We start from the raw sequence: 52436 nt of genomic DNA on the forward strand, positions 1-52436 counted from the left end.
ATTATAATATATAAATAACTATTATTTCAATGGTAGTTAAATAAAAAATATTCTTATCAATCAAAAATTCTTAAAAATAACTAGAGGTCGATAAAGTTTAAATACAAGATCTTTAACTTTTTAAAAATCCTAGTGAGAGATAAACCTAAATTAGAAGCATTTTCTAAAGTTTTAAAAGCAAAAACCAAAGCGGTAATTTTTGAGGAAAAGCCCTTAAAAATCAATTTTTCTGTTTGTCCTACGCAAAATTTTCTAGGCACCGATTTCATTGATTTTACTGGCTCGTTAAGAGGCAAGTTTATTCATGAATATTAAGTTCCATTCCAGTCTTTTTAATTCGTGTATTCATGCCAATTTTGTCGCTTTCAAAGTAACAGGTGTGTTTGCCCACTTAGTATTCTTGACAAAACCAAAGCCATTTTACTATTTCCAGATTAAAACATGATCAAGGATGATTAAGTTCAATGTGAATTAAACAATTAAAAGAGTTAAAAGAGATACTTGTGCAAAGCAAAATAGTTAGACTGGAATGTGCTGATAAAAAAGATCTAGTTCACTGCCATGCTGTGGATATTAGGTGAATAGAAATAGTAATTGTGAGTTTTATGGTGGTTGAAATGATTTTAAAAGGGCTAAACAAACTTGAAAATTTCTAGAAAATTAGAAAAACTCTTTTTAAGTATAAGTGTGCGTGAGCAAAGAGGTATGGACCTTGTTGGTCAATATTTAACAATTTAAAATTTGCCTTTAGAAATAGTTAAAGATCTCTAGAATTGCTTTCATCGATGCTGATTGTTAGCATCGATGATTTTAAAATTTAAATTCCTTCAATAACTAGTGGTGAAAGCCCGGCTTTTTTTAATTCTTCATTCTGTCTTTCTAGCAATTCTTTGCCGGCAAAAACGACTGTTGAGCCTTTATCCATTTGCGGAGCAATAATTCTTTGAACAGCTTCGATCACATTTTCTTTGGTCAAATTTAATAGTTTAGTACGGAATGCTTGGCGAATAGCTAATGTTTTACCTTCTCTTAACCAGCCATAGGTCAGTTCTGCTTGACTGCCTGGAGAAATTGGAGTATCCAAAGTTTGTATCATCTCAAATTTAGCTTCTTCTAAATCTACTTCATCAAACTCTCCTTTTAAAACAGCTTCCACAGCTTGTTCAAAAGCTTTGAGGGTCGTAAAAATGTTTGGATCTCGGTAGGAGTAAAAATAAAAATTTCCTGAAAGAGGATTACTAACAGCCCCACCTCCGTACGCTCCTCCTTGTTCCCGAATTTTTGTGTGAAGGGTTAAATTGTCAAATAAAAATGCCGCAATAGTGAGGGCGGGAGCATCTGGGTGGACGTAAGAGACGGTTGGAAATACTTGGCCAATAAATGCAACAGGAGAGGCAATGATTTTTCCTTGAGAGGGGACGTCTGATAAGGGAAAATGACTATGCCAAGGATGAAAGGGGCGTGTATCAATATCTTTTAATCCATAAAATCCATGACCTTTTAGTTCATCATAAAAGGTAGAATCACAACTTAACACCAAATGAGGGTTATCCAAACAAGTCACTTTTTCCTGGAGATCTTGAAGTTTAGCTAAAATATAAGGACCTTGTTTGTCAAAATCTTTAACGAGTTCTCGAATTTTTACATAATAATTGAGCCCATACAAATCATTGGCAACTTTAGAAGCGATGTTTAAACCACTCGCAGCTAAATTAATGGCATATTTTAAACCACTTTGATTTAAACGACTTTCCATCGCAGTGAAATGTTTGAAAAGAATTTCTTTTAATCTCTCTAAGCTATCGATTTTAGCTGATGCCATTGTTTCATGCATAAGTGCGAAAAGCTTAGAGGATTTTCGGTATAAAGCTTTTCCACGTAAATGAAATGTTGGGGAAAAACAAGCCTCATTTTCTGCTTGTAAATTTAGGCTAATTCCTGCTGCAATTCCTCCTGTATTTCCTTGGATATATTCCAAGTTTTCTGCGTAGCTTCTTTTTCCACAGCCAATTTGTGTTAAAACAACAGTTAGAAGACGCAAATAAGGAAGATCTTTTTCTGATAAGGTTGGTAAATCATAGACGAGGTCCGCATAGACGATATCATTTGTAAAGATAGCGTGATGAAAAACTGTTAGTGCCCCTATCTTTTCTTCTTTTAAAGAATAGTTCCTCGCCGCTAAGGGGATGTCTTGAATGCAAACCTTTGGTAAAACATCCAAGCTTTCTTCTTCTTGCATTTTTTGAAAAGAGGCAAGCAATTCAGCTTTATGAATTAACTCCTGAGTGAGTTTTTCCGATAGTGAGTTTTTAATTATTTTCAAATGTTTTTTTTCTTTTTCATTTTCTCTCATTTCTAATGTTTGGTCAGGTGTCATAACAATCTGAACGAAATGGGGATTATCAATTAAATGTTTCTGAATGAGCTTTGTAAAATAGAAAGAATCAGACAAAGTACGTTTGCGTACCTGATCAAAAAGAGAATGAATTCTTAATCCTTGTTCAGGATCAACGCCATGCTGTTTTAAAAGTCCAGAACGCATAAATAAAGACAAGCCAAAAGGGGCATGATCTCCAGTAATTTCGCTACGATAAAACTCAAGTTGATGAATGGCATTTTCAATCATCTGAATAGGGATCCCATTTTTAATGATTTCTTGCAACGTGTCTTTAATGAGTTTTTGAAGATCTTCTGCTTTATCTGCTTGACAGCCTTTAAGAATAATTCCCCAAGGAATTTCATTCACTTCTACATCAATAAACGAGTTGGCTTGCTTACACCATCCAGATTGCAACAAGACTTTTTTAAGGAGGGAGGCGTCATTATCCATTAAAATGAGTTCAAGGATATTTAAAGCAAGTGTTTCTTCTTGTTCCAAAATATGACAAGTCAGCCAAGCAAAGGCCAACATAGTTTTATTTGTCGTTTCTTCTTCAGAAGCAATGGGATAAGAAAGTTTCACAGATTTTGGTTGGAGAAATCGAGGTTGCAGGGGAATAGGAGGAAGAGGAGTAGCTCGTGTGGCTTGATTAAGTGTATGTTTGGCAATAAAATCTAAATGTTCTTCTAATGGCATATTTCCATAAAAAAAGAACAGGCAACGGCTTGGATGATAAAACTTTTGGTAAAATTCTTTGAGTTGTGCGTAGGTTAATTTAGTGATGGCCTCAGGATCCCCTCCAGAATTGACGCCATAAGTAATATCTGGAAAAAGGTTAGCATTAATTGCTTCAATTAATCTGGCACTTGAAGAAGAAAGAGCCCCTTTCATTTCATTAAAAACAATCCCTTTATGTTGTAAAGGAGATGAGGGATCATTAGGAATTGCAAATTCAAGCCGATGTCCTTCTTGCAAAAAGCTTAATTCATTTAAATGAGGATGAAAGACGGCATCTAAATACACTTCCAATAAGTTATAAAAATCTTTATGAACTTGAGAGGCGGCTGGGTAACAGGTAAAATCGGCCCCTGTTAAAGCGTTCATGAAGGTATTTAAACTTCTTCGATTCATGGCAAAAAAAGGATCTTTAACGGGAAATTTTTCGGATCCACATAAAACAGTATGTTCTAAGATGTGAGCAACTCCGCTTGAATCTTCCGGTAATGTTTTAAAGGATAAGCAAAATAAGTTTTCTGGATCTTCATTTTCAATATGCATAATCATCGCACCTGTGGGTTGGTGCACAAGCTCTCTAAGAAAACATTGAAGTTCTGGAATTTCTACAGCTTTAACTAGTTCAAATTGATGATAAATTTGACCTACAGCGTTAAGTCGAGAGCGTTTAGAGATCATGAATAAATAACCTTACAATTTTAAAAAAAAAGAATTCACTTATAAAAATTTTAGATAAGCATATTTTTGCTATCTGCTAAAAGTTCATTTTGTCTTATTTGTCAAAATAAGCGGTATGTAAACAAAATGAATGTTGGTTAACTTTATACTTATTTTTTAGAGAAGAATGAATTTTTTGTAAAATTCGTCAGACTTCTAGACTTTTCGATGGGGAAAAAGTTTAATAAATCTTACCATTTTTTTACTTTATTTCTCCCGCAAATTCAATCAATTAGCGTTGATAAATCGAAATTTGAGCTGAAATGGATTAAAGTCTTTCTGCTGCATCCTGAGTTTGAAAGTTAATCTTTCATAAAGAAAACTTTCAAACTCGAAGGATAATCCATTTAATCATTGCCACAGATGAAATGAATGATTTAAATAGGCGGAGTAGGTCCTTTACGACCAAGTAAGCTAAATAGAAGTGAAATTAAGAATAACACAATAAAAACGTAAAACAAGATTTGTGCGATACCAGTGGCTGTGGCTGCGATTCCACCAAAACCAAATATGGCTGCAATAATTGCAATAATTAAAAAGGTTATAGCCCACCTTAACATAAGACCTCCTTTAGTTAATTTATATTGAATAACTACTTTTGCTCAGGTTAATTAAATAGCATAAAAAGTCAAATAAAAATTATATTGTTGATTAAAGAATTCTTCAAGGTTTGGTTTAAAATAAGATTGTCAGGTATGTTATTTACAAATTCTCTCATTTAACTTTTGGAGTGATTAACCGATATGCATTCTCTTCAACGGAAGAAAATTTATTTTTTACCTAATGTCATTACCGCTTTTGGTCTTTCTTGTGGACTCTTTGTCATCTTTAAAATGAATATGACGGGGGTAGGAGAAGTGACCCCACAAATTTTAACCGCTGTGACAGCTATATTGCTTTTAGCTGCGTTTGCCGATTTGATGGATGGAGCAGTCGCTCGTGTTATCAAAGCGGAAAGTGATTTTGGGGTAGTATTTGATACATTGGCTGATGCCATTTCTTTTGGGGTGGCCCCTTCTGTAATTATTTTAAAAAGTCTTTCTGTTGATCCCAGTACAAAATTATCTTTTTTAGTTACCATGTCTGCAATTGTCTTTTCACTTTGTGGAGTTCTTCGTTTAGTTAGGTTTAATGTGGCAGCATTAGCTACAAAAAATAATGTTGAATTGGCTGTTGCGCATAAGAAGCATTTTACAGGACTTCCAATTCCTGCGGCAGCGGCAGCGGCAGTTTCTCTTAATTTTTTCTTGTTTAATCCCAGTTTTGAGTGGGTAAAACAATTTCCTACCCACAGCCAAACCTGGATTTTATCTGTGATGTTAATGCTATTAGGATATTGCATGGTAAGTCGCTGGAAATTCCCTAGTGTCAAAAGTTTAGAAATAAAAGTTTCTTCTTTTCGCCTTGTTTTTTTCACAGTACTTGCAGCTGTTTTGGTCTTCTATGGTATCCTTCATCATTTTGCCTTAGCATGTACGGTTCTTTCCTGGGGATATATTTTATTGGCTTTGACCTTAGCAATGTTTCGTGTTGTAGCAGGAAGACGGTCTAAAACTTTAGAGGAATTTGAGCCGGAACCCGAGGAATTGGATGAGGTTGAAGAGTGAATTGGGATTTTTTCCAGTTTATTTTTTCACAAAATAGTTTGTTTAGAATGTTATCAAAGACATTATTCGACAATAAATATTGCACAATCCTTGCAAATAATATTTGCATCAAATTTCAATTTAAATAGTTTTTTTGATCAATGAAAATTTAGAAATTTAATTAACAATAAAAACGTATGAGATTTGTTAATACCCCTTGTATAGCTAGGTGATCGTGACGGAGTGTTAAAGAGGAATGATTGATATGAATGCTTTCTAAACGAATGTATTGCCCTTCAGGATAATAACGTTTAACAACGGTGTCATGATGATTAATTGCGCCGATGATAATTTCTCCTGGCTGAACAGTAGACCTTGCTTCAACAACCAAAAGGTCTCCGTCTTGAATGAGCTCTTCTAACAGGCTATTACCCTGAACGCGTAAAATATAAGTATTATTTAAATGATGTACAAAAGTGGATGGAACAGCAATGGTTTGGGGTCGCATAAACATCTCAATGGGATAGCCAGCCATGATATTGCCAATAAGAGGGAGTAACACTTCAGCTGAAAAAGTTAGTGAAGCGGGAGGATGAGTAGGGATGAGAGAACGACTGCATTTTTTTTCGGCTGCTAGCACTCCTTTGCGTTGCAAAGATTGAATGTGTTTATGAACGGAAGCCGGGGAAGCAAGAGAAAAGTGTTTCATAATCTCTCTGTAACTTGGTGAATATTGATGAGTATCGATAAATTGTTGAATAAATTGCAAAATAGCTTGTTGTTTGGGTGTCAATCCTTTCATGGTGAATAGCTGCTTTTAAAGATCATTTGATAACACCCAATCGATGTCAACCACATAATTAATGCAGAAAAAATCACATCAGAAAAAAAGTGTCCTCCTTGTGCTAAGCGAGCATAACTGAGAGCACCTCCCAAGCTTATTGTTAAAAATAAACCAAGAATGTAAAGAAAATAGCTTCGATAATGCTTACCTAGCCATAAAAAACTAAAAAAATAAAATCCGACAGAGCAGTGTCCGCAAGGAAAGGATTTAGAAGGTTCAAATGAATGATTGAAGCGAGGCTTATAATAAGGCAAAAATGATTGAGCACCCCCGAATTCAATGATTTGTTTGGGTCGTGGTCTTCCCCAATGGTCTTTAAAAATGGCATGCACAAAAATTCCCGATCCGATTGCCAGTACAAGAATCAAATAAAGAAAAGCGGGCCGAAAGAATTTCAATCGAGGTAAGAAAATTGAGGCTACGCTTCCACAAATTGCTAATCCTACAACAATCCAAGCAGGAAAAATTGCATAATGATAAATCCAAAGAGTGGTAGGAGAAGAATCAAATTCACCTTGGTGATAAAAATATTGAGAGACCGCTAAATCGATTGGAGTAGACCAGAGAGTAAATAAAAGAACCGCTAAAAGAGGAAAGAAAATAGTCATGGTTTTCGAAAAGGAATTTGGCATGATGACAGCATTTAGGATTTTTTAAGACTTTGCTTCAATCTGGAGTTTATTGAATCGATAGTCGTTATTCCAATTTTTAAATGCTTTTATATATAGCGGATTCCATAAAAATTGACACATAAATTCATTTTTTGAGTTCCCTATTTAAGGGAATTCGAATGGCGAAGTCGGGTTTTTACTATATGCCAATTCAAGGATGTGTTATGGTAAAACTATGAAAAATAGTGTAGGTTTTAACAAAAATGCCTGATAGAAACAGTATTTTTGAGAATCAGCAAGAATTAAAGTTTTCTGGTGAGCAAGGTTTTTTTGATAAAAGCAAGATCATCCGTTATTTGATTATTTGCTTGTTTGCTTTTAGTTTGTTTTCATTTTTGCATTTCCGAGAAGTTCGAGTAGAAATGCTCGAACTTGGCAGTATTGCTCCTCGTTATATTGTCTCTCAAGTAAATTTCGATTTCCCTGATGAAGAAGCGACTATCATTTTGAAGCAAGACTCTATCAGAGATGTTGGAAAAATTTATCGACTTTCTCAAAATGATATTCGTCGAAAACGAATCGAATTTGAAAACTTTTTACTATATAACCAAGCTTGGCATAAGCACACAGAAAACGGGCAGTTTGATGAACTTTATCAAGCAACAGAGAAAATAGAGCAAGCTCTTGTTGAAATGCGTTTTACCGATGCGCGGACTTTGGACCGTATGAAATCTTTAGGAATTCCTACCAATCAATATCAGATATATACTCCAAATACTCTTATAGACCAAACTGTCCTTCCTGAATCTATTTGGGAAAAGATTCAAGCCAAAGATTTACCTCTCAGTCAGTATGAACCCCTCGTATCCGCTTTAACGATTGAATTTTTTAAACATAGTCATTGGCACATCGAAGAAGATATTCCAGCTCAAAGACAATTGAGAAAAAAAATTCAGAGTTTTGTTCCTGATAAATATACGCATGTGAATGCGGGAAATCGGATCATTGATCAAGGTGAAAAAGTCACATCCAGACATATTGCCATGCTTCAATCGATGAAAAGCGCGTTGGGAACTCGCCGTAACCTTTCTAATCCTTTTACAATGTTAGGCTCTTTGATTTTTACAGTCTTATTTATAGGAATTTTCCTATCTTATTTTCAAACGAATCAGCCTCGTATTTTAAAATCCAATCGAAAAATATTTCTGTTGGTGACGATTTTAGTTTTAACACTCATCTTATCAAAATTTACCGAGTTTTTTCTTTTAAATTCCAAAAACAACTTAATTGATACAATTCGTTACCCACTTTTTATTCCGTTGGCAGCGATCTTGATATGTAGTTTAATTAATCCAGCGGTTGCTGCATTTTCAGCAGGTTTTCTTTCTGTGGTGTCTTCAATTTCCTTGGCATTTGACTGGGAAGGGTTTCTTCTTTTAAATTTAACGGCCGGTTTAGTTGCTATTTTGAGTGTCCATTCACTTAGACGGAGAAAAGAAATTTTTGTTGTTTGTTTAAATGCTTGGATCTGTTGCGTAATTGCCATTTTAGCCTCGCATTTGTATAACAACAGCATTGGCCATTTTTCTATGGTAGCAGATATTCTGAGTGCTTGTTTCTTTATGCTCTTCACGGCTGTTTTAGGCGTGGGATTACTTCCTTTACTGGAATCTGGATTCAGGATTATGACCGATGTGACATTGATGGAATATATGAATCCCAATAATGATTTATTGAGAAGGTTGACAATCGAAGCTCCAGGAACCTATCAACATTCGGTTGTTGTGGGAAATTTAGCAGAGGCAGCGGCTCTTTCTATAGGGGCAAATGGGCTATTTTGCCGTGTGGCAACTCTCTATCATGACGTGGGTAAAATGGCGACTTCTCAATATTTTACAGAAAATCAATTTGGTGAAGTAAATATTCATCAACTTCTCACACCCCAAGAATCTGCTCAAGTCATTATGGCGCATGTTCCAGAAGGCGTTTCATTAGCAAGAGAAGCGGGACTTCCAGAGCCGATTATTGATATTATCAAAGAACACCATGGAACAACACTTGTTTATTATTTTTATCGCAAGCAAGTTGAAAAAATGGGTGGGGATAAGAATTTAGTGGATGAGAGAGAATTTCGTTATGCAGGCCCTACACCTAGAAGTAAAGAATCAGGGATTATTATGATTGCTGACTCTTTTGAAGCGGCTTCTCGTTCACTTGATAAAGTAAATGAAGACTCTTTGATGGGATTAGTTGATCGTTTAGTTCGAGAAAAAGTTGATGATGGACAATTTGATCAATGTTTATTGACATTTGAAGAACTCTATACAGTGAAAAAAGCTTTAGTGAAAACTTTATTAGCAGCAGGTCATTCACGCATTAAATACCCTGCGCCAGAAAAAAAACTTTTAGCGTGTCGAGAAGCGGGGGCTTGATGATGAAACAACGTTTGGTCCTTATTACGGGCGCAACAGCTGGAATTGGGCAAGCTCTTGTTCATCTAGCGGCTCAAAAAGAACTAAAATTACTCATTACGGGTAGAAATCAAGAAGAATTAAAAAAACTGACGGACACATTTGGTTCTTTGATTGTTCAAGCAGTGGCAGCCGACCTTTCTCAGGAAGAAGGTGTCAAAACAATCATTGACTTAATTCATAAGCATTGTCCCGATATTATTATTAATAATGCTGGTTTTGGTCTATATGGAGAAGCTCTTTCGTATTCTACTGTACAGCAAAAGCATATTGTTGATGTAAATGTCAATGCAGTTTTGCAACTTAGTTTGGAAGGAGCAAGAGCTTTAATTTCTCAGGTTAAGCAAGGCGTTATTTTAAATGTATCCTCGGCTATTTCTTTTCAGGTAGCGCCTAATATGGCTGTTTATGCCGCCACTAAGGCATTTATTAATCAGTTTTCACAAAGTTTAGATGAAGAATTAAAACCGCTTGGAATTCGCGTGTTGGTTGCGTGTCCAGGAATGGTTAAAACAGAATTTAGCCAAAATGCTGGAATGACGCGTACAAGAAAATTTACTGCGGTCATGTCTTCCAAATTTGTAGCTCGTGCAATTTGGAAACAAATTGAAAGCTTAACTCCTTTAACAATTATTGATTGGAAATACCGGTTATTAACCTGGCTTTCTTATTTGATTCCGAAAAAAATCGTCACTGCTATCATTAAAAACAACATTGCGGAACGTATTGCTCCGCGCAACGTCATTAGATTACCCTCATGCAAGAACAAATAGATGTAGAATTGCTTCCTCAAGAGCCCAATGGATTTATAACTTTTAATTTAGATCCATTAATTTTAAAAGCACTAGATAAAATGAATTTTAAAGAGCCTTCTCGAATTCAAACAGAGGCTATTCCACTGATCCAAAAAAAACAAGATCTTATCGCTCTTTCACAAACAGGTTCTGGAAAAACAGCCACTTGTGCTATTCCGATTTGTAATCGTGTAAATACGGAACTGACAGATATTCAAGCCCTGATCATTGTCCCAACAAGAGAATTAGCCTTGCAATATGCAACAGAAACACAAAAAATTGGGAAATATAAAGGAGTTAAAGCGTTCGCAATTTTTGGGGGAGAAGATTCAGCTTTACAGCAATCTAAACTTAAACATGGTGTACAAGTCTTAGTAGCCACTCCTGGACGTTTAATTGACTTTATTTATTCGCGACAAATTGATTTGTCTCATGTGGAAACCTTGATACTAGATGAAGCTGATGAAATGTTAAGCATGGGATTTTACGATGATCTTGTTTTTATTATTCAATGCTTAAACCACTCTCATCAAACATTATTGTTTTCAGCAACGATGCCAGCTGCGATTCAACGTTTAGCTAAGCATCACATGAAAGATCCTCAAGAGGTGAATTTAATTTTAGAACAAGCAAGCCCCCATCTATTAGAGCATTGCTTTGTTTATTGCTTGGCGCATCAAAGAGACCATGAGCTTATCAAACTCATTAAAGAGAATAATCCCACGCAAGCTATTATTTTCTGTCAGTCGCGGTTTCAAGTAGAAAAAGTGTGTCGTACTTTACAGTCTCATTTAGATGGAGTAGATTTTTTACATGCGGGATTAAATCAAGATATTCGCACTATTGTGACAAATAAGTTTCGGACAGGTAAGATTCGGCTGCTCGTTGCAACGGATATTGTTGCCAGAGGTTTGGATTTTTCTAAAGTGAGCCATGTTTTTATTTACCAACTTTCTCATGAATCTGATGTTTATGTGCATCGATCTGGAAGAACAGGGCGATATGGGAAAACTGGAGTAGTTATTTCTTTGGTGACTTCTAGGGAGCTACCATATTTAAATGCTATTCTAAAACAGATTAAACAGGAGCCTCGTTGGATCGGATGCCCACCACCTGAAAAACAGGAAGCTGCTAAACCTCGAAAAAGACGCCCTTATCCCAATAAAAAAAGTTCTAAGCCTCATTAAGGTTCGACATGGATATTTCAATTGGATCTAAAAAAATTGGACCTGAGCATCCCCCGTTTATTATCGCTGAATTATCCGGCAATCATAACGGTTCACTTGAACGGGCTTTAAAACTTGTTGAAGAAGCTGCGCGAGCTGGAGCTCATGCTGTCAAATTACAAACTTACACACCGGATACTATTACCTTAAATGTTCGGCGTCCTGAATTTTTAATCGAAGAAAAATCGAGTTTGTGGACTGGACGGTATCTCTATGATCTTTACCAAGAAGCTCATATGCCTTGGGAATGGCATCAACCTATTTTTGAAAAATGCAAAGTTTTAGGATTGGTTGCTTTTAGTACACCTTTTGATGAAAGTGCAATAGATTTTTTGGAAGCGTTAGATGTCCCTTGTTATAAAATTGCTTCTCCCGAAATCGTCGATTTACCTTTAATTCAAAAAGTTGCTTCACTTGGTAAACCTATGCTTTTATCAACAGGGGGTGCCAATTTAGAAGAAATCACTGAAGCTGTGAATGTAGCCAGACAAGCTGGTTGCCAAGATTTAATTTTACTCAAATGCACAGCTGCCTATCCTGCGAAATCAATAGATATGCATTTACGTACAATTTTTCACATGAGCGAAAATTTTCAAGTACTGGTAGGATTGTCAGATCATACTTTAGGAATAGGTGCTTCTATCGCAAGTTTAGCTTTTGGATGTTGCCTTATAGAAAAACATTTAACTCTTTCTCGAAAAGAAGGAGGAGTTGACAGTGTTTTTTCTTTGGAGCCGGAAGAGTTAAAACTCTTAGTTAACGAATCAAAAAATGCTTGGGAAGCGTTAGGTCAGATTCACTATGGGCCTCTTGCCGTCGAACAAACCACGCATTCTCATCGCCCTTCTCTCTATTTTGTGGAAGACCTTGAGCAAGGAGAAAAAATACAGCTGCACCACATTCGATCAGTTAGGCCCAATAAAGGGTTACCCCCAAAAGAAATTGATAAAATCATAGGATTGACTATTAATCAATCTATTGCAAAGGGAACACCTGTTACTTGGGATTTATTTAATATGGTTTAACTGGAAGAACTTAATATAATTATTACATATATTTTAAAAATTCAATAAAGTGACAATAAAAAAATTTACCATTGATTTTTTTAAAAGAATTTCGCTTTATTTAATTTCTAATAGATGTTTATTAACAATTTGAGAAGAAAAAAGATTAGCAATAGTTTAATCGATCGATGAATGAGGCATGCAAATTTTTTCTTCTCAAAAAGTTTTTTTTAAGACATGAGATGTGTTTTCATAAAATTCAATAATTGATCACATCTTGTTTTACTTTTTTCAAGTCCTTGTTCAATCGTTGTAAATTGTTTTTCTACAAGCCCACAATAAATTTTAACTTTAGGTTCAGTTCCTGAAGGACGAACCATCACTTTTGTGCCATCCTTGAGCCAGTATAAAAGAACGTCTGAAATGGGCAGAGTAATAGGATCTGTTTGATTTGTTTCTAAATAAATTTTGGTGGATAATAAATAATCTTCAATCACCATGACAGGGATACCGCAAATATTTTTCAGATGTGTAGAGCGAAGTTTTTGCATTCCCAAAGACATTTGCTCTTTTCCTTCTTTAGTTTCGCCAAAGTTAATTGAAAGTAATTTTTCTTGATAAATCCCATATTTGTGATAAAGGTCATGAAGTTTATCTAGCAAAGTTTTTCCTTCTAATTTAGCTTTTAAAGCTAATTCGGAGATAAGCGCGCTACAAATAATAGCATCTTTGTCGCGTGCGTGAGTCCCTAATAGATATCCGTATGACTCTTCTCCACCAAAAATAAATTGGTGTCCTCCTTTGAATAATTCCCATTCATGAATTTTTTCAGCAATATACTTAAAGCCTGTTAATACATTAAAGCAGGGTCTCTCATAGGCATCACAAATGGCTTGAAAAAGCTCTGTGGTTCCAATCGTTTTAATAAAAGCAGCTTTTTCAGGAAGTTTTTTTTGTTTAGCTAAAGCCTCACAGACGTGGTCGAGAAGAAGGGCGCAAGTTTGATTTCCATTTAATAAAACAGCTTCTCCTTTGTGAAGGACAGCAATTCCCATTCTGTCGGCATCTGGATCATTAGCGATTAAAAGATCACATTTTGATTGTAGCATTAATTCGATACCGAGTTTTAAGGCAGCTGGTTCTTCTGGATTGGGAAATCGAACAGTTGGGAAGGTACCATCGGGAATGACTTGAGGTTCAACAAAAACATAATTGGTAAATCCCCATTCCTTTAAGGCTAGGGGAGCCATCGTAATTCCCGTTCCGTGTAAACTAGTATAGGCAATTTTTAGTTGACTGCCTTGCTTTCGATTTATTTCAGGGTAATGCTGAAGAGGACGAATTGCCTTCAAATAGGCTTCATCAATTTCATTGTCAATTTCTTCGATTAATAAATCGTCAAGGGAATGACAAACTTTTACCTGATTGGGATCGACAATTTTTGAAGCTTCTGCAATGACTCCATCGTCATGAGGGGGCACTAACTGTCCTCCATCAGACCAATAAACTTTATAACCATTATATTCAGGAGGATTGTGAGAAGCTGTAATCATGACAGCTGCTATACATTTTTTATAACGGCAAGCAAAAGAAACAAGGGGGGTGGGGCGAATATCTTTAAACAGATAAACGTGAATTTTATTAGCTGCTAATACTTTGGCAGTCTCTTCAGCAAATTCTCTGGAGTGATGACGAGAGTCGTAACCAATAAATACCGCTCGTTTTTTTTGAGTTTCATTGGGTTGCTTATTGATGTAGTTGGCTAATCCCTGTGTAGCGGCTCGGACAGTGTAAAAGTTCATCCGATTAGTTCCAACTCCCATGATTCCTCTGAGCCCTCCCGTTCCAAAAGTCAGATTCGTAAAAAATGCATCAACAATATGTTTAGGGTCTTCTAAAAGGAGTTGCTTAATTTCTGCTTTTGTAGCTACATCATATTGACCTTCTAGCCATAGATTAACATTTTTCTGCGTGACTAAATCAAAAAGGGGTTTTTCAGCGAGTTCCATGGAATCATTCTCATTTTAAGTGTTTAAATCAATAAGGTAAGTTTAATTTCACCATAAAAGAGCTTGAGAATGCATGCAATAAAAAATTATTCATGGCTTAAATTTGTATTCGAGATGATTTTCTGAAAAAAAATGAGTTTACCGTCACGGATTAAAGTAATTATCAATCGGTTAGATAAGAAGGTGAATTTGTTTTGCTAAATCTAAAAAGACTCGATTGACATGGCCTGGATAAAAAGCAAGGGGACCGTCCTTTATCATTAATTTCTTGAATAGCGGAATTAAAGGAATAGTGGCTAAAAAAGGAGGGATTTGAAAAAAGGAACTTGTTAATTTTTCTGTTTTTATCTCACCAAAATAGGATAAATTTGGCTTGTTTCTGGAACTGTAAACTCGGCCATATTTTCGATGTTTTCCAACAACTGAATTTCTAATTGATCAAACGCATTAATAGCTTTGACTACAACTAAAATGGCTACATCTTAAGAGGTTGCTACAACAAAAGCGATCGTCATGGATAATACGTATGAAAGGGACAATAAGCAATTGCCTGTGCTGTGCCTGGAAGAAGATCAATTAATAAAAGATCTAAATTGCCCCCTAAAATTCTGAAAGCATTTTATTTTAAGGGAGAAGGAAGAAGAAAATTTCTCCAAATTACGCATCTGGGTTTCTTCAATCAGAGGAAAACAATTGAAATAATTTTGATTCCAAATTTTGTAAAGGGAATAAGCTTAGTCATGTGGTTGTTTTGCTTTTTTGAGGCAGGGGCTCAATTTTTGAGATTTAACATAATGGGAATCGAGGGAGCATAAATATCGGCACCTAATAAACTTATCTTTAGGGCTCAATTGGAAAAAGCGACAGTTAAGTTGACAGTGACTGTTGATTTATCCATTACCTCTTGACCAGATCCAATAGCTAAAACTTTATTTGTCATGGCTGGTTATTTTCACGCAGTTGTCTCTGTAATTGCTCACGAATTTTATCTACGGAGACAACAGGAGCTGTTTCCGAAATTCCTTCACACCATTTAGCAGCTTCTTTCCAATCTTTTTTTGTTTTCAGGTTTTGAGGCCACCAAGGGTAGGTACGACATTGGGTAGGACGGACGGAATAAATTTGACATTTTTTATCTTTTAGAAAAACACAATCATAAGTTTGTGGCCTCTCAAGCAGTGAAAAACGTCCATTAATAGAGCGTAAATAATGATCTGCAAATTCTTGAATGGATAAATGTAAATGAAAAGCGATTTGTTTGATTTCTTCTTCATTGACCCAAATATATCCAGGAGCGCCTGTACAGCATTGACCGCATCCAGTGCATTCAAACGATAATCCTTCTGCATACCACGGATTTTCTTCTTTAATGATTTTTAACATAGTTTAAAAGCCTTTCTTTTAATCATTTGTCGAATACCTGCAAAAAAAAATAAAATGAGAAAGATAATACAAACGATTCTAAAACAACAGCGGCTTCGATAAAGAGGGAGAATAATATGAGCAATCCTTATTCAATAAATTTAAGATAGTATAAGAAAAAATAACTATTGTCAACTTAGTTACGTTGTGATAAATTCCTCAAATGCTTAGTTTAACTAACTCATTTGAAGCATAACTTTTTTATAAGAGATCGATAAAATCGTTTTCAAAGGATTAACAGATTGTTATGTCCAAAAGAAGAAATTTTTTTATCCTTTCTCCAGCTAAAAAAATTATTTCAACCATTTCATTTCTTTTTGACACTGACGCCATCTACGTCTAACACACAAGCAAGTTAAAATTTGTTTGGCGTCGTTTTTCGCCTAATACCAAATCAATTGTATTCATTAATTCGGAGACAAATAATATGCAAAAACAAAGAGAGCACTGGAGTTCACATTTAGGATTTATTCTTGCGGCAGCGGGATCGGCAATTGGTCTCGGAACGTTATGGAAATTTCCTTATGTCACAGGTGAAAATGGTGGAGGGCTCTTTGTTTTTATTTATATTTTATGCACGTTTTTTATTGGAGTTCCAGTTTTTATTGCGGAATTGATTTTGGGCCGAAAAGCCCAACGTGGAGCTGTTGGCATTTTTGCAAGCTTAGCTAATAACTCTGCTGCTTGGAAAACTGTGGGTTGGTTAGGGGTTGCCTCCTCTTTTTTAATCATGTCTTTTTATAGTATTTTAGCTGGGTGGGGACTCAATTACATTTTCATGTCTCTCAGTCAATTTTACAAGGATCGGACAGCCCAAGAAATTTCAGGGGTTTTTGACATCCTTGCTTCTTCAGCTGATATCACTTTATTCTGGCATTTTCTCTTCACGGCATTGACAGCCGCCGTTGTTTATCGAGGCATTCGTCAAGGGATTGAGTATTGGAGTCGCTTTATGACGATTGGCTTATTAATTATTCTTTTAATTATGTGTGTGTATGCTTTCACCCTTCCAGGATTTCGAGAAGGAGTTAATTTTATTTTCTATCCAGATTTATCTCGTTTTAAACCCTCTGCTGCTATTGATGCTCTCGGGCTATCTTTTTTTACGCTTAGTTTAGGTCAAGGGATCATGTTGACTTACGGAAGCTATATGAGAAGAGGGGACAATATCCCTAAAACGGCAGTGATCATAGGTGTCATGATTGTATTAATTTCTTTATTGGCAGGCCTCATGATTTTCCCTATTATTTTTTCTTTTGGATTTGCACCCGAAGCTGGTCCTGGGCTTGTCTTCAAAACATTACCGGTTTTATTTGCTCAGTTGCCGGGAGCTCTTTTTATTTCTACCGCATTTTTCGTGTTATTTGTGTTTACGGCACTCACTTCCGCTGTCGCTTTAATCGAAGTTGTCACAGCAAATTTTACTGATTTACTCGGTTGGTCACGTCAAAAAGCTGTTTTAATTGTGTCGATTAGTTGTTTTATATTTGGTATTCCTAGCGCATTATCTAATACAAATACGTTATTTGCAAACTGGCCCGCCATTTATGGAAAAACTTTTTTTCAAACTATTGATGATTTGGTTACTCTTTGGTTTTTACCTATTGGAGGGTTATTAGTGTCTATTTTTACGGGTTGGGTTTTAGATAAAGAATTAGCGAAAGAAGAGTTTTCTTCTGGTACGACCATGCGTTGGTTATGGCACCCGTGGATTTTCTTTATTCGTTGGATTGCTCCCATTGCTATTGTATTTATCATTCTACAGCAGAGTGGTTTGATTGATATCGACACTTATTTCAGTCAGAGAAAAGTAATAAGCCATTTATAACCAGGATATTGAGAAAATATTTATAAATTCTAGTAATAGTTTTAAGTAAAAAAATAAAGAAAAATGTTAACCTAATACAGGCAGAGTTAAATGAGCAAGCAGTCTTTTAACTCTAAAATTATCGAAAATTTAAAAAGGGGATGATTATTTTTTAATAAAAAATCGTTGATAGTAGACAGATTATTATCTACTTTTGATCAAGCTTTTAGATTGAAAAACTGATTAGTTTTAGGAGGTATTTATTATGAAGGATATAGCACATCATCTTAGATATATTCAAAGGAAAATCATTCGAAATAATCGTCAAGAAGAATTAAAAGCAACTCGCTTAGGCCTCAAGCCATCTTTGACGTTAACTGAGAATGCAAAGAATTCCGCTAAAGAACAAATCAACTCTAAGACACAACCGTAAAAATTAACAAAAGCACATTTCTATCATTAGAAGTTAGTCTTGTTAGAACATTTTCTGTTCTAAGAATAAAGTCTTGGGAGTTTGCTAAAAAATGATTTTGCAAACTCCCAAAACTATACTTATTTGGTAGAGTTTTCTTCTTCTTCTTCATCCGCATCTGCGATCAATGCTTCAGAAAGAAGCACAATACCGGCAGTTGATGCTGCGTAGGTAAGCGTATTTTTAATGACTTTGGCAGGATCAATCACGCCAGCGGCAATTAAGTCTTCGACTTTTTCAGTTAAAGCATTAAATCCGAAATTGGCAGGAGAATTGAGGACTTCATTTAAGACGACACTTCCATCAAAACCGGTATTTTGCACAATTTGTTTAATAGGTGTTTCGCAAGCTTGCAAAACAATTTTAGCTCCTATCGCTTCATCGCCTTCTAGTTTTAGTTGGCCCAATGTTTTACTTGCGTTTAGTAAAGCAACTCCTCCACCCGGGACAATTCCTTCTTCTAAAGCAGCCTTTGTTGAATTTAAGCTATCATCAAACATTTGTTTTTTCTGCTTCATTTCAGTCTCTGTTGCCGCACCTACTCGAATAACAGCAACGCCACCACTCAATTTAGCTCGTCGCTCTTCTAGTTTTTCTTTATCATAAGAACTTTGTGCCAAGTTAATTTCGGCATCAATTTGTTTAATTCTTGCAGCGATGTCTTCTTGAGCTCCTGTTCCACCAACAATCGTTGTTGATTCTTTTGTGACAGTGACTTTTTCTGCTGATCCTAAAGCTGTTGCTGGAATTTCTTTTAAAGAAATGCCAACTTCTTCAGAAATAACCGTAGCGGCTGTTAACGTTGCAATATCTTGAAGCATTGCTTTACGACGATCGCCAAACCCTGGAGCTTTAACAGCAGCTACTTTTAGAGTACCACGAAGTTTATTGACGACTAGTGTTGACAATGCATCTCCGTCAATATCTTCGGCAATGATTAAAAGTTCGCGCCCTGATGCAGCCGTAGCTTGAAGAACAGGAAGTAATTCATGAATACTAGAAATTTTTTTATCAACGAGGAGGATTTGAGCCTGATCCATTTCAACAATCATTTTTTCGAGGTTCGTGCAAAAGTAAGGACTGACATAACCACGATCAAATTTCATCCCTTTGACAACTTCTATACTTGTTTCGGTACCCTTTCCTTCTTCGATTGTAATAGCGCCGGAATTACTCACTTTTTCCATCGCTTCTGCAATTAACTCGCCAATTTCTTGATTACCGGAAGCGGAAACAACAGCAACGTTTCTTGTTTCTTGTTTTGTTTTAACTGGAATAGCTGCCTTTTCAATCGCTTTTACAACAACTTCAACAGCTTTATCCATCCCTCTTTTAATTCCGATTGGACTTGCTCCAGAAGAAATATTTTTTATACCGGCCTCTACTAAAGATCTTAAAAGTAGAGCCCCACTTGTTGTTCCATCTCCACACTTTTCTTTAATTTTTTGGACGACTTCTTTTGCCATTGCAACGCCCATATTTTCGTATTTGTCTTCGAGTTGGATATCTCGAATGATGCTTGCGCCGTCGTTTGTGATTGTGGGAGCCCCCCAACTTTTTTCAAGACCTACATTTCTTCCTTTAGGGCCAAGGGTGAAGGCAACAACGTCTGCTAATTTCTTGATTCCCTTTAAAAGAAATTCCCGTGCTTCCTCTTCAAAAATAATTTCTTTAGGTATTGACATATGAGCTCCTCTTTAAAATTTCTTATCTATCGAATTTTCGCTCAAAGTAAGATTTCAATTTCTCACCTTGCAAGTCATTTAAATGACGCAAAAAAGTTTAATCATTGAGAAATGATGCTAGGGAAAAAAAGAGAATTTTGCAAGAGAGAAATTACTTTTTTAGCAACTGAGTTGTTGATTTGCTAGATTTAAATACGTGTTTGGGAGAAGGAATCACATCCGCTAAGTTAACTTGTAGCAGTAACAAAGAATAATCGAGAAAATCATCTTGAATTTTTTTCCCTTCTTTTAGAATAAAAACGTAAGGGTGAAGAAATTGATCATAAGATTTAGATTGCGATTCTTTCATAGGAATCTCTGGTTAGCGATTAACTTAAGTAAGCCGAGCTTTAGTTTATGAGGGATGGAACATTGTTAAAGTCATTTCGATACTAGATTGAATCTCTAGGCTGAGATTAGACTTAAGTTTAACTTCTTTTTAAATATAATAAAAGGAGGATATTTTGAAGAGTTGTTTATAGTCCATAGAACTAAATAATAATTTATGCGAGGATTAAAAATACCTCAAGCTTGGATTGTCAATTGTGAAAAAGATTGTAGATGTCTCTTTTAGATACTTGACGCAAATCGGCCACCATTTTTATGGCTTCTTTGCGAGAAAGTGAATATGTTGCTTGCATCCAAGAAACATGTTCTTCGGGAGACCATTGATTCCAATCGACTTGTGTTTGAGAAAAAGGTTCGATCATCAAGACAATTTCACCACGTGGCTCATTATCTTTCCATTTCTTGAAGATTTCTTCTGCTGTTCCTCTGACAAATTCTTCAAACTTTTTTGTCAATTCTCTTGCCACAACTAATTGTCTATGAGGTTGTAAACTGTGAAACAGTTTTAAAGTATCGATTAAACGATGAGGAGATTCATAGCAGATAGTTGTCCCTGTATAGGTAAAAAGTGAAAGTAGAAATTTTTTTAGCTCTCCTTCTTTGCGGGGAAGAAAGCCAATAAATTGAAAATGATCTGTTGGAAGTCCTGAACAACTTAAAGCTTGGATCGCTGCGCATGGACCTGGAATCGCTGTAACAGGAATTTGATTGGATATGCAAAGTTGGACTAATTGCGTTCCTGGATCAGAAATTCCTGGTGTGCCTGCATCAGAGATCAAACAAATATTTTTACCAGCATGGAGATCATCCAAAATTGATTGAGACTTTTCGGTTTCGTTAAACTTATGATAACTTTTAAGAGGTTTGTGTATAGCGTAATGTTGAAGAAGTCTAAGACTATGCCGTGTGTCTTCACATAAAATATAATCGCAGAGTTTAAGTGTCTCAATAGCTCTAAAAGTTATGTCTGATAAATGCCCGATGGGAGTCGCAACTAGATATAACATACAAAAATTTTTCTAATTTTAAATGAGCGTTTAAAAAAGGGATACGAAGGAGAAATAGGGCAAAGATATTAGAAATAATTAGGTGGCACCCAGATTCGAACTGGGGGATGGAAGCTTTGCAGGCTTCTGCCTTACCACTTGGCTATGCCACCACCTAGAAAAGTTAAGGGTATACACAAATAAACATCATTTCGTCAAGCGCGTTTTTATAAAAAGTAAAAAATGCTTTCTAAGTGGTTGTTTTTGAAAGATTCAGTTTTGAAAAATAAAAATTTTCAAATCTGAAACTTTTGGTTAACTAGAAGTGGTTTTAGAAAGACCCATCATTTCCAGAAATTCTTCTTCAGGCAAGCCTGCCAATTTCGCTTCTTTTCCTACTTTGTAACCAGTGGCTCCTGTATTGATGCGAGTAATATCTAAACCTCCCATCTCCATCATGATAGGAACAAAAATCTCTCGAAATTGTTTTCTGACTTCTGGATCAGATTTTAGTTCTTCGTGAGACGGAAATTTTCCATTGATTTCATTCATAATGGCAAAGGCTTTTGCAACACCATCCATCATTCCTGTGCGGTCTTTTCCACTCATACAGTTAAAAGCACATTTAGTTCCTTTTTGAATGTTATCCATACCATTACTGAGATTGATAATTTTTGCGCCAATCTCATATTGATTATCTCCATCTAAATAAGCTTTGGGAGATTCCATGAGAAAAGTGATGTCATCTAAAAGACTCTGTAATTTAGCTCGTTCTTCGGGCAATCCAATTTTTTCATTGTTGATCAAAGCTTCTGCTTGATTTTTTAAACTTTGAAAAGCTTTTTTATTTTCTAAGGATTGATTAATTGTTCCAAAACCTATTTTAACAGCTCCTGCGTTCACTCCAAAATTAAATGTATTGATGTTCAAGTTAACACCAATTGCATACCCATCGATATCAATAGATTTATTTTGACCCGCATAACTTTGTAAAGCAGCAATTTGATCATTCAACATGTTTTTCTCATTAGCGCCTTTTGAACCAATGGCACGCAAATCATCTGGTGTGACAAGACTAACCGAATTGAAATTAAGATTAATTCCCCGTGCTTGGGCATCTTCTAAAGACATTCCTACATCTGATAAATGTTGTAACACAGCGGCTTTTAAGAGTTCGCCAGCTGCTTGCTTAGAGTTTTCTTTTCTAATTGTTGCATTGGTTTCATATTTATCAGAAGTAATAGCGTGTCTCAATGCCTGATAAACGATTTGGCCTTCCGAGTTTTTTAAGTTAGATTCCCATCCATTAATCAAATGCGCTTCTTGTCGATTCGCACTTGAGATCCCTCCAGTTTTACCAAAAATTTTTTCGAACACGCGCGCTGAGCCATTCGTTTCTAAAGCCTTATCAAATTCTGCATTCAGTGGTGTTTGGGTACTAGTAAATGGAACACTTTGCCCTTCTTTTTTTAAAAAAACAGTACGAGTCATTGTTGTTCTGACTTGTTGGCTTATATTTTGAGCTGAGAAAGATTTGACTTGTTTTTGGATCTTTTCCTCTGAAAAATTCAATTTCACCCGATAAATTCCATTGAGTCCAACCACACCTGCTCGACGCTTAACGTCGCTTATTCCATCTGTAAAAGCTCTCATTTGTTCTAGCTGATCTTTTTGAACAGAGGATAAATCTGTTGTTTTTATATCTTGAAGTTCTGTTGGCATTGTTCGACTTGCTTGATCCATCGCACTTGTCGCTTGTTTAAAAGCCTCAACAGCCGCATTTTTCGTTGAAGAAGTCAAAGCAAAAAATCGAATGAGTTTGGCTTCAAACCCTCCTTTTGAAAGAGCTGTTAATTCAGATCTAAATTTTTCGCCACCTAATTGAACCACAGCTTCGATGTGAGCTTTTTGAATAATTTGAGCGATTTGTTTTTCAGATGTTTTGATGGCTTTATTTAAGTCTTTGATCTCTTTTTTCGATAAGGTGTTTCCGTTTGCAGGATTTAAAGCGTTAGCAAGATTTTCATGAACTTGAAATAATTCAGTAGAAGCTTTTTCATAAATTTCAGCTACTTGCGGATTGTGACCATTTTGATTTTCTAACTGTTTTAATAGTTGATAGGCATGCCCCATATGAACATTAATTCTGCTACTAGCATGATTAATATCTTGCGTTGATGGTTTAAAACTAACAGAATGAATACTTTTATTAAATTCAGTATTTAGATTCATAGTATTAACCATTTTAGTTTATTTAATTTAATTATAATTAATTTAAATTAATTAATTATTAATTTTTTAAATTTTAATAATTTAATTTAATTTTTGTATTGAATGGTATACTAAGAGATGCAAGGAATATGCCAGTTTAGAAAACTAGCAACAAAAAAGTTTGTTTTAAAAGGAATAGGAGTTGAGAGAAAAACGTAAGGGCCTATCAAGGCAGGATAGTTATGTTCTTGAATTAAATAGGGCAGGGAAAGGATTCAAAAGGTTTGAGTTTTAAAATATAGCGAGAGAGTTGTTTCCATAACCGCCAATTGCTTTTAAGATTTTTTCTGAGGATAGACAATTTTTGTTTAAAAACCTTTAATTGATCTGGTTCTCGCCCTTCTTTTCGAGCAAGCCGGTAGTTAACTCGCAATTGGTTAAATTCAGCAAATTCTAAGACTAATTTTTCAGCTAGTTCGCGAACAAGCTTTTCAAGCTCATCTTTTTTTACATACCATAAGTTGCAAACACGACCTAGTAATAACCTTTTTCTTTCAAGAACCATTTTTTTTGGATGGTATAAGAATCCATCCGTTTCAGCTCTTTAGTCAAACCACATTTGCTAAGTGTTCAAATGAGCCATTTTGTGGGATCAAAATGAGACCAACGAATTCCATTTCGGTGATCATTACAAAAAGTACGGTGATAGTTATGATAATCTTCACCAAAAGTTAATAGGGCCAACATATAATTGTTGACCGCTGATTGCTCTTGGCAAAATGGGCGATCGACCCAGGTGTGAGCAAGTGAATTGATAAACCACGTAAAGTGATGAAGAAGAAATAAACGTGTCCAGCAAGCTAGAAAAAAAGCTCCCATATGATCATCTAAAAACCAACCGACAACTAAAAAAGCAATTCCATTACTTATGAGCATACAAAGAAAATCATATTTAAGTTGAAATTGAACAAGGTGATTTTTTATTAAATCGGGCACAACTTTAGCTTCAATTTTTTTAGTCTTTTCTAAAATCCATAGGCAATGAGCAACCAAAACCCCTTTTTTTAGAATAAGGGTCACAATTTGTATCGACGTGGTCATGATGCAAGCGATGATCAAATGACCATCTTAGAGCACTTCCCTGACCAGCCATTGAACCAAAAAATAAGAGAAGCTTTCCACAAAAGAATTTGTTCGATAGCTTCGATGTGAATAAAATTGGTGATAACCTACTGTAATACTTAAACCGGTTCAATAAAGTAAAATGATGGATACTCCAATCATTCCTAAAGAAGGGGAGTAAAGTAGAAGTAAAAGGGTAAAGAAAGGATAAGAAGAGTCTAATAAATCGTTAAGAAGAGTGTTAGTCCCCAATTAAATTCTTTAATTTTCATTTTTTTTTCTCCAAAGCTTTTTCGCGAAAAGAATTATCATAAACGATTTAGGGATTTCAAGCGAGTCAATGGTAAAGTAAGTAAGGTTTTGCTTTCTGTTCATTCAAATATTGGCATGATAAGAAATTTCAATGGTTTTATATAAAACCCATGAAACCTTTGACTTTTCTTAAGCTTTGATCCAATATAGATGGATATAATTGAAATAAACCGTTAAATAAAACAAAATTTGAATTAACTATCGCAGCGTTTCGAAAAGCGGCAGGTGAAATGTCTGACCGGTCAGTGCCAAATTTTATTTCAATCGTGAAAAAGATTCCAAGTAGAGTTATTTGCCTTATTTTTACCTTGGCATTTCATGAAATGGCAACTCCAATATTTCATTCCGTTTACATTGTTTTGCCTCATTATGTTCACAAATCTGCGATTTCTTATCCAATCCATGCTTTATTTGGGATAAGAGAAGAAGCTAATAAAGATAAAGCCGGACTAAGGTTTTTTAAATAGGATTAGCAACAATGAGAATAATGACTTTAAAACAGATTGCTAAAATCTTGAACTCCTCTTTGCCTGAAGTAGAAGGAGTGGTTGAAGGATTTTGTGTAGATAGTCGGCTAACAAAAAAAAATGAGGTTTTTGTCGCTTTAAGGGGAGAGCATGTAGATGGGCACGCCTATTTGAATGAAGTGAAGCAAAAAGGAGCCTTAGCGGCAATCGTCGATCAAAATTATCAAGGGCCTGTATTTGGAATGCATTTATTCCGAGCAGAAAATCCTTTACTAGCTCTCCAAATGCTAGCTCAAAAATGTCTTGAAAAAACGAGCCGTGTTGTAGCTGTAACAGGTTCAATAGGGAAAACAACCACAAAAGAGTTTATTAAAACACTTTTAGAGCAGAGATATGTCACTGCTGCTTCCCAGGGAAATAGCAATTCACAGGTAGGTCTTCCTTTAACTGTATTAAATCATACAACTGGAACGGAAGATATCTTAGTTTTAGAAATGGGAATGACAGAACCTGGGCAGCTGAGTACATTAGTTAATATTGCTCATCCAGAAGTGTCTGTATTGACCACAGCTGCTTTAGTCCATGCTTGTCGCTTTGAAACATTAAAAGATATCGCTTTAACAAAAGCAGAAATATTTTCTCATTCGCATACTCGATTAGGTGTGGTTGATCGAGAGATAGAAGCTTATGAAACAATTGCTCAAATAGGAGAATGCAAAAAAATATCCTTTTCGACAGTAAGCTCTAGTGCTGATTATCATTTAGAAACTGTTAATGAAGAAGTTAGAATAAAAACAGAAGGACAGAGTATTTCTCTTGGTAAAATGTGTTTGCCCGGTAAACACAATCTTCACAATTTACTTGCTGCGATTGCTGTTGCGAGGTATTTCGAGCTAACTTGGAGTGAAATTAAACAGGCTATCCCTTTTCTTAAATTACCCGAGAGGCGCCTACAATTTGTTCAAAAAGAGGGTATTTATTTTTTAAACGATTCTTATAATGCCTCAGAACTATCGGTCAAATCTGCCTTAGAAACGCTGCCAAATGCAACGGGAAAAGGTTATAAAATTGCTGTTTTAGGTAGTATGATGGAGCTTGGACATTTTTCAGATGAATGTCACCAACGTGTTGGTGAGTTTGCTTTAAATTATGTGGATAAAATGTATTGTCTTGGTGCTGAGTGTTTACCTATTGTTGAGGTTTGGAAAAAAGCAAATCGACCTGTTGAATTGTTTATGGAACTTTCTGAGTTAATTTCAACTTTAAAAAAAAACTTAAAAACCGCCGATGTTGTTTTATTGAAAGGATCTAGATCCAAAGAGTTGTGGAAAATATTAGAAGAACTGTAAAAATAACTAAAGAGCTTTATTTATGATTTTGTTTGTAATTGATTACTTGGAAAGGGCTTGGACTCTAAAAGTTCCAAGCGTCTTTAGTTATTATTCTACAAGAATGATTCTTGCCGCAATTACTTCTCTTCTATTGAGTATTTTTTTAGGGCCTTATTTTATCCGTAAACTTTATGAGTTAAAAATCGGTCAATCGATTCGAAAAGAAGATTGCCCCTTGTTGGGACAATTACATGAGAAGAAACAAAACACTCCCACGATGGGAGGAATTCTTATTCTTTCTTCTATGTTGATTTCATTAGTTTTATGGATGGATTTAACACATATTTTCACGCTCATTTTGTTTGTCACAACAGTATTTTTAGGTTTGATTGGAGGAAGAGACGATTATCTCAAATTGAAATATAAAAATACTAAAGGGATGTCAGCACGAGGAAAATTATTTTTTCAATTTGTTTTATCCGCTGCAATCGCTTCTTATTTTTTATTGAGTCCAGTTAATGAAATGTTTGAGAAGTGGACATGGTTTCAACCTCCCGTAATTAAAGAGCAGATTGTTGTTAAAAATTCTGAAACTTTACAAGAGATGCCTTCTCAAACTAAAAGCATTAGTTTGAAAGAATACGCTTCGAGACTCTACATTCCCTTTTTTAAAGAGCCTGTTGTTACGTTTGGAGGTATTTCTCTTATTCTCATGGCTTTTTTCATTTTTTTTGTGATCACAGGTTCTTCTAATGCCGCTAATTTGACCGATGGCTTAGATGGATTGTTGGCTGGTTGTTTAGTTACAGCGGCAGGATCTCTTTGCTTGATCGCTTTTGTTTCTAATCATGTGAATATTGCTCGTTATCTCAACATCCTTTACATCGAAGGAAGTGGAGAAATAGCCATTTATCTTTGCGCCTTAATCGGAGCAAGCTTAGGATTTTTATGGTATAATAGTTATCCTGCACAAGTCTTTATGGGAGATACAGGTTCTTTGACATTAGGGGGAATTTTAGGCGTCTCAGCAGTGCTGTTGCGCAGAGAGTTTCTTTTAGGGATTGTTGGAGGGATTTTTGTTGCCGAAGCACTTTCCGTTATTCTTCAAGTGGCTAGCTATCGACTGAGAAATAAAAAAAGAATTTTCCTTTGCGCGCCTTTGCATCATCATTTCGAATATAAAGGATGGCCCGAAACTAAAGTTGTAATTCGATTTTGGATCATGAGTTTACTCTTTGCTATCATTGGCATTGCCTCTTTAAAATTTCAATAAAGGATTGATAACAGATGCCGATAGAAAATTACTTTGGGAAAAAAGCGCTCATCATTGGATTAGGGGTAAGTGGAAGAGCCGCGGCTTCTTTCTTGCAAACATCTGGAGTAAAAGTTTTAGGGGTGGATCGAAATTATCTTCAATTGGAAAATCAACCTGAAATTTTAGAACTGAAAGCAAAGGGATTGATAATTCAGGCGGATTGTGAAACCATGGATTTAAAAACATTTGATTTAATCGTCGTTTCTCCTGGAATTCCTTCGAATCACCCTTTAATTAAAAAAGCGTACGAACATAAAAAAGAGGTAATTGGAGAAATTGAATTGGGATGCCGCGCGTCTTGCCATTCGATTATTGGTGTGACAGGAACTAATGGCAAAACAACAGTCACTCTATTAATTACACATATTTTGAATGCAAATGGATTAAAAGCTAAAGCTTTAGGTAATGTAGGGGCTCCCTTAACAAGAGAAATTTTAACACTAGATTTTCAAGAAATTGCCGTTTTGGAGCTTAGCTCCTATCAGCTTGACACTTTTCAACAACAGGTTTTGGACGAAGCTGTTGTTTTGAATATCACTCCTGATCATTTAGAGCGCTATGAGACAATGGAAAACTATGCAAAATCGAAATTTCAAATTGGAAAATGTTTAAAAAAATCGGGAAAATTATTTGTCGAGAATAAAGCTGCCGTCGAATACCAGCATCTTTTAAATTTTCCTCATTCGACGTATGGTTATTTACCTTCTTGTCATACTTATACGGATTTACGCTCGGTCTTCTCAGAAGGAATGCAGCAATTTGAGTTACCGCTAGAATGGCAAGGGAAAGAAAATCATGATCTAGAAAATCTCTTAGCTGCTTATGCCATTTGCGCACGACGAGGAATTAAACCTCAGCAATTTTTACAGGCTCTAAAGACTTTTCAAAAGCCCTCGCATCGTGTTGAGTTTGTTTTAGAAAAGAATGGGATTCATTTCTATGATGATAGCAAAGGAACGAATATTGATGCGGTTATGCGAGCTGTACAATCGATCAATCGTCCTGTATTTTTGATCGCTGGAGGAGTGGATAAAGGGGCTTCTTATGTGGCTTGGTTAAATGTTTTTAAAGGTCATGTAAAAAAAGTTTATGCCATAGGGCAAGCGGCAAATAAAATTCAAAAAGAATTATCACTGCATATTAAAGTGCAAATTGAAGCAAATTTAGATGACGCTGTCAAGCAAGCTTATCAGGATGCTAAGGAAGGAGACGTTGTTTTACTCTCTCCCGGTTGTGCAAGTTTTGATATGTTTAAAGATTATATCCATCGTGGAGAAGAGTTTAAAAGGCTCGTAAAACTTCTATAAATAAGAGAAATAAAAAAACTAGAGAGGATAAATAAAATGACAAGAAAGGATACGATACTGATTGCTGTCGTTATCAATGCTGGTTTGTTAGCGATTTTATTTGCGACAGCTATCATTTATGATACTGAAAAAGTGCTGGAGCAAAGCGAATTCAATTCTTCTTTAGCGGAGGCTAAAGAAATTCCTTTAACTGATCCGGCTAATCATCTAGTCGCGACCGGTCCAGTTATTGTGGACGAAGTTGATAATGTTTTAAAGTATTATTCTCAACCTTCTTATTCATTAAAAATTGATCCTTCTGATTCTTATAATCCTGAATCTATCGTTGTTCAGGCGACTTCTTCTGAAGATGATGAGCCAATATCTGAATTTTCACCTAATTTTAAAGGTAATTTTGTTGAAATAACCGTTAAAAAAGGAGATGTATTAGAAAAGATTGCTCGTGCTAATGGGACAACGATTAATGCGATTAAGAAAGCGAATAACCTTCCCAACGAAAAGTTGTCAATAGGTCAAGTTTTAAAAATTCCTTTGAATCAAGTTCAAGGGGTAATTGCAGCAAAAAGTGAAATATCTAAAAAGGATTTAGAGCAAATAGAAAATAATCAAAACTCATCCGAAGCTGTTTATTATATTGTTAAAAGCGGAGATAATCCTTGGAAAATTGCTAAACAATTTAATCTGAAATATGAGGATATTTTAAGGCTAAATCAATTAGATGAAGAAAAGGCTAGAAATTTGAAGATTGGGGATCGCATTCGCGTTAAGTAGTTATTCATGACATTTTATCGGTCGTTACTATTATTTTGTGTGGCTTCGATCTTCGCGATGGGGCTAGTTATGATTTTTAATACCACTTCAGCAGAAGTTTTAGATCTTGCGCTTAATAAAAGTACCCATCAGGCCTTATTAAAACAAATTTTTTATTGTTTGATAGGATTAATCTTAGCTGGTTGTGTATGGCATTTGGGGTATCAGAAGATCATTAGTTTTAGTCCCTATTTGTTAGTTTTTTTCTGTTTTTTACTTGTTCTGACACTTATTCCAGGTTTAGGTAAAGAAGTTAATGGATCAAGGAGATGGATTGGTGTTGCAGGATTTTTTTTTCAACCTTCCGAATTTGTTAAATACATTGTTCCGGCTTATTTTATCTATCGAATGGAAAATATAGAGGGGGAATCGCTAGAGTTAAAAGACTTTCTTAAATTGATCGCTCAAGTAGGAACCCCTATTTTCCTTATCTTAATAGAACCTAATAATGGGACGGCGGGTGTGATAGGCCTTGTTGTCATTGTCATGTGTGTGATGACAAAAATTCGATTTAAATATTGGGCTCTTCCACTGATGTGTTTTATGGTTATTGGTGCAATTTCCGCTTATCATCTTCCTTATGTATCAGCAAGATTAAAAGTTTATCTTCATCCGGAACTAGATTTGAGAGGTAAAGGCCATCAACCTTATCAAGCAAAAATAGCTGCAGGTTCTGGGCAATTGTTAGGAAGAGGGCCTGGGAATAGTTTGCAGAAATTAAGTTATCTTCCCGAAGCACAAAATGATTATATTGCGGCTATTTACGCGGAAGAGTTTGGCTTTATAGGTGTAACAGCTTTAGTGATTCTTTATATGATTATTGGTTATGTGGGATTTTATATTGCTCATATTTCTTCAGACAGAAGAGGTTTTTATTTTGCGACGGCCATTACTTTTTTAATTTGTTTTCAAGCTTTTATGAATCTTGGAGTTGTGTCTGGTTTATTGCCAAGTACAGGATTAAATCTTCCTTTTTTTAGCCAAGGTGGGACTTCATTAATGGCTAATATCGCAGGTCTCGGACTGTTATTAAATATTGCTCAACAGAGGAGTCTCAAATATGTCTAAACGGTTTATGATCACAGCTGGTGGAACGGGAGGGCATATTTTTCCTGCTCAAGGATTAGCACAAGAACTCATCAAAAAAACCTTTTCTTCCTCTATTTTGTTTGTTGCGGGTGGGCTTTCAACAAATAAATATTTTGATCGCTCCATTTTCCCTTTTCAAGAAGTTTCTGCAAGTCCACTTTTTTCTAAAAATCCTTTTAAATTATTAAAAGGTGTTTTTAACCTTTTAAGAGGAGTTTGGCAAAGTATTCGAATTATTAGAAAATTTAAACCAGATGTTGTTGTTGGATTTGGAAGTTACTATACAGTGGCTCCCTTACTTGCAGCAAAAATTCTCCGTATTCCAATTGTTTTGCATGAAGCAAATAGTATTCCAGGAAAAGCTAACAAATGGCTTGCTTCAATGGCTTGGCGAGTAGGTATTCATTTTCCTTTTACAGCTACTTTGTTGAAAAGAAATACAATAGAAGTAGGAATGCCTTTAAGAGAAGGGTATCAGCTTGATCAAATTGATAAAATAGAGGCATTATCTTATTTTGGATTAAGTAAAAATAACTCTACACTTTTAGTTTTTGGTGGATCTCAGGGAGCTTTAGCCATTAACAGATTGATGAGAAGTTTAGCCAATACATGGAAGAATATACCTATTCAAATCATTCATATTACAGGAAGTATACAAGAAGCAGATGATCTTAAAATTTTTTATGCTAATTACCAAGTAAAAGCCTCTGTCAAAGCATTTGAAAAAAATATGCATTTAGCATGGCGTGCAGCAGAAGTATTTATAGGTCGTTCAGGAGCTTCTACAATTGCTGAAGCAATGGAATTTGAAGTGCCAGGGATTTTAATTCCTTATCCTCACGCAACAGATCATCATCAAGACAAAAATGCTGATTTTTTTGTTGATATTGTTAGGGGGGGAATAAAAATTGTTGAGGAGAAAGCTAAACCAGAAATTGTTCTTAAATCTATTCAACTGTTAATTGACCCTATAGCATTAGAAAAAAGGAAAAGTGCTATCCATTCTTATAAATGTAGGCCAGATCGTACAACGCTTTGTGAGCTTGTTTTAGACACAAGCGGATTAAAAAGTTTACATAAAGCACCACAGAAAAGGAAAAAACCATGAGAGGGCATTATCATTTCATTGGAATTGGTGGAATAGGAATGAGCGGGCTTGCGCGAATTCTACTTCAACAAAATTTGAGGGTGTCAGGTAGTGATATTGCTTTTAACTACATTATTGAAGAATTAATTAAATCTGGTGCGACTATTTATAAAGGACATTCTCCTTCTTATATTGCTTCAGGGTCTACTGTGATTTACAGTAGTGATATAAAAACTGATAATCCTGAATACCTTGCAGCAAAAAATTTGCAATGTTCTTTACTTCATCGTGCTGAATTATTAGCCCTTTTAACAAGACAAAAAAAATCATTAGCTGTTACCGGAACTCATGGTAAAACGACAACATCCTCTCTTTTAGCAACAACTCTTTTAGAAGCAAATTGCGATCCTTCTTTTGCCGTTGGTGGAGTAATCCCTCAATTTCAAAGTAACGCAAAACATGGTTTAGGCGATTTATTTGTTTTTGAGGCCGACGAAAGTGATCGAAGCTTCTTAAAGTATTTTCCCTACGGAGCTATTGTTACCAATATCGATAACGATCATTTAAACTCCTATGAAAATTCTGAAGATGTATTAATACAATCTTTTCAGCAGTTTACTTCCCAAATTTCTTCTCCAAACCACCTTTTTTGGTGTGGAGATGATACTCGTTTAAAATTTCTCAATGGTATTGGGCAAAGTTATGGCTTTGGAGAGCATTGCAATTGGAGAATTTCTAATATTTTTCAAAAAAATTTCAATCTTGAATTTGATTTAGAAGGGAATGGAAAAAAGTATTCATCCATTAAATTAAATTTAATTGGCCGACATAATCTTTTCAACGGTGCTGCAGTATTTGGATTAGCAATGTCTTTAAATATTTCTGAAGCTTCGATTAGGCACACATTTGAAAGATTTTGTGGGGTATTAAGGCGATGTGAGTATAAGGGTGAGTTTGAAAACACTATTTTTTTAGATGATTATGCACACCATCCAACAGAAATTCAAACCACCTTAGAGGGAATTCGAAAAGCTATTAAATCGAAAAGGCTGATTGCTGTTTTTCAACCTCATCGCTTTTCTCGTATAAAGGATTGTTTAGGAATGTATGGAAAAATTTTTAACAATGCCGATGAAGTGTTTGTAACAGATGTTTATGGGGCAGGAGAAATGCCTATTGAGGGAATATCTCAACAACAAATTATCCAGGAAATTTCTGAGAACTCTACTGTTCCAGTCAAATATGTTCCTCGAACGGCGTTAGGACATAAACTTAGCGAATTTATTCAACCTCTCGATGTCATTGTGACTCTCGGGGCTGGAGATGTCACAAAAGTGGCTAGCGAAACACTAAGCTTGCTTGAAAATGGAAAGCGCTTTTAACTTTGTTACGCTTGAAAATAACCTCTTTTAATCAGAAAATCTATGGTTTCTAAATCTTACCCTAACCCAGAAATTCCTTTTAAACGAGCCTGTTTATGGATTTTACTTTCTTCTTTACTAATTTCAGGATCGGCATTGATGGGATGGTTGTATTATCAGTCGGCCAAGGAAAAAAGATTGCACGGCGGACAGTATCAAATTGTCGCTATTGTTCAAGAGACTCCTCACCAAGAAAGTTTGAAAACGGGATATTTAGCAGAACTTTTAGAATTATCTTTAGATCAGCCTGCAAATCTTTACCAGTTTGATAGTTTTGAAGGAGAAAAAAAACTTTTAAAAAGCCCTTTAATTAAAAAAGTTTCTATTAAAAAAATACGCCCTGGTACTTTATATATTCAATATGAAATGAGAAGCCCTATTGCTTACGTTGGAGATTATTCTAATACGGCAATTGATGAAGATGGCATTTTATTTCCTTTTCGTCCTTTTTTTACTCCCAAATCTATCCCTACCTTTTATTTAGGATTAAGTGAGCATGAAGGGAAATGGGGATTAGCTTTGCAAAATTTAGATCGTTTACAGTTAGCTCGAAATGTATTAAAAATATTTAAAGAAGTGGCAACCAGGGAGATTGCAATCAAACAAATAGACGTGGCTGAGGCTTATGCTGACAGCTATGGACAGCGCCAAATAGTTGTTAAATTGGAAGATCGAAAAGACTTTTTATCTCGACATATCTCGGCAGAAACCCTTTTGAGATTGAATCCAGAGCATTATAAGCAAAATATTGTGAATTTTTTTTCGTTAGATAAAGTTTTAAATGTTAAAAGTAGAACAAATAATGGGATGACAATTATCGATTTACGAATTCCTCATCTTGCTTTTTATTCCCAAGATGAAAAATAAAAAATCGAGACAAAAAATTTTTTTTACGAATTTACTTTCAATTTTATAAAAAGAATTGATGGAAGTTCATTGGACAAGTAGAAGCTAAGCATGAGGCTCGACGAATTTTCCGTTATCTGGTGCCAAAATGTTATGTGGCTTGTGCACAGATAATTTCTTGAATTGAATCTGTTTACGTGATGTGTGGGCAATAATTAGAAACGGTTTAAGAAAGTAAAATTGTATTTAAAACGCGTCTAAAAAGTTACGACAAGGTTAGAGAAATCATTGAATAAAAACTGTAAATATGAGGTAGCCGAAATTACTTTTTTTAAAAGTGAAGGAGAAATAAAAAATATATCGATTGGTTACAAAAAAATCCTATGAGTTATTTAAACAAAAAAACAGAAGAAATTATTGTAATAAACTAAAGAATTTTAAAATATTTGAGAGATTATAGGAGGTTATTTATCATTGATTAAACTGAGAGAAAACTTTTCTAGTTGGTGTATGGGCTTTGATCATCTTAGTTGAAGGGCCCTCAAAAATGAGCCTTCCTCCTTTTGGTCCTCCTTCTGGACCTAATTCAATGAGCCAGTCTGCTTGGTAAAGGATGTCTAAATGATGTTCAATCACAAAAACTGTATGTCCTTTTTCTACTAGTTTATGAAGAATTTTAACGAGTTTTTCAATGTCTTGTAAATGAAGGCCGGACGAAGGTTCATCCAAAATATATAATGTTTTTTCTTGTGTTTTGCCTGCTAAATCAGCAATCAATTTCAATCGCTGAATTTCTCCTCCGGATAAAGTATTGAAGGGTTGTCCCAACTGTAAATAATCTAAACCAAGCTCTGTCATCAGTTCTAAGGTGGGTGCTAGAGAGGGAATATGTTTAAACAACTCAAAAGATTCTAAAGCGGACAGACGTAGAATATCAGCAATATTTTTATTTTCCCATGTAATCTGTAATGTTTCATAGTTATAGCGTAACCCTTGGCAAATATCACAAGGCATAAAAAAATCTGGCATAAGATGCATATTCACTTCAATATAACCCAATCCTTCACAAGCTTCACATCTTCCACCTCGCTTATTTAAACTAAAACGAGAAGCTGTATAGCCTCTTGCTTTAGCAAGACGAGTTTCGGCAAAAAGTTGTCTGAGTGGAGTCATTATACCTATATAGGTAGCTGGAATAGAGCGTGCCGACAAGCGATCTGTTTGTTTTTCATGACTGATTAAACGTTTGATTGTTTGATATTTATTTAAGAAATGAGGGATTATTCCTCTTACTAGAAAATTTTTTAGCTGTTGTCCAATGATATCTAAAACAAGGGTAGATTTTCCCGATCCGGACACTCCACAAAAACCTACAAAGCAGCCTAATGGAATTTTTGCAGAGAAATCATTTAAATTATTTAGAGTCGCTCCACGAATTTCTAACCAATCTTGTTGAATTTTTCTTCTTGGAGGGATAGGTAATGAAAGTTTACCACTGAGCCATTTTCCGGTTAGACTGTTTGAGTCATTAAGAAGGTCTGTAATAGTTCCTTGAAAACAAATTTGCCCTCCTAAGCTTCCTGCCCCTGGACCGAGTTCCAAAATATAATCAGCTTGTCGAATTAAGCTTTTTTCATGTTCAACAATTACAACGGTATTACCCAAGGCTTTTAGTTCATGAATGACTTTATGCAAATGTTGGATATCTTGTCGATGCAGCCCTAATGAGGGTTCATCTAGTATGTAAATAATTCCGGATAATTTGGCTCCAATTTGAGATGCTAATTGAATTCGATGAGCTTCTCCATCACTGAGTGTTTTCCCTTCTCTAGTTAATGTTAAGTATCCCAATCCTACTTGGTCGAGAAATTCTAATCGAGATTGAATATGAGGAAGAATTTCTTTAGCAATGGCCTCTTGTTTTCCGGTAAATAACCATGCTTTAATTTTTATTAAACACTCAGCTACGGTTAATGAGCAAAGTTGATAGATGTTTTTTTCCTGGATAAAACAAGCTAGACTTTCTGGTTTAAGTCTTCCTCCTAAACAAGATGAACAGGTTTGCCAATCAATAAAAGAAAGTTCGCTTAAAGACCCTTTGTTTTTTTTCATTTCCAAAGCTTCGTTTAAAATAGGAATAAGGCCTTTCCATTTCGCTTTTAATTGTTCTAATTCTTCATTTATCTGAACGTTAAAAACGATTTCTTGGGAATGACCAAATAAAATTTTATTTAAAATCATCTGCGAAATGTCTTTGATAAAATTTTCTTCCGAAAGATTTAAAATTTTCCATAAAGCTTTTAAAAGAGACTTGAAAGAGTAAGCGGCCTTTTTAGGAAGATGATCTAAAATCACCTGAATTTGATCTAATAAAGGTTCGTTTTTACCAAAAATAACTTGGGAAGGATTGACTTGTTCTCGCCCACCCAGTCCATTGCAAGCTGTGCAAGCTCCTTTTGGAGAATTAAAATTAAAGTCCCCAGCTTCTAAAGGTGCAAAAGAAAATCCTGTTTCTGGACATACATAAATCTCTGTTAGATAATGAGTATTGCCTTCCTTTCCTTCTTGGATTTTTAAAATACCTTGACTCAAATCTAAAGCAGTTTCCACAGATGGGGCCAAACGATCACGTATGCCTTCTCTAATTTCTAAACGATCTACCACAACTTCTAAATTTGAAATGGCTTTGTTGATTGGAAAAGGGTTTTCTCCGCACCATTCTTGTTCATTGATTCGCATCCGTATAAAGCCCATTTGTTGCAGACGTGTAATGGCTTGGTGTCCGTTTTCTTTGATCAATTTGATAGGAGCTATTAATTGTAAGCGAGAGCCCACGGAATAATTTTTTAAAATCCAATCAATCATTTCTTGACGCGTGAAACGGGACAATTTTTTGCCGGTGGCTGGGCTATATTGATCCCCAACTTTTGCATATAAGAGCGATAAAAAATCGTAAAGATCTGTATAGGTTGCCACAGTCCCATAAAAATAAAGGGGTTGTCTATGCTGTCCAATCGCTAAGGTAGGAGACAACCCTTCGATCAAATCAACATCAGGCTTAGGCATTTGTTTGATCCAGGTGCGCGCTTGAGGGGAAAGGTATTCTAGATAGCGACGTTGTCCTTCGGCAAATAAAGTATCGAATGCTAAAGAAGATTTTCCAGATCCGCTTACTCCTGTGATCACAGTAATGGCATGCTTAGGTAATTGAACAGACAAATTTTTTAAATTATGTTCTTTACATCCTTGTAAATTAATGAACCTATGGTAAGAAAAAACTGACATATAAATACTTATAATTTTGTTGCAATTTCACTTAAAACACGTTAATTTAAAGATATAGGCAAGTGAATTAATAACTTGGTTTTTAAGCAATCATTTAAGCGTGTCTAAAACTAAAAGCGAAATTCGAGGAGTTTATGAGCAATATTGAAGGACTCGTAAGCGTCAAAGAAGAAGTAAAAGGTGATGTGCTTATCTTAAGAATGCAAGGTCGGTTAGACGCTATTTCTTCTCCTAGTGCAGAACGTAAAGTTTTTGATTATATTAATAATGGCCAGCATAACCTTTTGTTAGATTTTTCAGGTATTGATTATTTAAGTAGTGCCGGCATGCGTATGCTTCTTTCCATTACCAAAAAATTAAAAACTTTATCAGGTAAATTAGTTCTTTGTTTAGTGACTGTCAATGTCATGGACGTATTAAAAATGTCTGGATTTGATCATGTTCTTGAATTAGTTCAAAGTGAAGAAGAGGCTTTAAAAAAATTTTGATTCAACAGCTCTACAATTTTTTTGGAATTGATATGCCTCGAAATTTCAATTTAAATTTTCATTTGTTAAATAAAAATTTAATTACAATTTTATTCGATACTGAATTGCTGTCGAAGTTTCAAAACAGACTAATCGTTGGATGGATGATGTGATTGGCAACTTTTCTTGTGAAACTGATGAAATCAAACGTATTGTTTTAAATTTTGCATTACAAGTTCAGAAAAAATTCCCTTCTAATTTTCAAAAAAATAAGAAAAGAATAATAGTTATTGCAGGACCTACATGTTGTGGAAAATCAGCTTTAGCATTGAATTTAGCTCAAACTATGGATGGAGAAATCATCTCAGCTGATTCGATGCAAGTTTATCGAGGGATGGATATTGGAACTGCTAAGGCAACTAAAGAAGAACGACTTTTTGTTCCCCATCATCTAATAGATATTAGAGATATTCAAGAAAGTTTTAATGTCGTAGATTTTTATTATGAAGCTAGACAGGCTTGTCAAAAAATTTTAGACCAAGGAAATGTTCCGATTATTGCTGGAGGATCGGGCTTTTATTTACACGCTCTTTTATATGGTCCCCCCAGTGGCCCTCCTTCTGTTCCTGAGGTAAGAAAATCGTTTGAAGATGAAATTGAGCGATTGGGATCAGAAATACTTTATGAAAGGCTTTCTCAATTAGATCCTCAATATGCTAAAACAATTACGAAGAATGATAAACAAAAAATTGTGAGAGCTTTAGAAATTATGATGCTAACCAACAAAAAGGTTAGCAAGTTATCTTGGAAAGGTAGAAGGAAACCCCAAAACTATGATTTTAGATGTTGGTTTCTTCATCGACCAAAAGAAAAATTATATGAACGTATTGATAAACGTTGTGATAAGATGCTTGAGGAAGGGTTTATGGATGAAGTGCGACGCCTAGATTCTTTAGGTATTCGAGGTAACTCATCAGCTTCACAGGCAATTGGTTATAGACAAGCGCTTAATTTTCTAAAGACTGAGCAAACAGCATCACAATACCAAGAATTTATTCGATCTTTCAAGCAAGCGACAAGGCATTATGCTAAACGTCAATTTACATGGTTTCGAAAAGAACCATTGTTTCGTTGGTTGGATGTCGATATGCATGATCCAGAAGTTGTTTTTGATATGATCATGAAAGACTATGAACTGCTTTAATTTATTTTAAAGGCAAAAAGGTAATCTAATTTTTGTTTTCATTTGTATGAATTGGTATCTCTGATTCAATAACTCTTATCAATCATTTAAAGTTTGAAGCTGAAATTTTTAAATCATTTAAGTTGAAAAAATCCTTTCTCTTTTGTTAACCATGTATTGTATTAGCTTACTGAATTTGATTTACTTTTAAAATACCAATACACTATTATTTCACTGAAAATTTAGTGCTGCTAATGTGGAATCAATGAATTTGGTAAAAAGCATTGCAAGACTATCAATCTAAGTTTTGAGTTATCTTCTGCACCTCCTGCCGTATTGTTAAGGAGAAGAAAACGCAAAGCTTAATTATACGGCAATATGATTAACTGATTAAATCGAATTTTAAAGTTTTATCGAAACAACTCAAATTATAGCTAAGATAAACGCAAATGCACGCATTATCAGTTAAATATCCAGCCTTGCTTATCACACAAAATCTTAAAAATATCTTCATGAATGAGTCTGAAACATGAGTTTACAAAAACAATCGAAAGAAAAAAACATCTTATCACAAATTCAAACAGACTCTTTGAATGAAAACTTACAACAATTAGTTGAGGAATCAAGCATGGAACGAGAAGAGGAAATTCCAGAACCGTCAGAAGAATTTTCTCGTAAAACAGAAAAAATGGATGAATCTGAAGATCCTCAATTAGCGGCTTTTCGAAAAAATTTTGAGGAGCAAGTTAGCCAAGATTTGAAGCTTCAATCTGCAATTGATTTTATGGAAAGTACATTAGCTCAAGGGGGGACTCCCCATTTTCGCAATTTTTGGGAAGCTAGGCGTCTTTGCCTTCCTTTATTTAAAGAAAATATTTCACCTGCTCTTAGAGGGCAGCTTTGGAATCGCTATAGTGAACTTTCTAAAGAAGCTCGTCAATTGAAAGAAATTTTAGATGAGCAAAGCGCTTTTGCTGTTGAGCAAATTGAAATAGCTATTCAAGCTTTAGAAAATGACATTCAGCAGTTTGATGAAAATGTTGCTAAATCAACTGTACCAGACAACCTGATCATTCCACAAACTCTTCAATCGAAACTGCAAATTTATCTTAATTTTCAAAAACAATTGAATGTCCTCAATGTCCAAGCTTCTCGCATTAATGCTTTACGTAAAGAATTACTTAAGACAGAAATGCGAGTGCGCCATAAAAATAAATTCTTTCAACGCCTTTCTGCAGCGGGAGACCTGGTGTTCCCTAAACGGAAAGAACTTATTAAACAAATCAGCCAATTATTTGTAGAAGATGTTAACTACTTTATACAAGCTCATTTCGATCAAGAATCTTCTCACGATTCACTTTATGCTTTAAGAGAAGAAATTAAAGCATTGCAGGGGTTAGCTAAACAATTAACCTTGAACACAAATTCATTCACGCAAACACGTACTCGATTGAGTGAATGTTGGGATAAAATAAAAATTGAAGAAAAAGAACGTAAAAAAGAACGGGCTCATCAAAAAGTTTTATTCAAGCAAAATGCAAATTTAATAAAAGAGCAACTTCAACTTTGTAAAGCATTCGTTGAACAAACAGGTTCAACAGTTGAGGCTCAAAAAAAATTAGAAGAAATTATCACATTTATGCGGCGAACAGAGCTTGGTCGTGATGAGCTAAAAGAATTAAAAGAAGAATTGAGTCATATTCGCAAAATCGTTCACGATAAAGCAAAGCATGAAGAAGATTTGCGCTATCAGCAAGAACAGGAGCGTAATCGCCAGAAAAAAGAAAAATTCAATACTTTTAAAGAATTGGCCGATAATTTAGTTAGTCAAGCAGAATCGTATGAACTAATGAAATTAACTTCTGATAGAGACCAATTGTTAGCACAATTGCAAGAGTCTTCATTGACGAAAAATGAGAAAATAGATATTGAACGTATTTTGAGACCACTTCGAGATATCATTACTGAAAAAAATGAAAAAGCTATGTTGGCCATTTCAGATGATGATCGTTATGCATTAAAGCAGCTACAAGATGTTCTTAGGCAGAGAAAAGAGCGCCGGCAAGAAATAAAAAAACAACTTGAAATTTTACGTAAAGCTTCCGGATCTTCTAATCTCGATTTTGAAAAAGCAATGTTGTTTACTTCTCAAATCAATGAAGAAAAGGAACGTTTAGAAAGAGCTACCCAAGGAATTATAGAAATCGAAAAGAAAATTGTTGAACTACAATCTAAAATTAAACGATCATAAATTTCTGTGTAAGCTGGAGTCATGAATATTGTGTAAAATCTATTCATTAAACATCAATTATTAAAATTAACAATTGATAAAGACCAAAAAAGATGAAACTTTGTGTATTTGACTTAGATCACACACTGCTTACTGTCAATAGTAGTTATCGATTTGGTACGTATCTTTATCAGCAAAAATTCATTTCTTTTTTTACTCTTTCACATTGCCTGTTTTACTATGCTCGGCATAAATTCTTAGGAATGTCGATGCAAAAACTTCACGAGAAAATTTTTCAGAAATTGTTTAAAGGTCTTTACTTAAAAGAGCTTCAAAAACACGTTAAAAATTTTTTAGATTTAGAATTGATCAAACTTTTTTATGAGCCAGCTTTGCAAAGACTGCAAGAAGCCAAACAAAGAGGGGATTACACACTTATTTTATCTGCTTCTCCTGATTTTTTGGTACAGCCGATTGCTGAAAAATTAGATGTTAAAAATTGGCGGGCAAGTGTTTATGCTCCCGATCAGGAAGGGAAATTAGAATACCTTTCTTCTATTTTAGATGGATTAAATAAAGCTAATTATGTTGTATCTTTAATTAATCAAATGCAAATTGACTATACTGCTATTACAGCTTATTCTGATAGCTATTTAGATTTACCTATTCTAGAATTATCAGGAAAAGCTGTAGGGGTTGTCCCTGATAATTATTTAAGAAAAATCTGTCAGGAAAGAGGTTGGGAAATTTTATAGTCCATTCATGTAACTAGTTTAGACCATTTTACCCTTTCCACCAAAAATTTGTTAAATATTCTAAAATCTACTTAACATTTTTATCATTTGAATATGGATTTATCTATCAATTTTTCTTCTTTCTTATTACTTTGAGCAAATAACCTGCGTTGAAAACAAGAATCGTCTCCATCCAAATTATTGAGAAAATGTTTCCCTTAGATTAGTGATAAAGGTTAACGGTGAGAAAGCAAATTTTGAAAGAAATGAGTGAGATAAGCGAACCTCCAAAAAGAAAAAAAGCTGCGAATTCTCAAAATTTTGGGAAATATGTATTTTCTAGAACAGTTATGCAAAAAATGCTTTCTGAAGAAATTTACAAAAACTTATCAAATGCCATTAACGGGCGCGAGAAAATTAAAGCAGAATATGCAGATAGCATTGCTATTGTTGTGAAAGAATGGGCAATGAGTCATGGAGCGACACACTTCTGTCATTGGTTTCAACCTTTAACAGGGGCAAGTGCTGAAAAACATGATGCATTTATTGAATGGAATTCTGCGGATGGTGTTATAGAAAAATTTAATGGTAAACAACTCATACAAGGGGAGCCAGATGCTTCTTCATTTCCTTCCGGAGGATTAAGGAGTACTTATGAAGCAAGAGGTTATACAGGATGGGATCCAACTTCTCCTATTTTCCTTTGGAAAGCGGGGGATGGGGTAACTCTTTGCATCCCCTCTGTTTTTTTCTCTTGGACAGGAAATGTGTTAGATTCAAAAATTCCTCTTTTACGATCAGAAAGAAAAATTGATCAAGCGGCTTTGAGGCTGCTTCAATTAACTGGACTTGAGGCAGAGTATGTGTATTCAACGCTTGGGCTAGAACAAGAATACTTTATGATAGACCGAAAACTATGCAATTTAAGGCCGGATCTCATTTTACTTGGTAAAACTGTATTTGGAGCTCCATCGCCGAAAAGTCAAGAGCTACAAGATCATTATTTTGGCCCTGTTAAAAATCGTATTTTAACTTATATGCGTGCCTTTGAAGATACCGCTATTGAATTAGGAATTCCTGTTAAAACAAGGCATAATGAGGTTGCTCCGGCTCAACATGAAGTAGCACCTATATTTGAAAAATCAACTGTTGCCATTGATCATAATATTTTATTAATGGAACTGATGAGGCAAGTAGCGCAAAAGCAAGGATTAACTTGTCTTTTACATGAGAAGCCTTTTATGGCAATTAATGGTTCGGGTAAGCACTCTAATTGGTCTTTGTCAACAGATAAAGGTGTTAATTTGTTAGTTTGACAGATACCCCTCATAATAATCTTCATTTCCTCATATTAATGACAGCCATTCTGTATGGTGTTTATCAACATTCGACTTTATTAAGAGCTGCGATTGGATCCGCTTCAAATGATTATCGATTAGGAGGTCATGAAGCGCCTCCAGCTATTATGTCTATTTATTTAGGAGAAGAGTTAGAAACTCTTTTAAATGAGATTGAGGAAAAAGGAAATTCTACACTTATTTCTGCAAAAAATTGCTATGATTTAGGAGCTATTTTGCCAGACCTTTCTAAAGACAATACAGACCGTAATCGAACATCTCCATTTGCTTTTACAGGAAATAAGTTTGAATTTCGAGCTGTTGGATCTTCTTCTAATCCCGCATTTCCAGTGACGGTTCTTAATTTAGCTGTGGCAGAAAGTCTTCACCTTATTTTAGATGAAATTGAATTTCATACTGATCAAACAAAAGGAAATACCGAAGCGATATCAAAAGCTATTTTTCCTGTGTTACAAAAATATTTAAAAATTGCAAAAGCGATTCGTTTTACTGGCGATAATTACCATGAGGATTGGATTAAAGAAGCTCAAAAAAGGGGGTTACCTAATTTTAAGTGCTCTTCTGAAGCTTTTTTAACATTGACTCACCCTAAAACCATCCATTTATTTGATCAGATTTTAACTTTTCAAGAGCTTGCAGGTCGTCAAAAGGCTTTGTTAGAAACGTATACCTTGAATATGACTATTGAAATTAATTTAATGCTCGATATGTTTAAAACACAAATTCTTCCTGCTGTTTTTAATTACCAAACAGCAATCGCAACGAGTTATCTCAGATGTAAACAAACCCTTTCTTCTCATCAATTTCATTCAATAGAACAAAATGCTTGGATTAAAGAGATTAATGATAAGATTGAAGAAAGTATAAAGTGTTGCAAAGAGATCGAAATGCTTAAAGAGCAAATTACTTTATTAACAGTTCAAGAAAAAGCTAGAGTTTTTGGTGAAAAAATTATTATTAAAATGGAACAATTTCGAGCAATTGTAGATGAGCTTGAGGTGATCTGTGATGATGCTTTGTGGCCCTTTCCAAAATATCGAGAATTATTATTTATGATTTAATAAAAATGATTAATCAAATGAGGTTGCTATTGATTTGTCAGAAATTTATGGAGTTTTGACTAAATCATTTGATCAGCAAGATCTTAGGCTTGTAAACTAATTATTTTTTATATTTTTTGTCATGTTTGAAACTATTAAATTAAATACTTTTGCAAAAAATTTAAAAAGATTTGCAACTGAGCTGAATAATTTCCAAGCAAATACCCCAAGCGTTTTGGTTAAATAAGTGGTATTTATCTTTAGAACTGTGTTAAAATATCATTTTTTCTAGCCTATTAACATTTAATCGTTAAAATACAATGAAAGATTTTTACTTAAAAACATTAACTGAAGTTGCTCAAGCTATCTATGATAAAAAAGGTTTCAATATTTTAGTTTTAGATGTCAAAGGCATCTGTACTATGACCGATTATTTCATCATTGCTGAAGGAACTGTTGATCGTCACGTCAGAGCGATTAGTCAAACAATTGTTGATCAATTAGCTAAACACCAGCATCATCCTTATCACATAGAAGGAGAAAGAGAAGGTGATTGGATCGTTTTAGATTATACTGACTTTGTGATTCATTTGTTTGTTCCAGATCTGCGAGAAAAATATGCTCTTGAAGAATTATGGAAAGGGGGAAAAATTGTAGATGTTTCTATTGATACGTCACGACCAGAGTTTAAAAGAGCTTAACATGTTTATGCATCCATAAAAGAAAACGATTGCCGTTTGTGAGAAAAGTAGTAGTTAACCTTTTTAAACCAATCTAAAAGGATTGAGGAAAATGAGCAAAAAACGAATTGTCATTACAGGAATGGGTATTGTTTCATGTTTTGGAAACGATGTTGATGCTTTTTATCAAAATCTTTTAGCCGGTCAAAGTGGTATTCAACCTATCACAGAATTCCCATGTGAAGATTATCCAACGCGATTTGCTGGAATTATCCCCAATTTTGAAGCTGGTGAGTATTTAGACAAAAAACAGGCTCGTCGAGTGGATAAATCGATTGCTTATACGATGGTAGCAGGAAAAAAATCACTAGAATCAGCTAATTTAAATGAAGAAAACTTAAAACGTCTTCAAAAAGAACGGTGCGGTATTTTGATTGGTTCTGGAATGGGAGGAATGACAATGTTTGCTGATGGAGTGCAAACATTAGTTGAAAAAGGTCCTCGAAAAGTATCTCCTTTTTTTGTTCCTTTTATTTTGACAAATATGTGTGGGGCATTGTTGGGAATAGATATTGGTTTTATGGGCCCTAACTATTCTATTTCAACAGCTTGTGCTACCGCAAATAATTCGATTATTTCTGCTGCTCAACACATCAGAAATGGAGAGGCTGATTTGATGCTGTGTGGGGGTGTAGAAGCGGCTGTGATGCCGATGGGATTAGCAGGTTTTTGTGCATGTAAAGCCCTTTCTCAACGAAACGAAAATCCAGCTAAAGCTTCTCGCCCTTGGGATCAGGGAAGAGATGGTTTCGTCCTTGGTGAAGGGGCTGGCGTTCTTGTGATGGAAAGTTTAGATCACGCCTTAGCTCGAGAAGCACCTATTTTGGCTGAGTATCTAGGAGGTGGATTGTCGTGTGATGCTTATCATATGACAGAGCCACGTTCAGACGGAGAGGGTGTTGCTTTATGTATTCGCAGAGCTTTACAAGATGCAGGCATCCAACCCGAAGAGATTAATTATATTAATGCTCACGCCACCTCTACTCCTGCGGGAGATATGGCTGAGGTTAATGCCCTAAAAAAAATTTTTAAAAACCCTTCTTTGATCAAAATGAACGCAACAAAATCAATGATAGGTCACTTGTTAGGCGCTGCAGGTGGGGTGGAAGCAATTGCGACAATTAAAGCGATTCTTGAACATCAAATTCATCCAACCATTAATTTAGAAAACCCAGAACCTAATTTAGAATTTGATGTTTCATCCGAGGCGCAACGATTTATCGTGAAACGTGCGATTTCTAATTCATTTGGCTTCGGAGGTCATAATGCTTCTGTTATTTTTGCTCCTTATGAACCCTAGACGCTAAAATGCCCTTAAAAAAAGATTATTCTTACGGAATTATTCCCATTCAAAGAAAAGAAGATAAATGGTACGTATTGCTCATTCAGCAGCAAGCGGGGCATTGGTCTTTCCCTAAAGGGCATGCAGATGCCAATGAGTCCCCAAAACAAGCCGCTGAAAGAGAATTGTTCGAAGAAACAGGTTTGAAAATCACAAGCTATTTATCCGAAGAAGTTTTTTTGGAACATTATATTTTTACCTTTAATAAACAACGCATTGATAAAACTGTTGCTTATTTTGCTGCTTTAGTAGAGGGAGAAGTTGTTATTCAATGGTCAGAAATTCGTTCGAGTCAGTGGATTTTGCTTTCTGAGGCGTGTGAAAAAATTTCTTTTCCTGAAGGAAAAAAGCTTTGCCATTCCGTTTTAAAACTTCTCAACTTTGATTAAGTAGAATGTTTGAATGATTCATTCAATCAATTACTAGGTATCTGAAATGCATTCATTAGTTTTTTCAACACACATTTTAATTTTTTTTAGCCTCGTTTATATAAAATCCGGCTTGTTTTGATGAAGAACTCTTTGAATTTATGATTTTATTTCTAGTAAATGCTATCATTTGCTACACAAAATCTAACTTATCAATTGATTGCTAGATATAAGAGAATTCAAAAAAATAGGATTTGAGCTAAATTGGTTAATATTTAGATTCAAATGTTGAAGACATAGCAACGAATTTTTAAATTTACTTGTAAGTGCAATAGATAAATGAGGAGAATTCCAGTGAGACATCTACTAGGCTTAGTATTACTTTATTTTATGCGATTTACTCTATGGTTTCGTTATAGAGTTACGATTAAAGGAATTGAAAACGTAAACCCTAAAGTTTTGAATAAACCAGGTGGTGTTCTTTTTTTACCGAACCACCCCACTGTTTTTGTTGATCCCACATTGGTTACTTTAGCTATTTGGAAAAAATACCTCATTCGTCCCCTGATCGTTGAGTATATGTATTATACTCCTATCGTGCATGGCTTTATGAAATTCATGCGAGCTATACCTATTCCAAATTTTGTTTCTTCAAGCAACAGCTTGAAGAAAAAAAAAGTTGATCAAGTCATAGAAACAGTCATTAAAGATTTAAGAAAAAAAGAAAATTTTCTTATCTACCCGGCAGGTAAAGTTAAAAACCAAGCCAAAGAAATTATTGCGGCATCAGGTGTTCATCGTATTATTCAAGCTGTTCCCGAAGCGAATATTGTGCTTGTCCGAACAACTGGATTATGGGGGAGTAGCTTTTCGAGAGCCTTAACTGGGAAATCTCCTCCTATGTTCAAAACAATTTTTGAGGGAGTCAAAATTGCTTTTAAAAATTTAATTTTCTTTACTCCGCGACGAGAAGTGATCATTGAATTTATGCCTGCCCCAGCTGATTTTCCCTACCAAGCTTCACGCTTAGAACTCAACCGCTATTTAGAAAATTGGTATAATCAGCCAAGTCGACTAAAACAGGACAAAGAGGAGGGAGAAGCTCTTTATCTGGTTTCGTATAGCATGTGGAGAGAAGAACTGCCCACAATTCATATTGAGAATAAAACTAATGCACAAATTGATTTAGCAGCTATCCCTACAGACATTCAAATTAAAGTGAAACAAAAGTTATCAGAAATAACAAATATGGATCCTTCTCTCATTAAACCTGAGATGAATTTAAGTAGTGATTTAGGGTTAGATTCACTCGATGTCGCTGAACTTATTGCTTTTCTTGATAATGATTTTGATTTAACTGGAGTGCCTGTCAGCGAATTAACAACTGTTGGTAAAGTGATGGCCCTTGCCTCTAAGCAAATTACTTTTGAAGAAGAGGTGGAAGAGGAAGAAAATGATTTAACTCGATGGTTCGCTTCATCGTTTCCTCATAAACGTGCGACATTTCCTGAGGGAGAAACAATTCCTGAAGTTTTTTTAAATAATTGTGCAAGAATGGGGCATACTGTTGCATGTGGAGACTTGCGCTCTGGAGTTGTGACCTATGCACAGGCTAAACTACGCGTGTTATTATTAGCTGATTACATTAAGAAGCTTCCTGGAGAATATATCGGAATTTTACTTCCTTCAAGTGTTGTGACTTATTTTACGATCTTAGCTTGCCAGTTAGCTGGAAAGGTTCCTCTTTTAATCAATTGGACAGCAGGAGCCCGTCATTTGGAGTCTGTTCGATCTTTATCAAATATTCAGGTTGTGATTTCTTCTTGGGCATTTTTGGATCGTTTGGATAATGTTGATTTAACAGAGATAGAAGAACTCATTATTACCCTAGAAGACGCCCGTCGAGAGTTTTCTTGGAAAGACAAATTAAAAGCATTTATTCGTTCAAAACTGAAAACAAAAACACTTTTATCGGTATTTGATATTCAGAGGTTAACAAAAGATTCGGAAGCCGTTTTGTTATTCACTAGCGGGACTGAAAGTTTGCCTAAAGGAGTGCCCTTAACGCATGGGAATATTTTAAATAATCAAAGAGATGCTATTGAATCTGTCGAAATTTTTCAAGATGATGTGTTATTAGGGATGTTACCTCCATTTCATGCTTATGGATTCACAGCAAGTGGTTTATTACCTTTACTAGGTGGATTAAGAGTTGCTTATTATGCTGATCCTACTGATGGGAGAGGGCTTGCGAAAGCTATTGAAAAATGGGCTGTTACAATTCTTTGCGGGGCACCGACGTTTTTGAGGGGAATTTTTAAAAATGCGAATCCTGACCAACTTAAAACTCTTCGCATATGTATAACTGGAGCAGAAAAAGCCCCAAAAGAATTATTTCAAATGGTTGGACAGCTTGATCATTGTCGTTTAATTGAAGGTTATGGAATTACAGAATGCTCTCCTATCTTAACTGCTAATACCACGGGAAATCCAGCTTATGGTGTTGGAAAGCCTATGAAACAAGTCTCTCTTTGTGTTGTTAGCCTTGATCAACATCAACCTTTACCTCAAGGAGAACAAGGCCTTGTATTAGCAAAAGGACCCAATATTTTCTCGGGCTATCTTAATAAAGGGATCTCTTCCCCATTTATTACAGTTAATCAGCAGGCTTGGTATTCAACAGGAGATTTAGGCTACCTTGATTCAGAAGGAAATTTAATCATATGTGGACGTTTAAAAAGATTCATTAAAATTGGTGGGGAAATGGTTAGTTTAACAGCAATCGAAGAAGCTTTAAACCATACAATTGGAGAGAAAGTTAAAAATGTAGAGGAAGGAAGACCCATTTTAGCTGTCATCCCGGAAGAAGAGGCGGGAGAAAAAGCCAAAATATTTGTTTTTACCAGTTTTGAAGTTTCTGTCGATGAAGCTAATAAAGCTTTGCGAGAAGCAGGATTTAGTAACTTAGTTAAAGTTTTTAAAGTAATTCAATTACCCGAAATTCCTTTGATGGGAACAGGGAAAATTAATTATCGGGAATTAAAAAAAAATTTAGAAACACATGCTAAATAGTCTACGTGCGCAAAGGTTATTTGCCATCTCTGATATAAATGAGATTCAGCTGGAAATTATCCTCTAACAATTCCTTTTGAAATTTGACTTGGTTAAAAAATAAAAGTAAATTTTAGAAAATGCTGTTGAATAGAGATTGGTTTTACAACTAGATAAATTCGCAACTTAAGCTATAAAGACATTACTGATCGATAGGATACCTTTATGAATGAACATGCCCTAAAAAATATTCCCCTCAAGCTTTATAATACGGCTGAGCGTCAAAAGCAAGAGCTTAAACCAATAAAAGACAACCATATACAACTTTACACATGTGGACCAACTGTCTATCACTATGCACACATTGGAAATTTTCGAACTTACATTTTTGAAGATTTATTAAGAAGAACAATTCAATTTTTTGGGTTTTCTATTACACAGGTTATGAATCTTACCGATGTGGATGACAAAACAATTCGAGGAGCTATTGCTAAAGGTATTACTCTTGATGCGTATACGAAGCCTTATAAGGATGCTTTTTTTGAAGATTTAAAAACTTTAAATATTCAATCAGCAGAGTATTATCCAGCTGCTACTGATTATATTCCAGCTATGATTGAGATGATTAAAGTTCTTTTAGATAAAAAAGTCGCTTATAAAGGAGGGGATGGGAGCATTTATTATGCCATTAACCAATTTCCTCGCTATGGTTGTTTATCTCACTTGCATTTAGAAGACTTACAAGCAGGAGCCTCTGAACGAGTGGCTGCTGATGAATACGAAAAAGAACATGTCGCAGACTTTGTGTTGTGGAAAAGTTATGATCCTGAGCGTGATGGCCAAATTTATTGGGAGAGTCCATTTGGTTTAGGTCGCCCGGGTTGGCATTTAGAATGTTCAGCAATGGCCATGCACCTACTTGGAGAAACGATAGATATTCATGTGGGAGGAATAGACAATATGTTTCCTCACCATGAAAATGAAATTGCTCAATCGGAAGCCTGCTCCGGTAAAAAATTTGTAAATTTATGGATGCATGCAGAACATCTTGTCGTTGATCAAAAAAAGATGTCCAAGAGTTTAGGAAATTTTTATACATTGCGGGATTTGTTAAATAAAGGTTTTACAGGCATTCAAGTCCGCTATTTACTTCTTCAAACACATTATAAGACGCAATTAAATTTTACATTTCAAGGTGTTGAGTCAGTCAAAAGTTCATTGCAACGCCTTAATGACTTTATTCAAAGAATTTATAATATTCAAACACTTCAATCAGACGGCCAGGTTGACTTACTTGTCAATGATGCTTTAATACGATTTGCCGAAGCTCTCGCAGATGACTTGAATATTTCTTCCGCTTTAGCTGCTATTTTTGATTTTGTGCGTGAAATCAATTGTTTATGTGATGTCAATCAGGTCAGTCAAAAAGAAGCCGAGACAGTGATAAATCTTATGAAAAAATTTGATACTATTTTAGGCGTATTGACATTTGATAAAAGGGAAGAAAATATTCCAGAAGATTTACAAGAAGCTTTTGCTAAAAGGCAACAGGCGAGACAAGAGAAGAACTGGGCACTTTCCGATGAATTACGTGATTTCATTCATCAAAGAGGCTATTTGATTGAAGACACTCCTCAAGGTACCAGATTAAAAAAACAATAAGGAAATAAAAATGTCCAATCGCGCAAGAACAAAAGATGAAATGTTTATGATGCGTCTTTATGAAGAAGCTTTAAAACAAGAAGAAATAGAAGATCCTATAGATCGTTATCAGATTGGAAAATTAGCAGGTCTTCAAAAAACTGCTGTGGATACGATTTGCAATTTACTTGCTCAAGCCAATTTTATTAAAAAGAAAAATATAACTGATATTTCAATTACTCCTCATGGTGCTAAACTGGCTGAAAGCTTGAAAGAATCATAACCAGTTTAACAATAAAGCAATTAATTGATATAAAAACCTCCTTATAAAATAACAAACTTTTTTGGAATTTTAAAAGAAATACGATGAAATAAGATTTGTGAAAATTATTTTAACAGCAGAGAAAAACTTTATTTGTATTAGATATCGCTATGAAAGGGATATAAAATTATACGAAAAAATTAAAGTTATATTATTAAGGGTTGGACATAATGAACCACTGTTCAAGTTCGGCACCAAGCATAACATACTTAGGACTAACA

At 35.1% G+C, this 52436-nt stretch carries 41 protein-coding genes and 1 tRNA gene; 28 read left to right on the forward strand and 14 right to left on the reverse strand.

What is annotated here, in order from left to right; translation table 11 throughout:
• Positions 1-817: 817 nt before the first annotated feature.
• A complete protein-coding gene (locus tag BU804_RS04795; protein ID WP_075883197.1) occupies positions 818-3793 on the reverse strand; it encodes an insulinase family protein in 2976 nt (991 codons plus the stop codon).
• A 416-nt stretch (positions 3794-4209) separates the two neighbouring features.
• Positions 4210-4392 (reverse strand): DUF1328 family protein, encoded by a 183-nt coding sequence (locus BU804_RS04800; protein ID WP_075883198.1) that lies wholly within the window; start codon positions 4390-4392, stop codon positions 4210-4212.
• A gap of 183 nt (positions 4393-4575) precedes the next feature.
• Between BU804_RS04800 and BU804_RS04805 the strand changes: the two genes are divergently transcribed.
• On the forward strand, positions 4576-5439 hold the full coding sequence (locus tag BU804_RS04805; protein WP_075883199.1) for a CDP-alcohol phosphatidyltransferase family protein: 864 nt from the start codon (positions 4576-4578) through the stop codon (positions 5437-5439).
• Between the two features lie 160 nt (positions 5440-5599).
• Here BU804_RS04805 and lexA read toward each other — a convergent pair whose 3' ends face one another.
• Both lexA and BU804_RS04815 read right to left on the reverse strand, forming a co-directional pair.
• Positions 5600-6220: a transcriptional repressor LexA gene (gene lexA, locus BU804_RS04810; protein ID WP_075883200.1), complete on the reverse strand. Its 621-nt coding sequence runs from the start codon at positions 6218-6220 to the stop codon at positions 5600-5602.
• Positions 6217-6894 carry a phosphatase PAP2 family protein gene (locus BU804_RS04815; RefSeq protein WP_079988611.1) on the reverse strand — a complete coding sequence of 226 codons (678 nt, stop codon included), beginning with the start codon at positions 6892-6894 and terminating at the stop codon, positions 6217-6219. Before BU804_RS04815 ends, lexA begins: the two co-directional genes overlap by 4 nt.
• Before the next feature lie 242 nt (positions 6895-7136).
• Between BU804_RS04815 and BU804_RS04820 the strand changes: the two genes are divergently transcribed.
• The 4 genes from BU804_RS04820 to pseI are packed head-to-tail and all read left to right on the forward strand — an operon-like array spanning position 7137 to position 12389.
• A complete protein-coding gene (locus BU804_RS04820; protein ID WP_075883201.1) occupies positions 7137-9305 on the forward strand; it encodes an HD family phosphohydrolase in 2169 nt (722 codons plus the stop codon).
• Positions 9305-10117 carry an SDR family NAD(P)-dependent oxidoreductase gene (locus BU804_RS04825; protein WP_075883202.1) on the forward strand — a complete coding sequence of 271 codons (813 nt, stop codon included), beginning with the start codon at positions 9305-9307 and terminating at the stop codon, positions 10115-10117. The genes BU804_RS04820 and BU804_RS04825 overlap by 1 nt, the downstream gene beginning before the upstream one ends.
• On the forward strand, positions 10102-11325 hold the full coding sequence (locus BU804_RS04830; RefSeq protein WP_075883203.1) for a DEAD/DEAH box helicase: 1224 nt from the start codon (positions 10102-10104) through the stop codon (positions 11323-11325). The genes BU804_RS04825 and BU804_RS04830 overlap by 16 nt, the downstream gene beginning before the upstream one ends.
• An 8-nt stretch (positions 11326-11333) precedes the next feature.
• On the forward strand, positions 11334-12389 hold the full coding sequence (pseI, locus tag BU804_RS04835; protein ID WP_075883204.1) for a pseudaminic acid synthase: 1056 nt from the start codon (positions 11334-11336) through the stop codon (positions 12387-12389).
• Positions 12390-12598: 209 nt separating this feature from the next.
• On the opposite strand, the gene BU804_RS04840 is transcribed toward pseI, so the two are convergent.
• The gene (locus BU804_RS04840) at positions 12599-14377 is read right to left on the reverse strand and encodes a phospho-sugar mutase (RefSeq protein WP_075883205.1); all 1779 of its coding nucleotides are present in this window, start codon (positions 14375-14377) and stop codon (positions 12599-12601) included.
• Positions 14378-15313: 936 nt separating this feature from the next.
• Positions 15314-15760: a YkgJ family cysteine cluster protein gene (locus tag BU804_RS04850; protein ID WP_042282666.1), complete on the reverse strand. Its 447-nt coding sequence runs from the start codon at positions 15758-15760 to the stop codon at positions 15314-15316.
• 466 nt (positions 15761-16226) lie between these two features.
• On the opposite strand from BU804_RS04850, the gene BU804_RS04855 reads away from it, so the two are divergent.
• A complete protein-coding gene (locus tag BU804_RS04855; protein ID WP_075883207.1) occupies positions 16227-17627 on the forward strand; it encodes a sodium-dependent transporter in 1401 nt (466 codons plus the stop codon).
• Between the two features lie 244 nt (positions 17628-17871).
• Positions 17872-18039 (forward strand): hypothetical protein, encoded by a 168-nt coding sequence (locus tag BU804_RS13285; RefSeq protein ID WP_158025022.1) that lies wholly within the window; start codon positions 17872-17874, stop codon positions 18037-18039.
• 119 nt (positions 18040-18158) lie between these two features.
• Here BU804_RS13285 and groL read toward each other — a convergent pair whose 3' ends face one another.
• The 7 genes from groL to BU804_RS14680 form a co-directional block, all read right to left on the reverse strand.
• Positions 18159-19763, reverse strand: a complete 1605-nt coding sequence (groL, locus tag BU804_RS04860; protein WP_075883208.1) for a chaperonin GroEL — start codon at positions 19761-19763, stop codon at positions 18159-18161.
• A 151-nt stretch (positions 19764-19914) separates the two neighbouring features.
• Positions 19915-20112, reverse strand: a complete 198-nt coding sequence (locus tag BU804_RS04865; RefSeq protein ID WP_011175808.1) for a hypothetical protein — start codon at positions 20110-20112, stop codon at positions 19915-19917.
• A gap of 229 nt (positions 20113-20341) precedes the next feature.
• Entirely contained in the window at positions 20342-21157 is an 816-nt protein-coding gene (rsmI, locus tag BU804_RS04870; protein ID WP_075883209.1) for a 16S rRNA (cytidine(1402)-2'-O)-methyltransferase, read from the reverse strand.
• A gap of 80 nt (positions 21158-21237) precedes the next feature.
• Positions 21238-21309 (reverse strand) — tRNA-Cys (locus BU804_RS04875).
• A gap of 142 nt (positions 21310-21451) precedes the next feature.
• On the reverse strand, positions 21452-23368 hold the full coding sequence (locus BU804_RS04880) for a type III secretion system effector inositol phosphate phosphatase (RefSeq protein ID WP_075883210.1): 1917 nt from the start codon (positions 23366-23368) through the stop codon (positions 21452-21454).
• A 232-nt stretch (positions 23369-23600) separates the two neighbouring features.
• On the reverse strand, positions 23601-23912 hold the full coding sequence (locus tag BU804_RS14675) for a hypothetical protein (protein ID WP_226996136.1): 312 nt from the start codon (positions 23910-23912) through the stop codon (positions 23601-23603).
• A gap of 65 nt (positions 23913-23977) precedes the next feature.
• Positions 23978-24448 (reverse strand): hypothetical protein, encoded by a 471-nt coding sequence (locus tag BU804_RS14680; RefSeq protein ID WP_226996137.1) that lies wholly within the window; start codon positions 24446-24448, stop codon positions 23978-23980.
• Positions 24449-25011: 563 nt separating this feature from the next.
• Between BU804_RS14680 and BU804_RS04890 the strand changes: the two genes are divergently transcribed.
• The 9 genes from BU804_RS04890 to BU804_RS04930 are packed head-to-tail and all read left to right on the forward strand — an operon-like array spanning position 25012 to position 34475.
• Positions 25012-25248 (forward strand): hypothetical protein, encoded by a 237-nt coding sequence (locus BU804_RS04890; RefSeq protein WP_075883211.1) that lies wholly within the window; start codon positions 25012-25014, stop codon positions 25246-25248.
• Positions 25249-25259: 11 nt separating this feature from the next.
• A complete protein-coding gene (locus BU804_RS04895) occupies positions 25260-26597 on the forward strand; it encodes a UDP-N-acetylmuramoyl-tripeptide--D-alanyl-D-alanine ligase (RefSeq protein WP_075883212.1) in 1338 nt (445 codons plus the stop codon).
• Between the two features lie 22 nt (positions 26598-26619).
• Positions 26620-27852: a phospho-N-acetylmuramoyl-pentapeptide-transferase gene (gene mraY / locus BU804_RS04900; protein ID WP_075883213.1), complete on the forward strand. Its 1233-nt coding sequence runs from the start codon at positions 26620-26622 to the stop codon at positions 27850-27852.
• 14 nt (positions 27853-27866) lie between these two features.
• Positions 27867-29201 (forward strand): UDP-N-acetylmuramoyl-L-alanine--D-glutamate ligase, encoded by a 1335-nt coding sequence (gene murD / locus BU804_RS04905; RefSeq protein WP_075883214.1) that lies wholly within the window; start codon positions 27867-27869, stop codon positions 29199-29201.
• A gap of 36 nt (positions 29202-29237) precedes the next feature.
• The gene (locus BU804_RS04910; RefSeq protein WP_075883215.1) at positions 29238-29972 is read left to right on the forward strand and encodes a LysM peptidoglycan-binding domain-containing protein; all 735 of its coding nucleotides are present in this window, start codon (positions 29238-29240) and stop codon (positions 29970-29972) included.
• A gap of 6 nt (positions 29973-29978) precedes the next feature.
• The gene (ftsW, locus tag BU804_RS04915; protein WP_075883216.1) at positions 29979-31079 is read left to right on the forward strand and encodes a putative lipid II flippase FtsW; all 1101 of its coding nucleotides are present in this window, start codon (positions 29979-29981) and stop codon (positions 31077-31079) included.
• The gene (gene murG / locus BU804_RS04920; RefSeq protein ID WP_075883217.1) at positions 31072-32208 is read left to right on the forward strand and encodes an undecaprenyldiphospho-muramoylpentapeptide beta-N-acetylglucosaminyltransferase; all 1137 of its coding nucleotides are present in this window, start codon (positions 31072-31074) and stop codon (positions 32206-32208) included. Before ftsW ends, murG begins: the two co-directional genes overlap by 8 nt.
• Entirely contained in the window at positions 32205-33569 is a 1365-nt protein-coding gene (murC, locus tag BU804_RS04925) for a UDP-N-acetylmuramate--L-alanine ligase (protein WP_075883218.1), read from the forward strand. The genes murG and murC overlap by 4 nt, the downstream gene beginning before the upstream one ends.
• A gap of 42 nt (positions 33570-33611) precedes the next feature.
• Entirely contained in the window at positions 33612-34475 is an 864-nt protein-coding gene (locus BU804_RS04930; protein WP_075883219.1) for a cell division protein FtsQ/DivIB, read from the forward strand.
• A 450-nt stretch (positions 34476-34925) separates the two neighbouring features.
• On the opposite strand, the gene uvrA is transcribed toward BU804_RS04930, so the two are convergent.
• Positions 34926-37739, reverse strand: coding sequence for an excinuclease ABC subunit UvrA (uvrA, locus tag BU804_RS04935; protein ID WP_075883220.1), 2814 nt, complete (start codon positions 37737-37739; stop codon positions 34926-34928).
• A 134-nt stretch (positions 37740-37873) separates the two neighbouring features.
• Between uvrA and BU804_RS04940 the strand changes: the two genes are divergently transcribed.
• The 12 genes from BU804_RS04940 to BU804_RS04990 all read left to right on the forward strand — a co-directional run bounded on the left by BU804_RS04940 (position 37874) and on the right by BU804_RS04990 (position 52176).
• Positions 37874-38227 (forward strand): STAS domain-containing protein, encoded by a 354-nt coding sequence (locus BU804_RS04940; protein ID WP_075883221.1) that lies wholly within the window; start codon positions 37874-37876, stop codon positions 38225-38227.
• A gap of 148 nt (positions 38228-38375) precedes the next feature.
• Complete coding sequence (gene miaA / locus BU804_RS04945) at positions 38376-39410, forward strand: tRNA (adenosine(37)-N6)-dimethylallyltransferase MiaA (RefSeq protein ID WP_039359474.1); 1035 nt, start codon at positions 38376-38378, stop codon at positions 39408-39410.
• A gap of 508 nt (positions 39411-39918) precedes the next feature.
• Positions 39919-41640: a hypothetical protein gene (locus BU804_RS04950; protein ID WP_079988613.1), complete on the forward strand. Its 1722-nt coding sequence runs from the start codon at positions 39919-39921 to the stop codon at positions 41638-41640.
• A gap of 92 nt (positions 41641-41732) precedes the next feature.
• Complete coding sequence (locus BU804_RS04955; RefSeq protein ID WP_011175791.1) at positions 41733-42374, forward strand: HAD family hydrolase; 642 nt, start codon at positions 41733-41735, stop codon at positions 42372-42374.
• A 221-nt stretch (positions 42375-42595) separates the two neighbouring features.
• Positions 42596-43669: a glutamine synthetase III gene (locus tag BU804_RS14685; protein WP_226996139.1), complete on the forward strand. Its 1074-nt coding sequence runs from the start codon at positions 42596-42598 to the stop codon at positions 43667-43669.
• Positions 43666-44772 (forward strand): hypothetical protein, encoded by a 1107-nt coding sequence (locus BU804_RS14690; protein WP_226996140.1) that lies wholly within the window; start codon positions 43666-43668, stop codon positions 44770-44772. The genes BU804_RS14685 and BU804_RS14690 overlap by 4 nt, the downstream gene beginning before the upstream one ends.
• A 299-nt stretch (positions 44773-45071) precedes the next feature.
• Positions 45072-45452, forward strand: coding sequence for a ribosome silencing factor (rsfS, locus tag BU804_RS04965; RefSeq protein ID WP_011175789.1), 381 nt, complete (start codon positions 45072-45074; stop codon positions 45450-45452).
• A gap of 91 nt (positions 45453-45543) precedes the next feature.
• Positions 45544-46791, forward strand: a complete 1248-nt coding sequence (fabF, locus tag BU804_RS04970) for a beta-ketoacyl-ACP synthase II (RefSeq protein WP_075883222.1) — start codon at positions 45544-45546, stop codon at positions 46789-46791.
• Between the two features lie 8 nt (positions 46792-46799).
• Complete coding sequence (locus BU804_RS04975; RefSeq protein ID WP_075883223.1) at positions 46800-47222, forward strand: bis(5'-nucleosyl)-tetraphosphatase; 423 nt, start codon at positions 46800-46802, stop codon at positions 47220-47222.
• A gap of 333 nt (positions 47223-47555) precedes the next feature.
• Positions 47556-50273 (forward strand): AMP-binding protein, encoded by a 2718-nt coding sequence (locus BU804_RS04980; protein ID WP_075883224.1) that lies wholly within the window; start codon positions 47556-47558, stop codon positions 50271-50273.
• Between the two features lie 204 nt (positions 50274-50477).
• Complete coding sequence (gene cysS / locus BU804_RS04985) at positions 50478-51914, forward strand: cysteine--tRNA ligase (protein WP_075883225.1); 1437 nt, start codon at positions 50478-50480, stop codon at positions 51912-51914.
• A gap of 10 nt (positions 51915-51924) precedes the next feature.
• Complete coding sequence (locus tag BU804_RS04990; protein WP_075883226.1) at positions 51925-52176, forward strand: hypothetical protein; 252 nt, start codon at positions 51925-51927, stop codon at positions 52174-52176.
• Positions 52177-52436: the final 260 nt, after the last annotated feature.

Origin of the sequence: Candidatus Protochlamydia sp. W-9 (genome assembly GCF_001950615.1) — a bacterium.
Taxonomy (GTDB): Bacteria; Chlamydiota; Chlamydiia; order Chlamydiales; family Parachlamydiaceae; genus Protochlamydia; species Protochlamydia amoebophila.

Excerpts from the sequence above, each read along its gene's own strand:
- BU804_RS04805 (WP_075883199.1), top strand. The coding sequence starts at position 4,576 with ATGCATTCTCTTCAACGGAAGAAAATTTATTTTTTACCTAATGTCATT.
- BU804_RS04865 (WP_011175808.1), bottom strand. The coding sequence starts at position 20,112 with ATGAAAGAATCGCAATCTAAATCTTATGATCAATTTCTTCACCCTTAC.
- BU804_RS04795 (WP_075883197.1), bottom strand. The coding sequence starts at position 3,793 with ATGATCTCTAAACGCTCTCGACTTAACGCTGTAGGTCAAATTTATCAT.
- BU804_RS04950 (WP_079988613.1), top strand. The coding sequence starts at position 39,919 with ATGAGTTTACAAAAACAATCGAAAGAAAAAAACATCTTATCACAAATT.
- BU804_RS04830 (WP_075883203.1), top strand. The coding sequence starts at position 10,102 with ATGCAAGAACAAATAGATGTAGAATTGCTTCCTCAAGAGCCCAATGGA.
- murG (WP_075883217.1), top strand. The coding sequence starts at position 31,072 with ATGTCTAAACGGTTTATGATCACAGCTGGTGGAACGGGAGGGCATATT.
- BU804_RS04940 (WP_075883221.1), top strand. The coding sequence starts at position 37,874 with ATGAGCAATATTGAAGGACTCGTAAGCGTCAAAGAAGAAGTAAAAGGT.
- rsfS (WP_011175789.1), top strand. The coding sequence starts at position 45,072 with ATGAAAGATTTTTACTTAAAAACATTAACTGAAGTTGCTCAAGCTATC.
- BU804_RS04990 (WP_075883226.1), top strand. The coding sequence starts at position 51,925 with ATGTCCAATCGCGCAAGAACAAAAGATGAAATGTTTATGATGCGTCTT.
- mraY (WP_075883213.1), top strand. The coding sequence starts at position 26,620 with ATGATTTTGTTTGTAATTGATTACTTGGAAAGGGCTTGGACTCTAAAA.
- murD (WP_075883214.1), top strand. The coding sequence starts at position 27,867 with ATGCCGATAGAAAATTACTTTGGGAAAAAAGCGCTCATCATTGGATTA.
- BU804_RS04850 (WP_042282666.1), bottom strand. The coding sequence starts at position 15,760 with ATGTTAAAAATCATTAAAGAAGAAAATCCGTGGTATGCAGAAGGATTA.
- BU804_RS14675 (WP_226996136.1), bottom strand. The coding sequence starts at position 23,912 with ATGGTTCTTGAAAGAAAAAGGTTATTACTAGGTCGTGTTTGCAACTTA.
- BU804_RS04955 (WP_011175791.1), top strand. The coding sequence starts at position 41,733 with ATGAAACTTTGTGTATTTGACTTAGATCACACACTGCTTACTGTCAAT.
- murC (WP_075883218.1), top strand. The coding sequence starts at position 32,205 with ATGAGAGGGCATTATCATTTCATTGGAATTGGTGGAATAGGAATGAGC.
- BU804_RS04895 (WP_075883212.1), top strand. The coding sequence starts at position 25,260 with ATGAGAATAATGACTTTAAAACAGATTGCTAAAATCTTGAACTCCTCT.
- BU804_RS04975 (WP_075883223.1), top strand. The coding sequence starts at position 46,800 with ATGCCCTTAAAAAAAGATTATTCTTACGGAATTATTCCCATTCAAAGA.
- rsmI (WP_075883209.1), bottom strand. The coding sequence starts at position 21,157 with ATGTTATATCTAGTTGCGACTCCCATCGGGCATTTATCAGACATAACT.
- BU804_RS04930 (WP_075883219.1), top strand. The coding sequence starts at position 33,612 with ATGGTTTCTAAATCTTACCCTAACCCAGAAATTCCTTTTAAACGAGCC.
- BU804_RS04815 (WP_079988611.1), bottom strand. The coding sequence starts at position 6,894 with ATGCCAAATTCCTTTTCGAAAACCATGACTATTTTCTTTCCTCTTTTA.
- groL (WP_075883208.1), bottom strand. The coding sequence starts at position 19,763 with ATGTCAATACCTAAAGAAATTATTTTTGAAGAGGAAGCACGGGAATTT.
- BU804_RS04825 (WP_075883202.1), top strand. The coding sequence starts at position 9,305 with ATGATGAAACAACGTTTGGTCCTTATTACGGGCGCAACAGCTGGAATT.
- pseI (WP_075883204.1), top strand. The coding sequence starts at position 11,334 with ATGGATATTTCAATTGGATCTAAAAAAATTGGACCTGAGCATCCCCCG.
- BU804_RS04880 (WP_075883210.1), bottom strand. The coding sequence starts at position 23,368 with ATGAATCTAAATACTGAATTTAATAAAAGTATTCATTCTGTTAGTTTT.
- ftsW (WP_075883216.1), top strand. The coding sequence starts at position 29,979 with ATGACATTTTATCGGTCGTTACTATTATTTTGTGTGGCTTCGATCTTC.
- BU804_RS04890 (WP_075883211.1), top strand. The coding sequence starts at position 25,012 with ATGTCTGACCGGTCAGTGCCAAATTTTATTTCAATCGTGAAAAAGATT.
- BU804_RS04800 (WP_075883198.1), bottom strand. The coding sequence starts at position 4,392 with ATGTTAAGGTGGGCTATAACCTTTTTAATTATTGCAATTATTGCAGCC.
- BU804_RS04855 (WP_075883207.1), top strand. The coding sequence starts at position 16,227 with ATGCAAAAACAAAGAGAGCACTGGAGTTCACATTTAGGATTTATTCTT.
- lexA (WP_075883200.1), bottom strand. The coding sequence starts at position 6,220 with ATGAAAGGATTGACACCCAAACAACAAGCTATTTTGCAATTTATTCAA.
- BU804_RS04840 (WP_075883205.1), bottom strand. The coding sequence starts at position 14,377 with ATGGAACTCGCTGAAAAACCCCTTTTTGATTTAGTCACGCAGAAAAAT.
- uvrA (WP_075883220.1), bottom strand. The coding sequence starts at position 37,739 with ATGTCAGTTTTTTCTTACCATAGGTTCATTAATTTACAAGGATGTAAA.
- BU804_RS14680 (WP_226996137.1), bottom strand. The coding sequence starts at position 24,448 with ATGACCACGTCGATACAAATTGTGACCCTTATTCTAAAAAAAGGGGTT.
- BU804_RS13285 (WP_158025022.1), top strand. The coding sequence starts at position 17,872 with ATGAAGGATATAGCACATCATCTTAGATATATTCAAAGGAAAATCATT.
- fabF (WP_075883222.1), top strand. The coding sequence starts at position 45,544 with ATGAGCAAAAAACGAATTGTCATTACAGGAATGGGTATTGTTTCATGT.
- cysS (WP_075883225.1), top strand. The coding sequence starts at position 50,478 with ATGAATGAACATGCCCTAAAAAATATTCCCCTCAAGCTTTATAATACG.
- BU804_RS04820 (WP_075883201.1), top strand. The coding sequence starts at position 7,137 with ATGCCTGATAGAAACAGTATTTTTGAGAATCAGCAAGAATTAAAGTTT.
- BU804_RS04910 (WP_075883215.1), top strand. The coding sequence starts at position 29,238 with ATGACAAGAAAGGATACGATACTGATTGCTGTCGTTATCAATGCTGGT.